Source organism: Stenotrophomonas sp. HITSZ_GD, from assembly GCF_029543105.1.
In the GTDB taxonomy this organism is placed as follows: Bacteria; Pseudomonadota; Gammaproteobacteria; order Xanthomonadales; family Xanthomonadaceae; genus Stenotrophomonas_A.
Genome location: NZ_JARQXB010000006.1, coordinates 112,054 through 168,914, shown reverse-complemented (window position 1 = coordinate 168,914; position 56,861 = coordinate 112,054). Strand labels below are relative to the sequence as shown.

The following is a 56,861-nucleotide window of genomic DNA, read 5'->3' as shown; positions in this document are numbered from 1 at the left end:
CCGTGGCCGGGCAGGTCGATCATCACCAGGTCCAGCCCTCGCAGGGTGCCGGCCAGCGGCAGGAAGCTGGCCGCGTTGTCGAGCCAGCCGTGCAGGGCCAGCACGCGGCGCCCGCCTTCCTGGCCGCAGCGCAGCCCGCGCAGCTCGCCGAACGGCAGGGTGCAGGCGAACTCGCGCACGCCGCTCATGCGCGCGCGGCCACCCCGGCCAGCGCGGCGGCGTGCGCCGGCGAAGCGTTGAGGCAGGGGATGTAATGCAGCTCGGCGCCACGCTCGGCCAGCGTGTGCGCAAACCCCATGGCCACTTCTTCCAGCGTTTCCAGGCAGTCGGTGGCAAAGCCCGGGCACACCACGTCGATGCGGCGCACGCCGGCCTCGGCCATCGCCCACAGCGTGGGTTCGGCATAGGGCTGCAGCCAGCGTTCGCGGCCGAAGCGCGATTGATAGCCCATCCGCCATTCGTCCTCGCCCAGCCCCAGCGCCGCGGCAATCGCGCGCGCGCTGGCCTCGCAGCGCTGCGGATACGGATCGCCGCCGTCGGCCACGCGCTGCGGCAACCCGTGGAAGGAGAACATCAGCTGCTCGCCGCGGCCATTGGCTTCCCAGTAGGCGCGGATCGAAGCGGCCACCGCCTCCACCCAGGCCGGGTCTTCGGCGTAGTCGCGGATCAGCTCCACGCGCACGTCGGGATGGCGCTGGCGCCAGGCGTCCACCACGTCCTGCACCGACGCGGTGGTGGTCGTCGAATACTGCGGGTAGAGCGGCAGCACCACGATGCGGCCGATGCCGGCATCGCACAGGCGGTCCAGCGCGCGCAGCAGGGCCGGCTCGCCGTACCGCATCGCCCAGTCCACGCGCCACGCCGGCAGCGCCGCCTGCAGGGCGCTGGCCAGGCCGGCCGTGTACACGGCCAGCGGCGAGCCGCCCGGCAGCCAGACCTGCGCGTATTTCTCCGCCGAGCGTGGCCCGCGCAGCGGCAGGATCACGCCGTGCAGCAACGGCTTCCACAGCCATCGCGGAATGGACACCACGCGCGGATCGCCGAGGAACTCGGCCAGGTAGCGCCGCACCGCCTGCGGTGTGGGCGCCTCGGGCGTGCCTAGATTGACCGCCAGCAGGGCGGTGTTCGGTGCGTCGGGCATGGGCCCCATTGTGGCAGACCCGCGGCGCGATGCCGCCCCGCGTGCTCGATGGCCGCGATAGATACGGCGCATCCGGGCCCCGGGCGCTAATGGGCGATTCACCCCGGCGCGACTAACGTCGGCTATTACCTTATCTTTCCGCGATCGTTCACTGGAGCCCGCCATGCCCCGCCTGTCGCGTCTTGCCCTGCTGATGTCCCTGTCGTTCGCCGTCGCCGGCCATGCCATTGCCGGCCCCGAGGAAGACCAGCGCGCGCGCAACGCGGTGAGGGTGCTCAACGAAATCCAGAAAATCCCCGAGCAGTCCATTCCCGACAAGCTGCTCGACGAGGCGCGCGCCATCGTCGTCATCCCGGACACCATCAAGGCCGGCCTGGTCATCGGCGGCCGCCGCGGCCATGGCCTGATGTCGATGAAGAACCCGGACGGCAGCTGGTCGCAGCCGGTGTTCGTCAAGCTCACCGGCGGCAGCATCGGCTTCCAGGCCGGCGTGCAGTCCTCCGACGTGGTGCTGGTGTTCCGCAACGACCGCAGCCTGGACAACATCGTCAACGGCAAATTCACCCTCGGCGCCGATGCCGGTGTGGCCGCCGGCCCAGTGGGCCGCAACGCCGCCGCCGCCACCGACGGCCAGCTGAAGGCCGAGATCTGGTCGTGGTCGCGCGCGCGCGGCCTGTTCGCCGGCGTGGCGCTGGATGGTGCCGTGCTGCAGATCGACGACGAGGCCGACCTGAATGCCTACGGCACCGGCAGCACCCCGCGGATGATCTTCGAGGGCCGCTCGCCCGAGCAGCCGTCCACCGACGTGATCGCGTTCCGCGACCGCCTGGAAGAGGCCACCTATACCGCGCGCAGCAACCGCGGCGAGGGTGCGCCGCCGCCCGCCCCGCGTACCGCGGCGGTGCCGGTCACCGGCCCGGCCCCCGCGCCGGTCGCTGCGCAGGAGGCCAGCACCGCACCGCTGCAGGCCGCGCCGGCCAGTGCGCCGCAGCAGGGTTTTCAGCCGGTGGGCGAGGGCGAAGTACGCACTGAATCGCTGGATGGCAAGCCCTGAAAGTCAGCACCCCCGTCCCGGCGGGGGTGCGCTATCCTGAGTGTCCTTTCACGACAAGCGGCGAGCGGATCATGGGCGGCTTTAGCATCTGGCACTGGTTGATCGTGCTGGTGATCGTGTTGCTGGTCTTCGGTACCAAGCGCCTGACCAGCGGCGCCAAGGATCTGGGCACCGCGGTCAAGGAATTCAAAAAGGGCATGCGCGACGAAGACCGTCCGGCGCAGCTCAACGACCAGACCCGCGACACCGACAGCACGCAGGCGCAGAACGAGCGCGAGCGCGACGGTCGCTGATCCAGCGCGCGAGGGCGTCGGCACGTGTTCGACATCGGTTTCAGCGAACTGCTGCTGATCGCCATCGTGGCCTTGGTGGTGCTCGGCCCCGAGCGCCTGCCCAAGGCCGCGCGGTTCGCCGGCCTGTGGGTGCGCCGCGCGCGCAACCAGTGGGACTCGGTCAAGCAGGAACTCGAGCGCGAGCTGGAGGCCGAGGAACTCAAGCGAAACCTGCACAGCGTGCAGACTTCCCTGCGCGAGGCCGAATCGCAGATGCGACAGGGCCAGGAGCAGGTACGCGCGCACGGGCAGTCGCTGCACGAGGAAGTGGCGCGCGACGTGGATATCCGCACCGGTAGCGACACCGCGCCCGCCCCGCCGGCCGAAGCGCCCGCCGCGCCGCCGCCGGCTGAACCGGCCCCGCCGGAGAAGCAGCCGTGAACGCGCCGGACGACCTGCAGGCCGAAAGCAGCCTGATCGAACACCTCATCGAACTGCGCGCCCGCCTGGTGCGCGCGCTGCTCGGCCTGGGCGTGGTGCTGCTGTGCCTGCTGCCCTTCACCCGGCAGATCTACAGCTGGCTGGCGCGCCCGCTGGTCTCCCAGCTGCCCGCCGGGCAGACGATGATCGCGATGAACCCGGCCGGCGCGTTCTTCGCGCCGATGAAGCTGACCTTCTTCGTGGCGCTGTTCATCTCGGTGCCCTGGCTGCTCTACCAGGCGTGGGCCTTCGTCGCGCCGGGCCTGTACCAGCGCGAGAAGCGCCTGGCCCTGCCGCTGCTGGCCTCGGCGGTGGCGCTGTTCTACATCGGCTGCGCGTTCGCCTATTTCCTGGTGCTGCCGGCGGTCTTCCACTTCCTGACCACCTTCACCCCGGATGTCATCGCGCTCACGCCCGATGCCAACGCCTACCTGGATTTCGTGCTGGTGATCTTCTTCGCCTTCGGCACCAGCTTCGAGCTGCCGGTGGCGCTGGTGATCATGGCGCTGCTCGGCTGGGTCACGCCGGACCAGCTGCGCCAGGGCCGCGGTTACGCCATCGTCGGCATCTTCGTGATCGCCGCGGTGCTCACCCCGCCGGACGTGGTCTCGCAGCTGATGCTGGCGATCCCGATGTGCATCCTCTACGAGCTGGGCATCATTGCCGCCCGCGCGGTGGTGCCCAAGCCGCAGCCGCAGTCGTGACCGGCGACGGGCATCGCGCCCGCCAGGGTCGATCCGCTTAGGCCACGAAGATGTCCTGGCGCTCGCCGCCCGCTGGCGGCAGCACGGCGTCCGCGTGGCCGAACATCTGCTTCCACGCCGCATACACCGCGCCGGCGAACACCGGCATCAGCACGCCCATCATCAGCAGCTGCGCCAGGTACAGCGCGAACGTGCCGAGCACCAGCGAGGCGACCATCGCCACCAGCGCGACGACGAAATAGATCGCCACCAGCGCGATGAAGGTCAGCACGAAGAACACCAGCAGCGCCGGCAAGTTGCGCACGCCCGCGCGCAGGCTCTCGCGCAGCGCATGCACGCCGGTGGCGTGGTCGAACATCACCTGTGGCGGCATCACGAACAGCGCCAGGCTCAGCGCGGCGAAGGTGACGATGCCCGCCAGCAGCCACAGCAGGATGCGCCCGGCCGGCAAGCTGGCCACCAGCGCCTGCACCTGCGCCGGATCCGGCTGCACGCCGGATTGCGCGGCGGCCTGGTTGATGCGTTCCAGCTCGCCCATCACCTGGGCCAGCTGCTGCCAGCCCGCCGGGCCGATCAGCGCAACCAGCAGCAGGGCCAGCACCACCACCGCCAGCGCCTGCGGCAGCAGCGACACCAGCAGGTGCGGCGCGCGGCCGTCCTGCAGGCCATGCAGCAGGTGCGACGGGCGCGCCACGCGGCCCTCGTCCACCTCGCGCACCGCCCACAGCATGCCGCCCATGAACACCGGGCCGGCCAGCAGCATCAGGAACTGCACGGCCAGGCCGAAGGCGGGCAACACCATCGCCAGCCACGCGCCCACCACGGCGATCAGGCCCCAGGTCATGCCGAGGGTACCCAACGCCAGCGGCGCGCGGCGCAGCAGCGCGAAGCCGGTCAACAACCATTCCGCGCCGGCCGAGGCCGGCAGCTTGCGAATTTCGCTCATTCCCATCCCGCATCGGTACGCGCCGGCCAAACCCGGCGCAGCGTGATTATCGCGCGTTTTCCGCCCGCTGGCCGTGGCCGCGCACAGGCAACGTCCGGGCGTGCTGGACGAATCTTCGCAGCAGGCGGCGGGCCAGCGGCGCGGCGCTCACTTCCCGGGCCACCGTGCGGGCGCAGCGGCCATGGCGTTGCAGGCAGTCGGCACGGGCGTGCACGTAGCCCCTGATGTGATGGGTGGCGAATTCCGGGTGGAACTGTACGCCCCAGGCATGCTCGCCCCAGCGGAACGCATGGCAGGCATCCTGCGGGGAGCGCGCCAGGACCGTCGCCCCGTCGGGCGCACGCAGCACCGTCTGCAGGTGGGTCGCGTGGGCGGGGAAGCGCGCCGGCAGGCCCGCGAACAGCGGGTCCTCGAAGGCCGGCGGGTGCAGCTCCAGCTCGATCGTCCCCGATTCGCGCCCGGCCGGGTTGTAGTCCACCTGCCCGCCGAGCGCGTGGGCCAGCAACTGGTGGCCGTAGCAGATGCCGAACACCGGCAGCCCGTCGTGGGCGGCGGCGCGCAGCCAGTCGGCGGTGCGTTCGCTCCAGTCGGCGCGGTCGGTGACGAAGGCGGCCGAGCCGGACACGATCGTGCCGGCGAAACCGGCGGGCGAGGGCGGGGCCTGCCCCGCCTCCACGTTCACCACCACCGTCTCGGCTTCCGCCAGCCCGGCCGCCACGCGTATCCAGTGCGGAAAGCGCCCGTAGCGCTTCATCGCCGGCACGGGCTGGCCGGTTTCCAGGATCAGGAACGGCGGATGCGGCTTCATTCCTTCGGCGGCAGGACGGACAGGACTTCCTCGATTGTAGTCAGCCCCAGCGCGACTTTCTCCAGCCCCGCGCGGCGCAGCGTGCGTAGGCCCTCGCCGCTGGCGGCGCGGCTGAACCCGGCCAGGTCCATGTCCGCGCGGATCAGCGTGCGCAGGCGCGGGGTGACCGGCAGCAGTTCGTACAGGCCGACGCGCCCGAGGAAGCCGGTGCGGCGGCATTCCAGGCAGCCGACCGGCACGTGGGTCTGCACAGTGTCCGGCAGCGCCTCGCCGGGCTCGCGGATCGCCGCCCAATCCTCGTCGGAGAGCGCCTGGGGGCGCTTGCAGTGCGGGCACAGGGTGCGCACCAGGCGCTGGGCCAGCACGCCGTTGAGGGTCGAGGCCACCAGGTAGTGCGGCACGCCGAGGTCCAGCAGGCGGGTGATCGCCGAAGGCGCGTCGTTGGTGTGCAGGGTGGAAAGCACCAGGTGGCCGGTCAGCGAGGCCTGCACCGCCATCTGCGCGGTTTCCAGGTCGCGGATCTCGCCGATCATGATGATGTCCGGATCCTGGCGCAGCAGGGTGCGCACGCCGGCGGCGAAATCCAGGTCGATGTTCTGCTGGACCTGCATCTGGTTGAACTCCGGCGAGATCATCTCGATCGGGTCCTCCACGCTGCACACGTTCACGTCCGGCGTGGCCAGGCGCTTGAGCGTGGAATACAGCGTGGTGGTCTTGCCCGAGCCGGTGGGGCCGGTGACCAGCACGATGCCGTGCGGGCGCTCCACCAGCGCATTCCAGCCGGCGGCTTCCTCCGGGCTGAAGCCGAGCTGGTCGATGCTCTTGAACGCCGCGTCCGGGTCGAAGATGCGCATCACGCACTTCTCGCCGAAGGCGGTCGGCATCGTGGACAGGCGCATTTCCACTTCGCGCCCGCCCGGCGAACGGGTCTTGATGCGGCCATCCTGCGGGCGGCGGCGCTCGGCCAGGTCCATGCGGCCCAGCACCTTGATGCGGCTCACCACCGCGGTCATCACCGCCGGCGGCACCTCGAAGACCTTGTGCAGCACGCCGTCGATGCGGAAGCGCATGCGCCCCATGTCGCGGCGCGGCTCCAGATGGATGTCCGAGGCGCGCTGCTCGTAGGCGTACTGCAGCAGCCAGTCGACGATATGCACGATGTGCTGGTCGTCGGCGTTGACATCGCCCGTGCGGCCCAGCTCCACCAGCTGCTCGAAGCTCGGCAGGCCGACATTGCTGTCGGCGCTGCGCACATCGCCGTGCGCGCCGCGCACCGAGCGCGTCACGCCGAAGAACTCCATCGTGTAGCGGTGCAGGTCCAGCGGGTTGGAGAGCACCACATCGATGCGGCGGCGGGTGAGGTGCTGCACGTCGGCCAGCCAGTCCAGCGCCAGCGGCTCGCTGGTGGCGATCAGCACGCGCTCGGCGTCGATGGCCAGCGGCAGGATGCGATGGCGCCGCGCATAAGCGTGGGAGACCACGCCGGTCACCGAGGCCACGTCCACGCGGGTGGGGTCGATGCGCAGGTAGCGCATGCCCACGCGGGTGGCCAGCCATTCGGTCAGCCTTTCCAGGCCCAGCTCGCCGGCCGGCGGCTGGCCGGCATGCAGCTTGAGGTTGGATAGCAGCACCAGCGGGTGCACCTCGCTGGCGTTGCGGGCGCCGCCGGCGGAGAACTGGATGCGCTCGCGGTCGTTCGGCGCGACCATGCCGTCGGCGAGCAGCGCGGTGGCCACCCGCTCGAACACCAGCCGTCCGCGCGGCAGGGCCGCCGTGGCCAGGTCCATCGTCGTCTCGGCGGGTTGCCGCTGTTCCATGAGCCGTTCCCCGCTGCGGAAAGCCCCGCAGGTCGGCCGCTATACTAGCGCACCCCTTCGCACGGCCCCTGCCGCATGTCACAGCGCGTACCGATCACCTTCCAGGGCCTGATCCAGACCCTCAACCAGTACTGGGCCGAACAGGGCTGCGTGCTGATCCAGCCGCTGGACCTGGAAGTCGGCGCCGGTACCTTCCACCCGGCGACCTTCCTGCGCGCGCTGGGCCCGGAAACCTGGAACGCGGCCTACGTGCAGCCTTCGCGGCGCCCCACCGACGGCCGCTACGGCGAGAACCCCAACCGCCTGCAGCGCTACTACCAGTACCAGGTGGCGATGAAGCCGAACCCGGACAACCTGCAGGAGCTCTACCTGGGCTCGCTGAAGGCCCTGGGCATCGACCCGCTCGTGCACGACCTGCGCTTTGTCGAGGACAACTGGGAATCGCCGACGCTCGGCGCCTGGGGCCTGGGCTGGGAAGTGTGGCTCAACGGCATGGAGGTGACCCAGTTCACCTACTTCCAGCAGGCCGGCGGCCTGGAGTGCAAGCCGGTGCTGGGCGAGATCACCTACGGCCTGGAGCGGCTCTGCATGTACCTGCAGAACTGCGACAACGTCTACGACCTGGTCTGGACCTACGGCCCGGACGGCGCGCCAGTCACCTATGGCGAGGTCTACCACCAGAACGAGGTGGAGCAGAGCGCCTACAACTTCGAGCATGCCGACGTGGCCGAGCTGTTCCACCGCTTCGATGCCTGCGAGCGCGAAGCGCAGAAGCTGGTGGAAGTCGGCCTGCCGCTGCCGGCCTACGAGCAGGTCACCAAGGCCAGCCATGCCTTCAACCTGCTCGACGCGCGCCGCGCCATCAGCGTGACCGAGCGCCAGCGCTACATCCTGCGCGTGCGCGCGCTGGCCCAGGCGGTGGCCCAGGCCTACTACGCCCAGCGCGAAAAGCTCGGCTTCCCCGGTGCCAAGCGCGGAGCCGCCGCCGGATGATCCTCATCGGCATGTTCGATTCGCCGTTCGTGCGCCGCGTCGCCGTGGCGCTGGACCGGCTCGGCCTGTCGTTCGAACACCGCGACTGGTCGGTGGGCCGGGATTTCGATCGCATCCGCGAATACAGCCCGCTCGGCCGTGTGCCGGTGCTGGTGCTGGACGATGGCGAGGTGCTGACCGAATCGGCGGTGATCCTCGACTGGCTCGATGGCCAGGCCGGCGCGCAGGCGCTGCTGCCCGCGCACGGTGCCGAACGCCGCCAGGCCTTGCGTCTGGTCGGCTACGCCAACGGCGCGGTGGAGAAGGCGCTGCAGCAGGTGATGGAGCGCGTGTTCCGCCCGGAGGAAAAACGCCATGCCCCGTGGGTCGGCCGTTGCCGCACGCAGATGGAAGGCGCGCTGCAGGTGCTCGACCGGGCCTGCGCGGACGCGGCCGGACGCGAGTGGCTGGTGGGCGAGCATTTCGGCCTGGCCGACCTCACCCTGGCCTGCTTCTGCACCTACCTGCGCGACGCGCTGCCCTACGACCTGGACCGCTTCCCCGCCTTGGCCGCCCGCGTGGCGCGCTACGAGGCCTTGCCGGTCCTGCGCAAGTATTACGTGCCGTTCGATGCGCCGACCGGCGCGACGGCCTGAACAAGGATTGATCCGATGAGCCAGCTGTCCCCCCTGCTGATCGAACTGGGTACCGAGGAACTGCCGGTCAAGGCGTTGCCGGGCCTGGCCCAGGCCTTCTTCGACGGCGTGCTTGCCGGTCTGGAAAAGCGCGGCATCGAAGTCGAACGTGGCGATGCGCGCCCGCTGTCCACGCCGCGCCGCCTGGCCGTGCTGCTGCCGGGCGTGGCCACCGAACAGCCCGAGCAGCGCTCCGAAGTGCTCGGCCCGTACCTCAACATCGGGTTGGACGCCGAAGGCAAGCCGACCAAGGCGCTGGAAGGTTTCGCCGCCAAGGCCGGCGTGGCGTGGGACGCGCTGGAGCGCACCACCGACAACAAGGGCGAGCGCTTCGTGCACCGCGCCGTGAAGCCGGGCGCGCGCACCGCCGAGCTGCTGCCGGAGATCCTCGCCGAGGCCATCGCCGCCATGCCCATCCCCAAGCCGATGCGCTGGGGCGACCACGACTACGCCTTCGCCCGCCCGGTGCACTGGCTGGTGCTGCTGTTCGGCAAGGAAGTGGTGCCGGCCCAGCTGTTCGGCCTGGCATCGGACCGCATGAGCCGCGGCCACCGCTTCATGCACGACAAGCAGGTCTGGCTGAGCACGCCGGGCGATTACGTCGACTCGCTGCGCGCGGCCAACGTGATGGTCGATCCGCTCGAGCGCCGCCAGCGCATCGTGGCCGAGGTCAATGCCGCCGCCGCCAAGGCCGGCGGCGTGGCGCGCATCACCGACGACAACCTGGCCCAGGTCGTGGACCTGGTCGAATGGCCCTCGGCGGTGCTGTGCGGTTTCGAGCGCGAATTCCTCGCCGTGCCGCAGGAAGCGCTGGTCGAGACGATGGAGATCAACCAGAAGTTCTTCCCCGTGCTGGACGACGGCGGCAAGCTCACCGAGAAGTTCATCGGCATCGCCAACATCGAATCGCGCGATGTGGCCGAGGTGGCCAAGGGCTACGAGCGCGTCATCCGCCCGCGCTTCGCCGACGCCAAGTTCTTCTTCGACGAGGACCTCAAGCAGGGCATGGTGTCGATGGGCGAGGGCCTGAAGACGGTGACTTACCAGGCGCGCCTGGGCAGCGTGGCCGACAAGGTGCAGCGCGTGGCCGCGCTGGCCCGCGCGATCGCCGCGCAGGTGGGCGCCGATCCGGTGCTGGCCGCGCGCGCCGCCGAACTGTGCAAGAACGACCTGCAGTCGCGCATGGTCAACGAGTTCCCCGAGCTGCAGGGCATTGCCGGGCGTCATTACGCGGTGGCCGGCGGCGAGGGCCCGGAGGTCGCGCTGGCGATCGACGAGGCTTACCAGCCGCGCTTTGCCGGCGACGACATCGCGCTTTCGCCGCTGGGCAAGGTGCTGGCGATCGCCGAGCGCGCCGATACCCTGGCCGGTGGCTTCGCCGCCGGGCTCAAGCCGACGGGCAACAAGGACCCCTTCGCCCTGCGCCGCAACGCGCTGGGCCTGGCGCGCACGGTCATCGAAAGCGGCCTGGACCTGGACGTGAAGGCGCTGCTGCGCAGTGCCGCGCAGGCGGCCGTGGACGCACTGGCCGCGCATCCGGCCGCCAAGGCACCGCCCGCACCGGAAGCCGGCGCGCTGGCCGCGGATATCTTCGCCTTCCTGCTCGACCGCCTGCGCGGCTACTACGCCGACAAGGGCGTGCCGGCCACCCAGTTCAACGCCGTCGCCGCCCTGTTCGATGGCGAGGTCGCGCCGCCGCCGGGCCACGCGGCCGAGCGCGGCTCGCTGTACGACTTCGACCGCCGCATCGATGCCATCGGCACGTTCGCCGTGCTGCCGGAGGCGGAGGCGCTGGCCGCCGCCAACAAGCGCATCCGCAACATCCTGCGCAAGGCCGAAGGCGCCATTCCGGCGATGGTCGATCCGGCGCTGTTGCGCGAACCGGCCGAGGAAGCGCTCGCCGAAGCGGTGGAAGGCGCGATGGGCGACACCGACGCGGCGCTGCACCGCCACGACTACGTGGCCGTGCTCGCGCGCCTGGCGCTGCTGCGCCCGCAGGTCGATGCGTTCTTCGACGGCGTGATGGTCAACGCCGAAGACCCGGCCCTGCGCGGCAATCGCCTTGCCCTGCTGCAACGCTTGAGCGAGCGCCTGGGCAGCGTGGCGGCGATCGAGCACCTGTCGGCGTGATTCCCGCGCCGGTGTCGGCTGCTGCCGGCACCGGTGGTGGTCAGGCGATTCCCCTGGGGTCTTAACGGGTCCTTGTTGTCCTCCCGGTATATCCTCGACCCATGCGTCTGACTCCCGCGGCCCTGCTCCTGTCCTTCCTGCTTTGGGCCCTCGCCGGCGCCGCGCACGCGCGCGGCACCATCGACAGCGTCAGCATCCAGGGCCTGGACAAGGGCGACGATGCCGAGATGATCGAGAACATCGAAGTCTCGCTGTCGCTCTACCAGACCATCGGCAAGGTGCAGGGCGAATCGCGGCTGGAGTACCTGCTCAACCAGGCGCAGGACCAGACGCGCACCGCGCTGGAGCCCTTCGGCTATTACAGCCCCACCATCACCGTCGACGCGCCGCGCGAGGGCGACAAGATCAACGTCGTCATCCACGTCGACAAGGGCAAGCCGGTGCGCGTGCGCCAGTCGCACATCGTGCTGACCGGCTGGGCCGAGGAAGACCAATACCTGCAGCGCGACGTCGCCGATTTCCAGCCGGCGGTGGGCCAGGTGTTCAGCCATCCGCAGTACGAGGCGAGCAAGGTGCGCATCACCCGCCGCCTGGCCGAGCGCGGCTATTTCGATGCCGACTTCACCCAGCGCCGCGTGGAAGTCACGCGCGCCGACTACGCCGCCGACATCGACCTGGCCTGGGATAGCGGCCGTCGCTACGACATGGGGCCGGTGCGCTTCCAGTACGACTACTTCAAGCCGGGGCTGTTCGATCCGCTGGTGTACTGGGAAGAAGGCAGCTACTACCACGAAGGCAAGCTCGACCGCCTGCGCGAGTCGCTCAACAAGCTGGGCTACTTCGGCACCATCGATATCCAGCCCAAGCCGGAGGAGGCCGATGCCGATGGCCGCGTGCCGATCGACGTGCGCCTGGAGCGCGCCAAGCGCACCGTCTACACCGCCGGCTTGAGCTACGGCAGCGAAAGCGGCCCGGGTGTGCGCGGCGGCCTCGAACGGCGCTACATCAACTCGCGTGGCCACAAGATGGATACGCAGCTGGACTTCGCGCAGAAGCGCAAGAGCCTGACCACCGCCTACCGCATTCCCGCCTTCGCCTGGCTGGATGGCTGGTACTCGTTCACCGCCGGCTACTACGACGAGCAGACCGACTACATCGACCTGCGCAACGTCAAGCTCAGCGCCAGCCGCAGCGGCGAGATCAACGACCACTGGACCGCGATCGCCTCGATCAACGCGCTGCGCGAGCGCTGGCGGTACAGCACCAACGACCAGCCCGATCCGTTCTACCAGTACGCCACCTTCGTCTACCCGCAGCTGGAAGCGGTGTATTCGGGCGTGGACAACCGCACCTTCCCGCGCCGAGGCATCGCCGGGCGCGCGTTCCTGCGCGGCGGCGTGGAGGGCGTGGGGTCCGATACCAGCTTCGCGCAGGCCTACGCGCAGGTGTTCTGGTTCCATGGCTTCGGCTCGAACGACCGCCTGATCCTGCGCGGCGAAGGCGGTACCACGTGGACGGCCGACCTGGTCTCGATGCCGCCGAGCCTGCGCTTCTTCGCCGGCGGCGATAACAGCATCCGCGGCTATGCATTCCGCGAGGTCGGCCCGCGTACGCCGCCGCCGGACAAGTACGCCCTGGGCGCCAAGCACGTGCTCACCGGCAGCGTCGAGTACGAGCGCTACCTCAACAACAGCCCGTGGGGCGCGGCGGTGTTCGTCGATACCGGCAGCGCCTTCGACAACACGCCGGATTTCCATACCGGCGTCGGCGTGGGCTTGCGCTGGAAATCACCGATCGGCCCGGTGCGCGTGGATGTCGCCCACGGCCTGGATGACCCGGATTCGCAGTTCCAGCTCTACATCAACATCGGAGCCAACCTGTGAGTGCGCCCGTGCCGCCGCCGCGTCCCCGCTTCTATCGCCGCCGGCGCTTCTGGATCGGTTCCGGGCTCGGCGTGCTCGGGCTGGTGCTCATCGCCCTGCTGGCGGTGTACTGGCTACTGCAGACCGTCGCGGGCCGCGACGTGCTGCTGGCGCAGGTGGTGGCGCGGCTGCCCGCAGGGGCCACCTTCACCTGGAAGGAAGCCGACGGCCCATTGGCCGGCCCGCTGACACTGCGCGGCGTGGACTTCCACTACCAGGACTATCGCTTTTCCGCCGACCGCGTGTATTTCGAGGCCGACATCCGTCCGCTGCTCGGCCGCAAGCTGCTGCTGGACAAGTTGCAGATCAGCGGCGCGACGTTGAACCTGGCCAAGAGCGATGAACCGTTCGAGCTGCCGAGCTGGCCCGGCTCGCTGCCGCAGATCGAGATGCCGCTGGCGATCCAGGCCGACATCATCGAGGTCAACGACCTGCGCGTCACCCAGCTGGGCGAGCCGTTGATCGACCTGCACCGCATCCGCGGCGGCCTGGAGATGGCCAATGGCGAGCTGCGCACGCGGCAGCTCCAAGTGGATAGCGACCGCGGCAACTTCGGCCTCAACGGCGACTACGTGCCGCGCCAGGACTACAAGACCAACCTCACCGCCACCGCCATCCTGCCCGCGCCGCGCGGCCGCACGCCGGCCAGCCTGGGGCTGGTGGCGCGCGGCGACCTGTCGAACATGGAAGTGGCCATCGCCGGGCGCGCGCCCAAGCCGCTGCACGCGCAGCTGGTGTTCACCGGCAAGGAAGACCCGCGCTGGCGCCTGCGGGCCGACGCCGACGAACTGGATACCGCACTGCTGATGGGCGCGGCCGGCGCCGGCGATGCCGCGCCCGCTGCCCCGCTGAGCCTGTCGCTGGAGGCCTCCGGCAAGGGCGGCAATGCGCAGCTGCAGGGGCGGGTGAAGCAGGGCGACCAGGAGATCGTGCTGCAGCCGTCCAATGTCGCGCTGAAGGACCAGGTCATCACCGTGGCGCCGCTGGAGGTGGACGCCTTCGGCGGGCGCATCCGCCTGCGTGGCACCGCCGATTTCAACGACACGCAGAACGCCCGCTTCCGCCTCGCGGCCTATGCAAGCGACCTGCGCTTCGTGCCGCCGCCCGACCCCGCCACGCCGGATGCGCAGCAGGTACCGGTGGAACTGCGCGAGGCCCGCCTGGGCCTGGCCGGCACGATGAAGCAGTGGGCCGTGTATGGCCGCGCGGACATCGCGCGCGAACAACAGCGCGCCGAATTGCACATCGATGCGCGCGGCGACGACCAGCGCGCGCACCTGAAGGAGGTCCGCGCGATCACGCCGGGCGGCCAGCTGGACCTCACCGGCGAGGTGGGCTGGCAGCCGCAGTTGTCGTGGGACGTGGCGGCCGAGTTGTCGCAGTTCGACCCGGGTTATTTCGCGCCGGGCTGGAACGGGCGCCTGTCCGGCCGCGTGGCCTCGCAGGGGCGGCAGTTGCCGCCGGCGGCCAACGGCGCGCCGGGCGATTACCAGGCCACCGCCGAGATCGCCGCGCTGCGCGGCCAGTTGCGCCAGCGCAGCATCGACGCGCGCGGCCGCTTCGCGCTGGAAGGCAAGCAGGGCGAAGCGCAACTCGCGCTGTCGATCGGCAACAGCCGGATCAACGCGAAGGGCAAGGTCGGCGACCGGCTCGATATCGACGCCCAGCTGCAACCGCTGCAGCTGGACGACCTGCTGCCCGGTGCCGCCGGCACCCTGCGGGGCAGCGTGCAGCTGCGCGGCCGTCGTGACGCACCGGACATCACCGCCGACCTCGCCGGCCACGCGGTGCGCTGGAACGACTACAGCGCCGACAGCCTCTCGCTGCGCGGCCGCCTGCCGTGGCGCGGCAACGACGGCACGTTGACCTTGCAGGGCGCGGCGATCAACGCCGGCATGGTGCTCGACAGCGTGCAGGTGCAGGCGCAGGGCGCGGTGGAGAACCTGCGGCTGCAGGCCGACGTGCGCAACACGATGGCCCAGCTCGCGCTGCAGGGCGAGGTGCGCCGCAACGGCGCGCGCTGGCAGGGCCAGCTGGGCACGCTGCGCATCGTGCCCAGCAAGGGCAATACCTGGGCATTGCGCCAGCCGGCGCAGTTCAGCCTTGCCGGGCCCGCCTTCACCGTCAGCGATGCCTGCCTGGCCGCCGTCGGCGCAAGCGGCGCGTTGTGCGTCAACGCCAATTGGCCGCGCGAGGGCGTCACGGTGCACAGCGAGGCCCTGCCGCTCTCCCTCATCCAGCCGTGGCTGCCGCCCAACGAAGGGCGCCAGGTCCACCTGCGCGGCGAGCTCACTGTGGATGGCAGCTTCCGTCCGCGCGGCAATGCCTGGGAAGGCGCGTTCAAGGTGACATCGGCCGAGGGCGGCATCCGCCTGGGCGACAACACGCGCGGCGAGGTGGTTCGCTACGACCACTTCAGCCTCACCGGTGACTTCAACCCGCAGAAGATCCAGGGTTACCTCGGCGTCGGCTTCGCGGGCAACGGCTTCGTGGATGCGCGCTTCAATACCGGCTGGGACAGCTACGCGCCGCTCAATGGCGAGCTGTACCTCAACATGTCGCGGCTGAGCTGGCTGCAGCTGTTCGTCGCCGACCTGGTCAACCCGAAGGGCAACGTGGAGGGCCATGTCAGCCTGCGCGGCACGCGCGCGCAGCCGCAGCTCGGCGGCGAGGCCGTGCTGAAGGATTTCACGGGCGAGTATCCGTCGATGGGCCTGACGTTGGCCGATGGGCAGGGCCGCTTCACCGCCCAGCCCGACGGCTCGGCCCGCATCGTGGCCAACGTCCGCTCGGGCGAGGGCACGCTCAATGTCGATGGCGACCTGTCCTGGTACGGCGAGCGCACGCCGTTGAAGCTCAACATCCGCGGCGACCGCGTACTGCTCTACAACACGCCCGAGCTGCGCGTGGTGGCCAACCCGGACATGCAGTTCGGCATCGTCGACAAGACCATGCAACTGCGCGGGCAGGTGACCGTGCCGGAGGCCGATATCGACCTGGAGCGCCTGGAGCGCGGCACCTCGGTGTCCGAGGACGTGGTGGTGCTGGACCCGGTGAACCCGGAACAGACGCCGTCCTCGCCGCTGGACATGGACCTGGCGGTGATCCTGGGCGACAACGTCAAGATGGCCGGCTTCGGCCTGAAGGGTGCCTTGACCGGGCGCATGCAGGTGCGTGCCCGCCCTGGCCGCGAGATGACCGCCAACGGCGGGCTGGACGTGAGCGGCCGCTACAAGGCCTATGGCCAGGACCTGACCATCACCCGCGGCCAGCTGACCTGGAACAACAACATCGTCTCCGACCCGCGCATCAACATCCGCGCGGAGCGTCGCATCGGCGATGTCACCGCGGGCATCGACGTGAGCGGGCGCGCCGAATCCCCGCGTGCGGACGTATGGTCCAACCCGTCGATGTCGCAATCGGAGGCGCTGTCCTATCTCGTGCTGGGCCGCGGGTTGTCCAGCGCCAGCGGCAGCGAGGCGCAGCAGGTGACTGCGGCGTCTGCGGCGTTGTCGGCCGGCAGCGGGCTGATCGCCTCGCAGCTGGGCGCCAAGCTCGGGCTGGACGAGGCCGGCGTGAGCCAGTCCGGCAGCCTGGGTTCGGTGGTGGGCTTCGGCAAGTACCTCTCGCCGCGCTTCTACGTGGGCTACGGCGTGGCGCTGGTCGGCGGCAGTTCGGTGATCACGCTGAAATACCTGCTGACGCGTGGCTTCGACGTGGAAGTGGAATCGAGCACGATCGAGACCAAGGGGTCGATCAACTGGCGCAAGGAAAAGTAAACCGGCGGCGCGTCGATACGCATACGTTACGCGCCGCCGCCGGGACTGGCATGGCGGCTTTACGCCCGCCCTCCCTATCGTGACCTCTCCGCACTCCGGTGCGCCCAAGTCACCTGTATGTCAGTCCTGATCCTGCAAGGCCCCAGCGATCGCGCCGGCGGAGAAGTGCCGCTGCCGGCCCCGTGCGCCGGCCATCCCACCCAACTGATCCGCTGCGCGAACATCGGCGGCCTGATCGCGGGCCTGCGCGCCGCACGGCGGGTCGATACCGCGCTGGTCCTACTCGATTCCGGCCACATCAGCGCCGCCGAAGACCGCGCGCAATGGCCCGCCCTGCGCGCCGCGCTGGACGATCTCGCCGTGCCTTACATCGAAGTGCACGACGACCCCGCCGACGAACTACAGCCGTGGCTGCAGCCGCACCACCTGCCCATCGCCACGATCATTGCTGCCGGCGACCGCGGCCGTGCCTACGCGCTTTCTTCGGCCATTGCCGCGCGCCGCCTCCACGGCGCCGTGCCTCACTGAGGCCGCTGCCATGTCGATCATGATCGTGCGCGGCCCGGAAGAGGCCTCGCGACTGATGCGCGGCCCGGCGCCGCTGCCGCGCGAACTGCTTCATCAACTGGTGGCACGCGCCGCCGATGTCGGCAAGACCGTGGCGCTGCGCGCCTGCGGCTCGGAGCAGGAGCTGCTCGATGCGCTGCGCGTCGCCCAGCAGGCCCGCATCGAAGTGGCCGTCATCGACCCGGGCGCGTGCGCGGGGAACCCGCGCCTGCACCGGGTGCTGGCTGCGCTGGACTATCCCTATGTCGAGGCCCACGACGACGGCAGCGAGCGCCCCGAACCCCCGCTGCCCGACGGCCTGGGACAGCGCATCGCCAGCGTCCACGGCTACCGCGCGCAGAGTTACACGCTCGCGCTGTCCATCGCGTTGGAGCACCTGGGCTGCGAGTCCGCCCCGCGCGATATCCATGTGGGAACCTGAGCCATGCGCCTGCACTATTTCGCCGACTACGAAGGCTACGAGGGCGGCCGGCCGATCCTGTGGGGGCAGGTGACGCACAGCATCGACGCCGAGACGGAGGAGCGGCTGGATCCGGCCGAGGTCGTCTCGGCCCTGCGCCAGCGCGCCGCCGAGGCGCACGACATCGAGCCGCGCCAGGTGCGGCTGTGCCAGGTGGCGCGGCTGTAGTGCGCTCTGCTAGCGTGCCTGCCACCAGGGAAAAAGGGGAGGACACGATGCGCAGGCAGCTGTTCGTGGCATTGATGCTGTGGAGTGGAATTGCGCTGGCCGGTACGCCGTTGCCCGATGGGCCGCACGTGGCGGTGGAGGGCAGCGCGACGCAGGAGGTTGCGCCCGATAGCGTCAAGGTGACGCTGCTGTTCGCCCACCGCACTGGCACCTCGCTCGCCGCCAAACAGGCGGTGGACGAGGCGGTAAACCGGTACCTGGACGCGCTGAAGCAATTCGCCATCGCAGGCCGTGACATCGAGGCGGCCGACATGCGCGTGGAGCGGGTGGACGATGACGATGACGAAGTGCGGCTGCGCGCGTCGCGCGCGCCGCTCTTCGAAGCGGAACGCAAGGTCACGGTGGTGCTGGACGAGATCGCGCGGCTCGATGCCCTGTTGGATGCTGGGCTGCGGGCCGGCGCCACCCAAGTGGACAATGTCGACTTCCAGCTTCGCGACCCGGCGCCGATTCGCCGCGAGGTGAAGCGCAAGGCCGTCGCCGACGCCCATGATCGCGCCAACGACATCGCGCAGGCGGCGGGCGCCAGCCTGGGGCAGGTCTACAGCATCAATTCGGTGCGTTCTTCCCAGTTCGATCGCTTTGGGTACCAGGAACTGGACAGCGTCCAGGTGACCGGAGCGAAGCTACGGCCCGCCCAGTACCTGAGTCCGCACATCACGATCAGCGAAACGGTGTCGCTGGTGTATGAGTTGCGCCGTTGAGCGCACCCCCTGATTGCCCCCGGACGGGCGGGCCGCTAAGGTCACGGCCTGCCTTTCCGGGATGCCTCCGATGCCGCTTCGCAACACCCTCACCGCCTCGCTCGCGCTGGGCCTGGCGCTGACCCCCTCCGCCCGTGCCGACGAAGGCATGTGGATGCCCACCCAGCTGCCGGCGCTGGCCAAGCCGCTGCGCGATGCCGGCTTCAAGGGTGACCCGAAGGATCTGGCCGACGTCACCCGCGCCCCGCTGAGCGCGGTGGTCAAGGTCGGTGGCGGCACCGGTTCGTTCGTTTCCAACGACGGCCTGCTGCTGACCAACCACCACGTCGCGATGGGCGTGATCCAGTACAACAGCTCGCCGGAGCACAACTTCATCGACGACGGCTTCATCGCCGCCGGCCGCGCCGACGAGCGCGCCGCCAATCCGGACTTCCGCGTGCTGGTCACCGTCGGCTTCGACAAGGTGACCGACGAGGTACTCCAGGATGCGCGCGGCAAGCAGGGCCGTGCGTACTACGACGCGGTGGACGCGGCCAGCAAGCGCATCGTCGCCGAGTGCGAGCGCGACGGCAGCGTGCGTTGCAGCGTGGCCAACATGTACTACGGCAGCGACTTCTACCGCATTCGCCAATTGGAGCTGCGCGACGTGCGCCTGGTCTACGCGCCGCCGCGCGCCATCGGCAACTACGGCGACGAGATCGACAACTTCATGTGGCCGCGTCACACCGGCGATTTCACCTTGCTGCGCGCCTACGTGGGCAAGGACGGCAAGCCGGCCGACTACAGCCCGGAGAACGTGCCCTACCACCCGCCGGCCCATCTGCAAATGGCCAAGGACGGACCGAAGGCCGGCGATTTCGCCATGCTCGCCGGCTATCCGGGCATCACCTACCGCCACCGCACGGCGGCCGAGTTCGACGAACAGGTGCACCACGTGCTGCCGGATCGGGTGAGCCTGTTCGATGGCTTGATCGAGTTGATCGAAGCGGCCGGCAAGGGCGATGCGCAGGTGAAGACCCGCTACGCCTCGCAACTGCAATCGCTGAAGAACAACCGCAAGCGCGCCGCGGGCGAGCTCGAAGGCCTGCGCCGCAGCGACGCGGTGCGCCTGCGTGCCGAGGACGAGCGCGACATGCTGGCTGCCACGACGGGCGAGGATGCGCGCGATATCGCCGCATTGCAGGCCTCGCTGGCCGACGGCGCCGCACTGGGTGAGCGCGACCTCATCCTGGGCGCGGTGGCCACCCAGACCCAGCTGATGCGCTCGGCCCTGATGCTGGAACGCCTGCGCGTGGAATCGGCCAAGCCCGATGCGCAGCGCGAGAGCGGCTACCAGCAGCGCGACCAGGCCATGATCGAAGGCGTGCTGAAGCAAGTGCAGCGTCGCTACGATCCGGCCGTGGAGAAGGCGTTGTTGACCTCGCTGTTCACGCGCTACCAGCAGCTGCCTGAATCCCAACGCGTGCCGGAATTCGACACCGCGTTCGGCCGTACCGCCGCGCAGTTGAAGCAGGCGCTCGATGGCCTCTACCAGCGCACCGCGCTGGGTACCGAAGCCGAGCGCCTGTCGCGCTTCGCCGCCGCGCGCGCCGGCCAGCCACTGGCCGACGATGCTCTGATCGCGCTGGCTCGCCAGCTCGTGCCCGCGCAGCTGCGCCTGGAAGATGCCCGCAAGACGCGCGAGGGCGAACAACTGCGCCTGCGCCCGGCCTATATGCGCGCGCTGGTGGCCTGGCGCCAGAAGCAGGGCCGCGCGGTATATCCGGATGCGAACAGCACGCTGCGCATCAGCTACGGCCGCGTCGAGCCGCTGGCACCGCGCGATGCGGTCGCCTTCGCGCCGGTGACCACGGTGGCCGGCATCGTGGAGAAGAACACCGGCCAGGTGCCGTTCGATGCACCCAAGCCCTTGCTGGACGCCATCGCGAAGGGCGACTTCGGCAACACCGCCGATCCGGTCTTGAAGACGCAGACGGTGAACTTCCTCACCAATCTCGATACGACGGGCGGCAACTCGGGCTCGCCGGTACTCAACGCGCGTGGCGAACTCATCGGCCTGAACTTCGACAGCAACTGGGAGGCGGTGAGTGCCAGCTGGTGGTACGACCCGCGCTACAAGCGCGCCATCCACGTGGACATGCGCTACCTGCGCTGGCTGCTGGCGAAGGTGTATCCGGCGCCGGCGCTGCTGGACGAGATGGGCGTGCCGGCGGGGAAATAAGGCGGCTCGTGGGCGGCAGGCGTTGTCCTGCCGTCCACGCGCTCGCGGCGGAAGCGGCTTCAGCCGCGACCTTGGGATCCCGCTATCGCGGCTGAAGCCGCTCCTACAGTGGGGACGCGGCCATTGACCCCGCGTCCTCCAGCCCCGCCACCGCCCGGGCCACCACCGTGTCCAGCGGCGCATCGATATCCACCGCCACCACGTCCGGCTCGTCGGCCGGGGGTTGCAGCGCCTCGAACTGGCTGTCCAGCAACGTCGCCGGCATGAAGTGCCCGGCGCGCGCGCCGAGGCGTGCCGCGATCACCTCGGGCGTGCCGTGCAGGAACACGAAGCGCATCGGTACGCCGCTGGCCCGCAGCCGGGCGCGATGGGCCTTTCGCAGCCCCGAGAACGCCAGCACCACCGATTCGCCGCGCGTGACGCACTGCCGCAAAGCCGCGCCCAGCGCATCCACCCACGGCTCGCGCTGCACGTCCGTCAGCGGCTCGCCACGGGCCATCTGGGCCTTCGCCTCGGCGCTGTGGAAATCGTCGGCATCGAGCAGCAGAAAGCCGTAATGCACGGCCAGTGCCTGCGCTACCGTGCTCTTGCCGCTCCCCGAAACCCCCATTACCACGATCGCGAAAGCAGGGGAGTGGGCGGCGGCAGGCATCATCTTGGCTCGTTATAGGTACAGATCAATTTTTCATGCGACGGCCATCGGCCGGGCCGATGGTGTAGCGTCGGCATCCTCGCACGCCCCGCCTCGTTCCGCATCCGGTCCGCCCATGCCCCCCGCGCACGATACCGCCGCACGTTCCGCCCCGCCGCTGCGCGAGAAGACCGCCTACGCCTTCGGCGATTTCGGCCTCAACCTCTACTGGGCGAGCATCTCGGCGTTCCTGCTGATCTTCTACACCGACGTGATGATGCTGCCGGCCGCCGCGGTGGGCACGCTGATCCTGGTGACCAAGATCGCCGATGCCATCGCCGATCCGCTGATGGGCATGCTCGCCGACCGCACACGCACCCGCTGGGGCCATTTCCGGCCCTGGCTGCTGTGGGGCGCGCTGCCGATGGCCGCCACCGGCGTGCTCGCTTTCACCGTACCGGCGCTGGGCGCGGACATGCGCCTGTTGTGGGCCTACGTGACGTTCTCGCTGATGATGCTGGCCTACACCGTGGTGAGCATCCCGTATTCGGCGCTGTCGGGCGTGATCACCGCCGATGGCCAGCAGCGCACCGTGCTGGTGAGCCTGCGCTTCATCGCCGCCTTCGCCGGCACCACTTTCGTCAACTACGCCACGCTGGACCTGGTCGCCGCGCTGGGCAACGGCGACGCGGCCGCCGGCTGGCAGCGCACGCTGATGCTCTACGGCGTGATCGCCATGGCGATGTTCGCCGGCGTGTTCCTGTTCGTGCGCGAACGCGTGGTCCCGCCGCCCGCCCAGCGCACGCCATGGCGGCAGGACGTGGCCGACCTGCTGCACAACCGGCCCTGGCTGGTGCTGTTCGTGCTGGCGCTGGTGATCATGGTGACCATCGTGATGCGCGGCGGCGCGGGTGTGTACTACTTCAAGTACTACCTCGGCCGCCCCGACCTCACCGGCTGGTTCCTCGGCAGCTATTCGGTGGCGCTGGCCGTCGGCGCGGCATCCACGCCGTTGCTGACGCGCTGGTTCGACCGCCGCCGGCTGATGATGGGCTTGATGGTGATCGTCGGCGTGCTCAGCGGTGCGATGTACTTCGTGCCGCCGGGCGGCCTGGTCGCCGCGTTCGCGATCAACATCCTGGTGGGCCTGGCGCTGGGGCCGAAATCCCCGTTGGCCTTCGCCATGTATGCCGACACCGCCGACTACACCGAATGGCGCACCGGCCGCCGCGCCACGGCGCTGACCTTCGCCGCCGCCACGTTCTCGCAGAAGCTGGGCGGCGCGATCGCCTCGGCCGCCATCGCGTGGGTGCTGGCCGGCATGGGCTATGTCGCCAACCAGTCGCAGAGCCACGCCTCGCAGCACGGCATCGTGCTGCTGATGACGGTGATCCCCGGTCTGGTCGCGCTGCTGGCGGCGTGGACCATGCGTTTCTATCCCCTCGACGACGCGCGCCTGGCCGAGATCCAGCAGGCCCTGGCCGCGCGCCATGCTGCCACCGAACCCCCGCCATGATCCCCACCGATTCCGAAGACACCACCGACCTGCTCGGCCCTAGCGCCGATGGCGAGCGCTACGTGCTGCGCAGCCCCACCGCGATGCCGAACGCCGGCGCGTTCCTGTGGAACCGCCGGATGATGATCCAGCTCACCTGCCGCGGCTACGCCACCGCGCAGTTCATGCAGCCGGAGCCGGCCAAGTACGCGCACGCGCCGAACCTGGAGGCGCGCACCTTCATGCAGCCGGAGCAGCCGTACTACGCGCATCATCCCGGGCGCTTCTTCTACCTGAAGGACGAGGACAGCGGCGCGCTGTGGTCCGCGCCCTACGAGCCGGTGCGCGCGCCGCCGCAGCGCTTCGCGTTCTCGCCCGGCAAGCACGACGTGGCGTGGGAGATCGAATTCGACGGCATCGTGCTGGAGCTGCGCCTGCAGCTGCCGGAAGACACGCCACTGGAGCTGTGGTCGTGCCGGGTGCGCAACGGGTCCGGCCGGCCGCGCCGGTTATCGCTGTATCCGTATTTCCCGGTTGGCTACATGTCGTGGATGAACCAATCGGGCGAGTACCGCGCCGACCTGGGCGGCATCGTGTGCCGCAGCGTCACCCCGTACCAGAAGGTCGCCGACTACTGGCGCCAGCGCGATTTCAAGGACTGCACCTTCCTGCTGCACGAGCAGCCAGTAGACGGATGGGAGGCGCGGCAATCGGCGTTCGAAGGCGAGGGCGGGCTGCACGCGCCGACCGCCCTGGCGGGCGAGCGGCTGGGCGACAGCGACGCACGCTACGAAACCCCCACCGCAGTGCTGCAACAGCGACTGTTGCTGGAGGCCGGCGGCGAGACCACGCTGCGCTACCTGTTCGGGCCGGCGCACGATGATGCGGAAATCGCCGCGCTGCGTACGCGCTTCTTGTCCGCGGGGGGCTTTGCCGAAGCCGCGCGTGCGCACGCCGCGCACCTGGCCGCCGGGCGCGGCTGCCTGGAGGTGGAAACGCCCGATGCCGCCTTCGACAACCTCGTCAACCACTGGCTGCCGCGGCAGGTGTTCTACCACGGCGACGTCAACCGCCTGACCACCGACCCGCAGACCCGCAACTTCCTGCAGGACCACCTCGGCATGGCGTACCTGGCGCCGGCCGTGGCGCGCGCCTCGTTCCTGCACGCCTTGGCGCAGCAGGAAGCCAGCGGCGCGATGCCCGACGGCATCCTGCTGGACGAGCAGGCCGAGCTGAAATACATCAACCAGGTGCCGCATACCGACCATTGCGTGTGGCTGCCGATCTTCCTCGACGCCTACCTCGGCGAAACCGGCGACGGTGCCTTGCTGGACGAGGTTGTCGAGGATCGCGATGGACGGCGCCTCGATGTCGCTGCCCGCCTGGACGCCGCCATGGAATGGTTGTTGCAGGCGCGCGACGCCCGCGGGTTGAGCTACATCGCCCAAGGCGATTGGTGCGATCCGATGAACATGGTCGGCTATCGCGGCACCGGCGTGTCCGGCTGGCTCACCTTGGCGACGGCCTATGCGTTGCGCCTGTGGTCGGGCCTGTGCGCGCGGCATGGTCGCGTTGACGCCGCCCAGCGCTTCGCCGACGCCGCCGAGGCGGTGAATGAGGTGGCCAATCGTGAACTGTGGGACGGTGATTGGTACGCACGCGGCATTACCGACGACGGCGTGCGCTTCGGTGTATCTGCCGACGCCGAAGGGCGCATCTACCTCAACCCGCAGAGCTGGGCGCTGCTGGCCGGCACGGCGGACGAGGAACGCCAGGCGCGGCTGCTGGCCGCGGTGGAGGCGCAGCTGCACACCCCTTACGGGCCGGTCATGCTGGCACCGCCGTACAGCGGCATGCGCGAGGACGTGGGCCGGCTGACGCAGAAGCACCCCGGGTCGGCCGAGAACGGCGCCGTCTACAACCACGCGGCCGCGTTCTACCTGCACAGCCTCTACGCGGTGGGCGAGGGCGAGCGTGCGTGGGGCGTGCTGCGCGCGATGATCCCCGGCCCCTCGCGCGCGGACGTGCTGCAGCGCGGCCAGTTGCCGGTCTACCTGCCGAACTACTACCGCGGCGCCTGGCGCGAATTCCCGCGTACCGCCGGGCGGTCGAGCCAGCTGTTCAATACCGGCACGGTGGCCTGGGTGTATCGCGACGTGGTCGAGCAACTGTTCGGGCTGCGCGGTGAAGGCGAAGCGCTGCACGTGCGCCCGCAGCTGCCGGCGCACTGGCCGCAGGCGCGGGCCGTGCGGCGCTTCCGCGGCGCCGAGTTCGAAGTGCGCTATCGCCGCGAGGCGAGCGCGGATGCGCCGCAGGTGATCGTGGATGGCGTGGCGTGCCCGCACGCGACCATCGCCGGGATCGAGCCGGGGCGGCGGTACCACGTGGAGGTCGTGCTGCCCGCCGACGGCTGACGCCACGGCAAGCTCGCGCCGCGCCGCGTCCCGGTGCGCCCTGATGACGTCCTTGCCATCGGCGGCGGGTACACTGCCTCGCATCATCTGTCGCCGGGAGGGGGCGCGTTGATTTCGAGCTGGATCCTGCTGCTGGTCTCGGTCGGTTATGCCGTGCTGCTGTTCGGCGTGGCGTGGTGGGGCGACCGTCGCCCGATGTATCCGGACCGCCCCTGGCTGCGCCCGGCGGTCTACAGCCTGGCGCTGGCGGTGTACTGCTCGTCGTGGACGTTCTATGGCGCGGTCGGCACCGCGGTGCGCAACGGCATCGGTTACCTGCCCATCTACCTCGGCCCGCTGCTGCTGCTGATCTTCGGCTGGCGCATCATCGAGCGGCTGGCGCTGATCGCGCGTTCGGAGAACACCGTCTCCATCGCCGATTTCATCTCCTCGCGCTATGGCCGCTCGCGCCGGCTGGCGGCGCTGGTGGCGGTGATCGCGCTGGTCGGCATCGTCCCGTACCTGGCGCTGCAGTACAAAGCCGTGGCGATGAGCCTGGAAGTGCTCACCGGCCAGTCCAACGACGGACGCTCGTTCTTCACCGACCCGGCGCTGTACGTCGCGCTGCTGATGGCGCTGTTCGCCACCTTGTTCGGCACCCGCCAGGCCGATGCGACCGAGCATCACCACGGCATGATGCTCGCCATCGCGCTGGAGTCGGTCATCAAGCTGGTGGCGATGCTGGCGGTGGGCTTGTTCGCCTGGTCCTGGCTGGGCGACCACCAGCTGCGCATCACCGATTCGGCACGCATGCTGTTCGAGCACACGCCCTCGGTGGGCTTCGTCTCGCAGACGGTGTTGAGCTTCCTGGCCATCGTCTGCCTGCCGCGCCAGTTCCATGTGGCGGTGGTCGAGTGCGGGGATGTGGGCGACATCCGCCGCGCGCGCTGGCTGTTCGGCGGCTACCTGGTGCTGATCTCGGCGATGGTGGTGCCGATCGCCTCGGCCGGCGTGGCGCTGTTCGGCGGCGGCGGCCAGCTCGCCGACGACAGCATGGTGCTGGCGCTGCCGCTGGCCGAGGGCAACACGGTGCTGGCGCTGGTGGCCTACATCGGCGGCTTCTCGGCGGCGACCGGCATGGTCATCGTGGCCTCCATCGCGCTGGCCACCATGGTCAGCAACGACCTGGTGATGCCGGTGCTGCTGCGACGCTCGCGCGGACACGCGGTCGTGGCGGCGGGCCGCGTGCTGTGGATCCGCCGCGTCGCCATCCTGCTGCTGGCGATGATGGCCTACGGCTACTACCGCAGCAGCAGCAACGACAGCACGCTGGCCTCCTACGGCCTGATGGCCTTCGCCGCAGTGGCGCAGTTCGCGCCGGGCGTGCTGGGCGGCCTGTACTGGCGCGGCGCCAGCCGCAAGGGCGTGGAGGCCGGCATGCTGCTCGGCTTCGCCACCTGGGCCTACACGCTGTTGCTGCCGGCGATGACCATGGCCGGTGACTTCGACACCGGCTGGCTGCTCAACGGGCCGTTCGGCATCTCCTGGCTGCGTCCGCAGCAGCTGTTCGGCATGAGCGGCTGGGATTCGCTGGCGCATGGCACGTTCTGGTCGTTGCTGGCCAACGTCGGCGCGATGATGGTGGTCTCGGCGCGCTGGCGCCCGGGCGTGGACGAGCGCCTGCGCGCCGCGCCGTTCCTGGACCCGTATTCGCAGCGCCCGGCGGTGGCCGGCGCGTGGCCGGGCCACGTGCATGTCGCCGACCTGCTGACCCTGGCCGAGCGCGTCGTCGGCGAGCGCCACGCGCACCGCGCGTTCGTCGAGCAGGCCGCCGCGCTCAACCGCGAGCTGCAATCCAACGCCGTGGCCGACCGCGCCTGGGTGCAGTTCACCGAACGCCTGCTGGCGGCCTCCATCGGCGCGGCCTCCGCGCGGCTGGTGCTGACCAGCCTGCTGCGCGGCTCGGGCATGGAGCTGGGCGAAGTGGTGGCGGTGCTGGACGAAGCCGGGCAGGAGCTGCGCTTCAACCGGGAAATCCTCTCCACCACGCTGGAGAACATCAGCGCGGCGGTCAGCGTGGTCGATCCGGACATGCGCCTGACCGCCTGGAACCGCCGCTACCAGCAGCTGTTCGGCTACCCGGACGGCATGCTCTACGTCGGCCGCCCGGTCGCCGACCTGATCCGCTACAACGCCGAGCGTGGCGAACTGGGCGAAGGCGACGTCGAGGACCAGATCGAGCGCCGCATCCGCCACATGCGCGCTGGCTCGCCGCACGTGTTCGAGCGCACGCGCAGCGACGGCAAGGTCATCGAGATGCGCGGCCAGGCACTGCCCGGCGGTGGCTACGTCACCAGCTACAACGACATCACCGATTACAAGCGCGCCGAAAATGCCCTGCTGGAAGCCAACGAGACGCTAGAGCAGCGCGTGGCCGAGCGCTCGCAGGAAGCCGAGCTGGCGCAGCAATCCAAGACGCGCTTTCTGGCGGCGATCAGCCACGACGTGCTGCAGCCCCTCAATGCCGCGCGGTTGTTTGCCTCCGCGCTGCGCGACACCGCCAACGACAACGACGAGCAGCGCCACCTGGCCGAGCGCGTGGATGCCTCGTTGCGCGCCGCCGAGGAACTGCTCGACGGTCTGCTCGACGTATCGCGGCTGGACGCCGGCGGGCTGCGCCCGACCCTGGAGGATTTCGACGCCGGCCTGCTGATGGCCGAACTGGCCGCGCAGTACGCGCCCATCGCCGCCAGCCGCGGCCTGCGCCTGCAGGCGCACGCGCGGCCGATCTGGGTGCGCAGCGACCGCCGGCTGCTGCGCCGGGTGATGCAGAACTTCATCGCCAACGCGCTGCGCTATACCCGCCAGGGCCGCATCGTGCTTGGCGTGCGGCCGCGCGGCGAACAGGTGGAGCTGCAAGTGTGGGATACCGGCCCGGGCATTCCCGAGCACCACATGCAGCAGATCTTCCACGAGTTCCACCGCTACCAGCAGCCGTTCGACTGGGGCGAGCAGGGCCTGGGCCTGGGGCTGTCGATCTGCCAGCGCATCTCGCGGCTGCTTTCGCATGAGCTCAACGCGCGCAGCCAGGTCGGTCGCGGCAGCATGTTCTCCATCCAGCTGCCACGCGTGGCCGCGGGCCAGAGGGTGGCGCCGCCGGTGCAGCGCGCCGGCCTGTCCAGCCGCGACGACTCCCTCGCCGGCCTGCGCGTGCTGTGCGTGGACAACGACCAGGAGATCCTGGATGGCATGCGCGCGCTGCTCGGGCGCTGGCAGGTGGAGGTGATCACCGCCTCCACCGTCGATGAGGCGATCGCGCGTATGGCCCTGCAGCCGGACGTGATGCTGGTGGACTACCACCTGCACGACCGGCTCGATGGGCTGGACACGCTCGACGCCCTGCGTGAGGCCTCGGCCACCCCGGTGCCCGGCGCGCTGCTCACCGCCGATGGGCGCGACGAGCTCAAGCAGCTCGCCCGCGAACGCGGCTACCGCCTGCTGACCAAGCCGGTGAAGCCGGCCTCGCTGCGTGCCTTCCTCAGCGCGCTGCACGAGCAGGTGCGCAGCGGCGCGGCGAATTAGCCGCGCCGCCGGTCGAGCGCCGGCCCGGGCGGCCGGCGATCGCGCATCGCCGCCGGATCAGGCGGCGCCGCTGAGGTGCTCGTAGAGGATCGTCGCGCCGACGATCACCAGGATCACGCCACCGATGATCTCTGCGCGCTTGCCCGCCAGCGCGCCCAGCACGCGGCCGAGCAGGATGCCCAGCGTGACCATGGTCAGCGTGCACAGGCCGATGACCGCCGCGACCACGCCGATGTGCACGTCCAGGAAGGCCAGGCCGACGCCGATGGCCATCGCGTCGATGCTGGTGGCCAGGCCGGTGGTGGCCAGGGACCAGAAGCGTCCGTGGCGCTCGCTGTGCGCGGCCGCCTCGGCCGGCTCTTCCGGCTCCGGGCGCAGGCCGGCGACGATCATGTGGATGCCCAGGATGCCGAGCAGGCCAAAGGCGATCCAGTGGTCGAAGGATTCGACGTAGGAAGACGCGGCGCGGCCCAGCAACCAACCGATCAACGGGGTGATGGCTTCGACGGCGCCGAAGATCAGGCCGGCGCGCAGGGCATCGGCGAAGCGCGGCTTGCGCATCGCCGCGCCCTTGCCGATGGCGGCGGCGAAGGCATCGGTGGACATGGCCAGGCCGATGAGAAGGATGGAGATAAACGACATGGAGGACATCAGGTCGGGCGCGGCGACAACGGCTTGCGCACACGCCCAACCGTCGTTGCGCGCGCAAACCGCTGGTCTCGCCAACCATCAATGGCTGCCGGCGCCACGGCGCAATGGCCGAGTATGTTGACGCGGGCGCTTCCGTGCGGAAGCAGGCTACTCCCCAAGGGGACGCGCAGTGTACAGCGTGAAGTTGCGATTGGAACCGTCGGCGCGAAACGCGAAGGTCGGGATGATCTTCTTAGCTGTGGCTATACGGCGCGCCGCTCAGTCTTCTTCCGGCGGCAGCACGATGCCATCCGCATCGATCGCCAGCTTGCCCGCCATCAGCACGGCCTGCGTGCGGTTGGTGACGCCCAGCTTGCGCAGGATCGCGGTGACGTGCGCCTTGATCGTCGCTTCCGATACGCCCAGGTCGTAGGCGATCTGCTTGTTCAACAGCCCCGCGCCCAGCATTTGCAGTACCCGGAACTGCTGCGGCGTCAGCTCGCGCAGGCGCTGCCCCACTTCGCGCTCCTCGCGGTCGGTAGGGGGCAGGTGCTGCGCTTCGGCGGGAATCCAGCGCTCGCCGTCGAGCACGGTCGATAGCGCCTGCCCGATGGTGTCCGAATCGGCCGACTTGGGAATGAAGCCGAACGCGCCGTGGTCGATGGCCCGGCGCATGATCGTCGCCTCCTCGCGCGCGGAAACCACCACCACGGGCAGTTGCGGATGCAGCGCACGCAGGTGCACCAGCGCGCTGAAACCCTGCGCGCCGGGCATGTTGAGGTCCATCAGCAGCAGGTCGGCGTCGGCATGGGCGTCGGCCAGCGCATAGAGCGCATCGACGTTCTCGGCCTCGAACAGTTGTACGCCCGGCATCACGCGCTGCACGGCCGCGCGCAGGGCTTCACGGAACAACGGATGGTCGTCGGCAATCAGCAGGGTGGGCATGGCAGGGGAGGTACGCACGGGGGGAGGAACGGCACGCCAGGAAGCCGTTCGCCGGACTCCTGGCGCGGTGTCGCACGATCTTCAGCGCACGCGGCGCTCGTTCACCAGCGAATCGACTACCGACGGATCGGCCAGGGTCGAGGTGTCGCCCAGCTGGTCCGGCGCGTTCTCGGCGATCTTGCGCAGGATGCGGCGCATGATCTTGCCCGAGCGTGTCTTCGGCAGGCCCGGCGCCCACTGCAGGTGGTCGGGCGAGGCGATCGGGCCGATCTCCTTGCGCACCCAGGCAATCAGCTCCTTGTGCAGTTCGTCGCTCGGCTGTTCGCCGGCAATCAACGTCACGTAGGCATAAATGCCCTGGCCCTTGAGATCGTGCGGGAAGCCGACCACCGCCGCCTCGGCGACCTTCGGGTGGGAGACCAGCGCGCTCTCCACCTCCGCGGTGCCGATGCGGTGGCCGGAGACGTTGATCACGTCGTCCACGCGGCCGGTGATCCAGTAGTAGCCGTCCTCGTCGCGGCGGCACCCGTCACCGGTGAAGTAGGTGCCCGGGTAGGTGCGGAAGTAGGTGTCGATGAAGCGCTGGTGGTCGCCGTATACCGTGCGCATCTGGCCCGGCCACGAATCCAGCAGCACCAGGTTGCCCTCGGTGGCGCCTTCCAGCCGCTCGCCGTCCGCATTGACCAGCGCCGGGCGCACGCCGAAGAACGGCAGCGTGGCCGAGCCGGGCTTGAGGTCGGTGGCGCCGGGCAGTGGCGAGATCAGGATGCCGCCGGTCTCGGTCTGCCACCAGGTGTCCACGATCGGGCAACGCGCATCGCCCACCACGTCGTAGTACCAGCGCCAGGCTTCCGGGTTGATCGGCTCGCCCACGCTGCCGAGCAGGCGCAGCGACTTGCGCGAGGTGCGCTTGACCGGCTCTTCGCCTTCCCGCATCAGCGCGCGGATCGCGGTGGGCGCGGTGTAGAAGATCGTCACCTGGTGCTTGTCGATCACTTCCCAGAAGCGCGAGACGTTGGGGTAGTTCGGCACGCCTTCGAACATCAGCGCGGTGGCGCCGTTGGTCAGCGGGCCGTAGACGATGTAGCTGTGGCCGGTGACCCAGCCCACGTCCGCGGTGCACCAGTAGATGTCGTCCTCGCGCAGGTCGAACACCGTCTCGTGCGTGTAGCTGGCGTAGAGCAGGTAGCCACCGGTGGTGTGCAGCACGCCCTTCGGCTTGCCGGTCGAACCGGAGGTGTACAGGATGAACAGCGGGTCCTCGGCTTTCATGCGCTCGGGCTCGCATTCGGCCGGCTGGCTGTCCACCACGTCATGGAACCAGCGGTCGCGCGGGGCCTGCATGTCCACCGCGCCGCCGGTATGGCGCACGACGAGCACGGTCTCCACGCTCTGCGTGCCGGGAATCTTCAGCGCCGCATCGACATTGGCCTTCAGCGGGATCTTCTTGCCGCCGCGCAGGCCTTCATCGGAGGTGATGATGAGCTTGGTGCCGCAGTCGATCACGCGGTCGGCGATGGAGTTGGGCGCGAAGCCGCCGAACACCACCGAGTGGATCGCGCCGATGCGCGCACAGGCCAGCATCGCCACCGCCGCGTCGGGAATCATCGGCAGATAGATGGTGACGCGGTCGCCCTTCTTCACGCCCAGGCTGCGCAAGGCGTTGCCGAGCTTGCACACGCGCTCGTAGAGCTCGCGGTAGGTGACGCCATAGGACGGCGTGTCGGGGCTGTCGGGCTCGAACAGCAGCGCGATCTTGTCGCCGCGCGTGTCCAGGTGGCGATCCAGGCAGTTGACGCTGGCGTTGAGCTCGCCGTCGTCGAACCAGCGGATGCGGAAATCCTGCAGGTCGTAACTGACGTCCTTGATGCGGGTCGGCTTGCGATACCACGCCAGCCGCTCGGCGGCCTTGCCCCAGAACTGCTCGGGCTGTTCCACCGATTCGCGGTAGAGCTTTTCGTACTGGTCCTTGCGCACCCGCGCCCCGGCGGCAAAGGTCGGATCTACGGGATAAATGTCAGCCATGGCACCCTCACTTGCACTGAGCTTGTCTCGGATTGGACGGCGCACACCGCGCGGCGGCACCGCATACAACCAGTGTGCCGCATCCCCCCTGCGCCGGGCCATGCCCCTGCCTGGCGCGGGCTTAGACCATGGTCGTACTGCACTGCGGCATCGGCGGTGGTTACGACCAAAGGCGAATAGGCGGTGACCTGAGCGTGCCGCACGCTCCGGCCAAGCCGTGCCCCCTGCGGGCATGGCGAACCATTATTCGGGAGGGAGTAATGAACATCCGTAAAGCATCGCTGGTTCGCCGGCCGCTGGCGGCCGCGCTGTTCGTGGCCCTGGTCGCGCCTGGCGCGGCCTGGGCACAGACGGCGAAGGAAAAAGCGCTGGAAGCCCGCGTCGCGCAGCTCGAACAGCAGGTCCAGTTGTTGTTGCAGTCGCAACAACAGCAGCAGGGACAGATCACCCAGCAGCAGACCCAGATCGCCGAAGTCAAAACCGCCCAGGCCGCGGTGGCGCCGCCGCCGCCCAAGCCCGGTGCGCCGGCGCCGATCCAGAAGACCGCCATCTCCGCCGGGGCCGGCTCCAACACCCGCTTCACCTATGGCGGCTTCATCAAGCTTGATGCCTCGGTCACCAGCACCAACGACGGCGACATCGCCGACGGCACGGTGGGCCGGATGTTCTACGTGCCCAAGACCATTCCGGTCGGCGGCGGCGCCACGAAGGAAGGCGGCGCCGATACCGACATGGGCGCGCAGTTCTCGCGCTTCTGGTTCGCCACCGACACCGACCTGGAAGGCGGCGACAAGCTCAAGAGCTACCTGGAGTTCGACCTGTTCGGTGGCGGCAGCACCGCGTTCACCGGCAACGAGGTGGCGACCAACACCTACAGCCTGACCCTGCGCCAGGCTTACGTGCAGTGGAACAACTGGCTGGCCGGTCAGGCCTGGACCAACTTCCAGGACACCGCCGCGCTGCCGGATACAGTGGATTTCCTCGGCCCCACGGAAGGCACGGTATTCGTGCGCCAGGCCCAGCTGCGCTACACCAAGGGCCCGTGGTCGTTCTCGGTGGAAAACCCGGAAACGGCGATCACCCCGTACCGCGGCAACATGGGCCAGATCCAGAGCGACGACGGTGCGATGCCGGACTTCACCGCGCGCTACAACCCCAAGGGCGACTGGGGCCACTTCTCCGTGGCCGGCCTGGTGCGCCAGCTCAAGTACCAGAACGGCCCGGCTAACGTGGATTCGGAGAAGTTCGGCTGGGGCCTGAGCCTGTCGGGCAAGTGGAACCTGGGCAAGAACGACGACCTGCGCTACATGGTCACCGGTGGCGAAGGCATCGGCCGTTACGTCGGCCTGGCGTTGAACAACGACGCCGCGCTCGATGCCACGGGCGATCTGGACAACATCGGCGTGGTCGCCGGCTTCCTGGGCTGGCGCCATGCGTTCTCCCCGAAGCTGCGCGGCAACGTGTTCTATTCCCGCGCCCAGTACGACAACCCGACCGACCTCACCGGGCTCGGCATCACCAAGTCCTCGCAGTCCGCGCACATCAACCTGATCTATTCGCCCCTGCCCAAGCTGGACCTGGGCGCCGAATACATCTGGGGCCAGCGTGAACTCGAAAGTGGCGACCGCGGCGACCTGAACCGCCTGCAGACCCACGTCAAATACACCTTCTGAGGAAGCCGGACATGTCCAGTACCAGCGTCAACACCAGCCATAAAGCCGTGCTTACCGGCGGGCACAAGAAAGTCATCTTCGCCTCCAGCCTCGGCACCGTCTTCGAGTGGTACGACTTCTACCTGTACGGCTCGCTGGCGGCGATCATCGCCAAGCAGTTCTTCAGCGGCGTCAACGAGACCACCGGCTTCATCTTCGCGCTGCTGGCCTTCGCCGCGGGCTTCGCGGTGCGTCCTTTCGGCGCGGCGTTCTTCGGCAGCCTGGGCGACCGCATCGGCCGCAAGTACACGTTCCTGGTCACCATCCTGCTGATGGGCATGTCCACGTTCGTGGTCGGCATCCTGCCGAACTACGCGAGCATCGGCATCGTGGCGCCGATCATCCTGATCGTGCTGCGCCTGCTGCAGGGCCTGGCCCTGGGCGGCGAGTACGGCGGCGCGGCGACCTACGTCGCCGAGCACGCACCGGACGGCAAGCGCGGCCTGTACACCAGCTTCATCCAGACCACCGCCACGCTGGGCCTGTTCCTGTCGCTGCTGGTGATCCTGGGCACGCGCCTGACGCTGGGCACCGAGGCGTTCGAAGCCTGGGGCTGGCGTATTCCGTTCCTGGTGTCGATCGTGCTGCTGGGCGTGTCGGTGTGGATTCGCATGCAGCTGAGCGAGTCGCCGCTGTTCCAGCAGATGAAGTCGGAAGGCAAGGGCTCCAAGACCCCGTTTCGCGACAGCCTCAAGGGCGGCAACCTCAAGCTGATGCTGTTGGTGCTGCTCGGCGCCACGGCCGGCCAGGCGGTGGTGTGGTACGGCGGCCAGTTCTACTCGCTGTTCTTCCTGACCCAGGCGCTGAAGGTCGATGGCACCACCGCCAACCTGCTCATCGCCGGCGCGCTGGCGCTGGCCACGCCGTTCTTCGTGGTGTTCGGCTGGCTGTCGGACAAGATCGGCCGCAAGAAGATCATCCTCGCCGGCTGCCTGCTGGCCGCGGTGACCTACTTCCCGATCTTCAAGGGCATCACCCACTACGCCAACCCGGGCATCGAGGAAGCGCGCGCCAAGTCGCCGGCCGTCGTCGTCGCCGACCCGAACACCTGCAGCTTCCAGTTCGATCCGGCCGGCGTGCGCAAGTTCACCAGCTCCTGTGATGTGGCCACCGCCGCGCTCACCAAGGCGGGCGTGCCCTACGACGTGAAGCCGGCCGCGCCGGGTTCGCTGGCGCAGGTCAGCGTCGGCGGCACCGAGGTGGCGTCCTACGAGGCCACGGGCCTGTCGAAGGACGAAGCCAAGGCCAAGGGCGACGTGTTCGTGAAGGACCTGAAGGGTGCGCTGACCACCGCCGGTTATCCGGAGAAGGCCGATCCGGCGCGCATCAACATCCCGATGACCTTGCTGCTGCTGTGGATCCTGGTGATCTACGTGACCATGGTGTACGGCCCGATCGCCGCCTACCTGGTGGAGCTGTTCCCGACCCGCATCCGCTACACCTCGATGTCGCTGCCGTACCACATCGGCAACGGCTGGTTCGGTGGCTTCCTGCCGGCGATCTCGTTCGGCCTGGTGGCGGGCAGCGGCAACATGTACATGGGCTTGTGGTACCCGATCGCGGTGGCGGTGATGACGCTGATCATCGGCACGCTGTTCCTGCGCGATACCAAGGACGTGGACCTGAGCCAGTAAACGACCCCCCCGAGGCCGGCGTTCGCGCCGGCCGTTTCCCGGGCGCCGGCTTGCCGGCGCCTTTTTTTGCGCTGGCGCGGCGGTCGTGTGCGTTGGCCACGCCTCGCCGGTGCGCGCGGTCTGCCCGTATAGTCCGGCGCATGGATGCCCCGACCCCTGCCGTCACGTTGGAAGCGACCCTCGCCGGCCTGCGCGCCGCCTGGCAGCGCCGCCGCCCGCCGCTTGAACAGCGCCGCGCCGACCTGCTACGCCTGCGCGCGCTGTTCAAGCAGCGCCTGGAGGAGATGACCGAGGCCATCGCCGCCGATTTCGGACACCGCTCGCGCCACGAATCCTTGTTGGCCGATGGCATGGCCGTGCTCGGCGAGATCGACCACCTGCTGCGCCACCTGCGGCGCTGGAGCCGGCCGCGCCGTGTGGGCGCCGGCTGGCGGTTGTGGCCTGCGCGCGCCGAGGTGCGTGCCGTGCCGGTGGGCGTGGTGGGCGTGATCGCGCCCTGGAACTATCCGGTCAACCTCGCGCTGGTGCCGTTGGCCACCGCCATTGCCGCCGGCAACCACGTGCTGCTGAAGCCTTCCGAGCATGCGCCGCGCACGTCGGCGTTCCTGCGCCGGCTGATCGGCGAGGTGTTTCCCGCCGACCGCGTCGCGGTGGTGGAGGGCGATGCCGAGGTGGCCGCCGCCTTCGCCGCGTTGCCGCTGGACCATCTCGTGTTCACCGGCTCCACCGCGGTGGGCCGCAAGGTAATGGCCGCGGCGGCGGCGAACCTCACGCCGCTGACGCTGGAACTGGGTGGCAAGTCGCCGGCCATCGTCTGCCCGGACTATCCGCTCGAAACGGCCGCCGCGCGCCTGGCGAGCGGCAAGTGGTTCAATGCCGGGCAGACCTGCATCGCGCCGGACTACGTGCTCGCGCCGCAGGCCGCGCTGCCCGCGCTGGTGGAGGGCCTGCGCGCGCAGGTGCACGCGCGCTACGGCGACTTCATCGGGCCGCTCGAGGATTACACCCGCATCATCCATGCCGGGCAGTACACGCGCCTGCGCCAGTGGCTGGACGAGGCGCGCCTGCGCGGCGCGCAGGTCGTCGAACTGGCTGCCGTGGACCCGGCGCGCGCCGAGGCCGAGCGCTTGGTGGTGCCCACGCTGGTGATCGACCCGCCGGCGGACATCGCGTTGATGCGCGAGGAGATCTTCGGCCCGATCCTGCCGGTGATCGGCTATCGCACGCTCGACCAGGCCATCGCCCAGGTGGCCGCGCGCGATCGCCCGCTGGCGCTGTACCCGTTCGCGCAGCGGCGCGAGGACGTCGAACGCATCCTCGCCGGCACGCTCGCCGGCGGCATCACCGTCAACGACACGCTGCTGCATTTCGCCGCCAACGGGCTGCCGTTCGGCGGCATCGGTGCCAGCGGCATGGGGGCGTACCACGGCCGCGCCGGCTTCGATGCGATGAGCAAGCAGTTGCCGATCCTGTGGCAGCGGCGCCGCAGCGCCACCGACCTGCTCAAGCCGCCCTACGCGCGCATCGACCGCCTGCTGCGCTGGCTGGTGCGCTGAGGCGGGGCGATCAGTCTTCGGCCGGCGGTTCCCACAGCTCGATCGGCAGGCCTTCCGGGTCATGGAGGCGGGCGAAGCGGCCCGTTTCGGGGCTATTCCACTCGGCGCGCGTTTCCACCGCGATGTTGGCTCCGCGCAGCTTCGCCAGCAGGCCATCCAGGTCCTGCACGCGCAGGTTGAGCATCCACGGGCGGTCGGCCGGGAAGTAATCGGTGTCCTGCTTGAAGGGCATGAAGACCGTGGGGCCAGCCTGCTGCGCCCAGGTCCAGGTATCGCCGACCGGGCCCACCCCCAGGTGCTGCGCATACCAGGCCGACAGGGCCTCGGGATCGCGCGAACGGAAGAACAATCCACCAATACCCGTGACGTGCATGGCCAGGCTCCGCAGGGACAGCGTGCAGCATAGCGCGGGCACGCGGCGTCGCCATCGCCTTTGCCTGCGGCCGCGCAAGCCGGGAGAATAGGCCGCCCGCCGCAAGAGCCGCCCGCATGCGCATCGCCTCCTGGAACGTCAATTCGCTCAACGTGCGCCTGCCGCACCTGCAGCAGTGGTTGCAGTCCGCCGCGCCGGACATCGTCGGTATCCAGGAAACCAAGCTGGAAGACGCCAAGTTCCCCGATGGCGAGCTGGCCGGGCTGGGCTACCGCAGCGTGTTCGCCGGGCAGAAGACCTATAACGGCGTGGCGATCCTCTCGCGCGAAGCCGCGCAGGACGTGCAGGTCGGCATCCCCGGCTTCGAGGACGAGCAGAAGCGCGTGATCGCCGCCACCGTGGGCGAGGTGCGCATCGTCAACCTGTACGTGGTGAACGGCCAGGACGTGGGTACCGACAAGTACGCCTACAAGCTGCGCTGGCTCGATGCCGTGCACGACTGGCTCGCCGCCGAGCTGCAGCGCCACCCGAAGATGGTCGTGCTGGGCGATTTCAACATCGCCCCCGACGAGCGCGACGTGCACGATGCCGCGGTCTGGAACGAAAACCACATCCTGACCTCCACCGCCGAGCGTGCCGGGCTGCGCAAGCTCGAAGCGCTGGGCCTGCATGACGCCTTCCGCCTGCACAACGACGAGGCCGGCGTGTTCAGCTGGTGGGATTACCGCGCCGCCGCGTTCCGTCGCAACCTGGGCCTGCGCATCGACCTGACGCTGGTGTCCGACGCGCTGCGCGCGCGCGCGGCCGCCTCCGGCATCGACCGTGAGCCGCGCACCTGGGACCGCCCCAGCGACCACGCCCCGGCGTGGGTCGAGTTGGCGGAGTGAGCGCCATGGCCGGTATCCGCGAAGTGGGCGGCACCGTGATCCAGCCGGTGCACCTGGCGCGCTGCCATTGCGGCGCGGTGGTGCTGGAACTGCAGCTGCCCGACGGCATCGTGGACCCGCGCCGCTGCAACTGTTCGCTGTGCCGCCGCCGCGGCGCCATCGTCGGCGGTGTGCCGCGCGACGGGTTGCGGGTGGTGCAGGATGGTGGCCAGCTGCGCCTGTACCAGTTCAACACCCATGTGGCCGAGCACTATTTCTGCGCCACCTGCGGCATCTACACCCATCACCGGCGGCGTTCGAACCCGGACCAGTACGGTTACAACGTCGGGTGCCTGGATGGCGTGGACCCGTACCTGTTGCCGCAGCCGATCCCGGTGTCCGATGGCGTGCATCACCCCGCCGACCGGCGGCCCTGAAACGGCGAAGCCCGGGCCAGGCCCGGGCTTCGGTCGAACGAGGCCGCGTGCGGTCAGCGTGCGCGGCCGCGGGTGAACAGGTTGACGATCGCCAACAGGATCACCGCGCCGATCAGGGAGAACAGGAAGGTGCGCAGCGTGATCGCCTCGTTGATGCCACCGCCGAACAGCCAGCCGGCGATCAGTGCGCCGATGATGCCCACCACGATGTTGAGGATGATGCCCTGCTGAGCATCGCGGCGCATGATGATGCTGGCGAGCCAGCCCACGATGCCACCGACGATCAGCCAGATGATGATGCCCATGCCCGAATCTCCTTTCCTTCTGCATACCCGCCCCGGGAATGGGGCGGCGGGGTCATTCAACGCGCGAATTCGTGAAATGGCCGTTAAAAATTGCGACGCCGAGCGCGTTGTTCAGGAAAACGTCGGAGTGGCGCGTTGAGCCCTGTACCGCCGGACTGGCAATTCGGGCCGGTCTGCCTGTGGCTGTTGCCGCATCGCCCGGGCACGCGTGGCGAACCGCAATCGCGCGAAGTGCTCGGCGCGCATTTCTCGATGCCGCCGCACGACGTGCCGATGACCCGCGATGTGCGTGGCCGGCCCTGGCTGCTGCCGCCGCTGGCGGACTTCGGCACGGGCTGGAGCCATAGCGGCGAGCATCTGCTGCTCGGGCTGGGCCAGGACATGCAGTTGGGCGTCGACCTGGAGCGCCTTCGCCCGCGGCCACGCATGCGCGAGGTGGTCGAGCGGTATTTCCACCCCGAGGAAGTGCGCTGGCTGGCATCGCTGTCCGATGCGGACTGCATGGACCGGTTCTTCCGCCTGTGGTGCGCCAAGGAGGCGTTGCTCAAGGCGCATGGCCACGGCATCTCCTTCGGCCTGCACCGCTTGCGCTTTGCCGAGGACGCCGGCGGCGCGCTGCACCTGGCTTGGTGCGACGCGGCGCTGGGCGAGGCCACGCGCTGGACCCTGCACGAATGGCTGGCCGCGCCCGGATACCGCGCCGCGCTGGCCTGGTATCCGGCCGAAGACGCGCTGCCTGCGATAATGCCCGCATGAACGATGCCGTCCTGCCCGCCGAAGCGCGGAACGACCTGGCGCGCGGACTGCAGGCCATGGGCCTGGACGCCGCGTTCGCCGAACCGCTGGGTGCCTACCTCGCGCTGCTGGCGCGCTGGAACCGCACCTATAACCTCACCGCCATCCGCGACCCGCGCGAGATGGTGACCCGCCACCTGCTCGATTCGCTGGCCATGCGCCCGTACATCGAGACCGGCCGCCTGGCCGACCTGGGCACCGGCCCCGGGCTGCCCGGCATACCGCTGGCCATCACCCGCCCCGGGTTGCAGGTGACGCTGGTGGAGAGCAACGGCAAGAAGGCGCGCTTCATGCGCGAGGCCGTGCGCCAACTGGGGCTGGGCAACGCCCGGGTGGCCGAATCGCGCGCCGAGGCGCTGGACGAGCCGGCCGCCTACGACCACCTCACCGCCCGCGCGCTGGATACCCTGGCCGGGATCATCGAGGTCGGCGGCCACCTGCTGCGGCCCGGCGGCACCCTGCTGGCGATGAAGGGGGTGTACCCGCACGAGGAGATCGCCGCGCTGCCGGCCGGCTGGATGGCCGGCCCGGTGCACCCACTGTCCGTGCCCGGCCTGACCGGGGAGCGGCACCTGGTCGAGGTGGTGCGGGGCTGACGCGGCCACGTGCCGCGCGCCCCGGTCGGCGCTTCGATTTCACCCCGGGCCCGGCTGCCCGCATAATGTCCGATCCCTGAACCCAGCCCACGAGGCTCTCCCGCATGGCCCGGATCATCGCGATCGCCAACCAGAAAGGCGGCGTCGGCAAGACCACGACCGCGGTCAATCTGGCGGCGGGGCTGGCGCGCGCGCCCAAGCGCGTGCTGCTGGTGGACCTGGATGCGCAGGGCAACGCGACCATGGGCAGCGGCATCGACAAGCGCGAACTGGAAGCGTCCACCTGCGACGTGCTGCTGGGCGAAGCCACTGCCGAGCAGATCCGCGTCACCGCGCCGGAAGGCTTCGACCTGCTGCCGGGCAACATCGACCTGACCGCGGCCGAGATCCAGCTGATGGAGCAGGCCGAGCGCGAGCAGCGCCTGAAGCGCGCGCTGGAGCCGCTGCGCGACCAGTACGACTTCATCCTCATCGACTGCCCGCCGGCGCTGTCGCTGCTCACCCTCAACGCGCTGACCGCCGCCGATTCGGTGATCGTGCCGATGCAGTGCGAGTACTACGCACTGGAAGGCCTGAGCGCGTTGATCGAGACCATCGACGCCCTGCGCGCCCAGCTCAACCCCGCGCTGGAGATCGAGGGCGTGCTGCGCACCATGTTCGACATCCGCAACAACCTGGCCAACGCCGTGTCCGCCGAACTCACCGAGCACTTCGGCGACCGCGTGTTCCGCACCATCGTGCCGCGCAATGTGCGCCTGGCCGAGGCGCCGAGCCATGGCCAAAGCATCGTCGGCTACGACCGCACCTCGCGGGGCGGCGTGGCGTATCTGGGACTCGCTGGCGAGGTCATCCGCCGCCAGGAGGAACGCAAGAAGGCCGCCCGGGCCGTGGAGACCGCCTGATGACCACCAAGCCCAACCCTGCCAAGAAGCGCGGCCTCGGCCGCGGCCTGGAGGCATTGCTGGGCCCGAAGGGCGCCGCCGCCGCACCGGCCGCCAGCGCCGCCGCGCCGGTGGCCGACCCGGCCGGCGACGTGCAGCCGGGCGAAGTGCTGCGCCACCTGCCGGTGGGCCAGCTGCAGCCGGGCAAGTACCAGCCGCGCCAGGAGATGGACCAGGCCAAGCTGGCCGAGCTGTCCGAATCGATCAAGGCGCAGGGCGTCATCCAGCCCATCGTGGTGCGCGAGCTGACCCCGGGTCGCTTCGAGATCGTCGCCGGCGAACGCCGCTGGCGCGCCTCGCAGCTGGCCGGGTTGGACGAAGTGCCGGTGGTGGTGCGCGACCTCGACGACCGCACGGTCATCGCGATGGCGCTGATCGAGAACATCCAGCGCGAGGACCTCAACCCGCTGGAGGAAGCGCAGGCGCTGCAGCGGCTGATCGAGGAGTTCTCGCTTACCCATGCCGAGGCCGCCGAGGCCGTGGGCCGCTCGCGCGCGTCGGTGTCCAATCTGTTGCGCCTGCTGGAGCTGCCGGTGGCGATCCGCGTGCTGCTGGAATCGCGCCGACTGGAAATGGGCCACGCCCGCGCGCTGCTGACGCTGGCGCCGGAACTGGCGGTCAAGCTCGCCCACGATGCCGCCGACCAGGGCTGGTCGGTGCGCGAGGTGGAACACCGCGCGCAGCAGTTCGCCGCCGGCAAGGTGCCCGGCGCGCTGCGCAAGGCCACCGCACCGGCGCGCGCGCCGCAGCAGGCCGACATCGCCTCGCTGGAAACCGAGCTGTCCGAATCACTGGGCACCAAGGTCGCCATCAGCCATGGCCGCGGCGGCAAGGGCAAGCTGGTGATCCACTACACCGACCTGGACACGCTGGACGGCGTGCTGGAAAAGCTGCGCCACCGCCCGCAGGGCTGAGCCGCACCGCAGGGCCATCACGTCATGAATCCGAGCAAAGTCGACCGTAACCGCGTGTCCGTCCTCACCGACCTGCCCAACGTCGGGCCGGCCTGCGCGCAGGACCTGCGCCGCATCGGCATCGACGTGCCGGCCAAGCTGCGTGGGCGCGATGCCTATGACCTGTACACGCTGCTGTGCGTCCAGACCGGGCAGATCCACGATCCGTGCGTGATCGACGTGTTCCTGTCCATCACCCGCTTCCTCGAAGGCGAAGCGGCGCAGCCGTGGTGGGCGTTCACCGCCGAACGCAAACGCGCGCTGGAAGGCGTGGGCGCATGACCGTCCTGGTCACCGGCGCGGCCGGCTTCGTCGGCGCCTACACCTGCCGCGCGCTGGCCGCGCGCGGCGAGCAGGTGGTCGGGCTGGACAACTACAACGACTACTACGATCCGCAGATCAAGCGCGATCGCGTCGCGGCGTTGTGCCCGGACATCGACATCCGTGCCATCGACCTGGCCGACCGCGCGGCGCTGGACGCCTTGTTCGACGAGATCCGGCCCGACCGCGTGGTGCACCTGGCCGCGCAGGCCGGCGTGCGCTATTCGCTGCAGAACCCTTACGCCTACGTGGACAGCAACCTCGTCGGCTTCGTCAACATCCTGGAGCTGTGCCGCCACCGCGGTGTCGCCCACCTGGTGTACGCCTCCAGCAGCTCGGTCTACGGCGATTCGGCCACCCCGCCGTTCTCCGAGGACCAGCGCGTGGACCAGCCGCGCTCGCTCTATGCGGCCACCAAGGCCGCTAACGAGCTGATGGCCTACACCTACGCGCAGCTCTACCAACTGCCAGCCACGGGCCTGCGCTTCTTCACCGTGTACGGCCCCTGGGGCCGCCCGGACATGGCGCCGCTGCTGTTCTCGCGCGCGGTGCTGGCCGGCCGGCCGATCGAGGTGTTCAACGAAGGGAAGATGCAGCGCGACTTCACCCATGTCACCGACATCGTCGCCGGCGTGCTGGGCGCGCTGGACCATCCTTCCGCCGAGGCCACGCCGCACCGGGTGTTCAACCTGGGCAACCACACCCCGGTGGAGCTGGAGCGTTTCATCGCGGTGATCGAGCAGGCCGCCGGGCGGCCGGCGCAGAAGGTCTACAAGCCGATGCAGCCGGGCGACATGGTCCGCACCATGGCCGATACCCGCCGCGCACAGGCGGTGTTCGGCTTCGACCCGGCCACCCCGATCGAAGCCGGCCTGCCGCCGGTCGTACAGTGGTGCCGGGATTATTTCGGCGCCAACGCCTGATTTTCATGCCGGGGTCAGTCGCCCTGGCGAAAATGCGCGGTCCCCATCCTCCACGTACAGCGCGAACGAACGGCCTGACCCATGAGCGAACCCCAACTCTCCGTCGTCGTCCCGGTGTTCAACGAACGCGACAACGTCGCCCCGCTGGTGGGTGAAATCGTCGCCGCGCTGCGCGGGCAGGTGGACTTCGAGATCGTCTACGTGGACGACAACTCGAAGGATGACACGCTGGCCGTACTCGAATCGCTCAAGCTCACCCATCCGGAGCTGCGCGTGCTTCACCACGTGCAGCAGAGCGGGCAGAGCACGGCGGTGCGCAACGGCATCAAGGCCGCGCGCGCGCCCTGGATCGCCACGCTGGATGGCGACGGCCAGAACGACCCGGCCGATATCCCCAAGATGCTGGCCGCGCGCGCGAGCGCCCCGGCGCAGGTGAAGCTGTTCGCCGGCTGGCGGGTGAACCGGCAGGATTCTGGCTCCAAGCGCTGGGCCTCGAAGTGGGCCAACGCGATCCGCGCACGCATGCTGCGCGACGACACGCCCGATACCGGCTGCGGCATCAAGCTGTTCGAGCGCGCCGCGTTCCTGGACCTGCCGTATTTCGACCACATGCACCGCTTCCTGCCCGCGCTGATGCAGCGCGCCGGCTGGAAGACGATCAGCGTGCCGGTGAACCACCGCCATCGCACGGCGGGCGTATCGAAGTACAACAACCTCAACCGCGCGCTGGTCGGCATCCGCGACCTGCGGGGCGTGGCCTGGCTGATCGCCCGCAGCCGCCGTACCGACGTGCAGGAGCGTTGAGATGGAGCTGCACTGGCTCGACCAGCCGCTGACGTGGCTGTACTGGACTGGCCTGCATGTGACCGGCTGGAAGCTGATCGGCTACGTGGGCGCGCTGATGTTCGGCGGCCGCTGGCTGGTGCAGTTCGTCGCGTCCAAGCGGGCGGGCAAGCCGGTGATCCCGCGCCTGTTCTGGTACATGAGCGTGGTCGGCAGCCTGATGACGCTGAGCTACTTCATGTTCTCGGCCAAGCAGGACTCGGTGGGCGTGCTGCAGAACCTGTTCCCCGCGTTCACGGCGTTGTACAGCCTGTACCTGGACATCAAGCATCGCGGCTGGAAGCGGGATCGCGCGACGCATTGAGCGCATAGCGGTTCCCGACCTCGCTGACCGGCCTGCACCGGTAGGAGCGGCTTCAGCCGCGACCTCGGGATAACGAGCCACCCGCCTTCGCCTTCGAACGCAAGGTCGCGTCGCGGCTGAAGCCGCTCCTACAGAAAGCAGCGGAGTGTCGGGCGGCCGGCAGGTGGCAAAGCCCGATATGCCCGGCATGCCTGCGTTTCCACACTGCGGGCATGGACACTCGAAACCCCCCGTGCGGTCACCGCGCCTTGCGCCGCGGCCGCTGCTCCGAAGCCGGCCGTCTCTATCTGATCACCGCCGTCACCGCGCGCCGTCAGCCGTTGTTCGCGGATTGGCGCTGCGCCCGGGCCGCCTGCGCCAGTCTCCATGCGGCCGCCTTGCAGCACGACGCGGAGATGCTCTGCTGGGTCCTGATGCCCGATCACTGGCATGGCCTGGTGCGTGCGGGTGAACACACCGACCTGCTAACTCTGATGCAGGTGCTCAAAGGTGCTTCGGCACGGGCGACGAACCTCGCCCGGGGGCGTGGCGGCGCCGTGTGGGAGCCGGGCTATTGGGCGCGGGCCCTGCGCCAGGAAGCGGATACCGCGACCGCGGCCCGCTACGTCGTCCACAATCCCGTGCGCGCGGGCCTGGTCCGTCGCGCCGCGGAGTATCCCTACTGGGATGCCTTGTGGCTGGATCGCAGGCGGGCGGCATGACGCAGGACTTTCGACCGATGAACCCCGGTCCCGGGCCTGCCATCATCGGGGGCTACTTCCCTCGCAGGCCGCCGTCCCGTGAAAAAGACGCTCGTCTCCGCCCTGACCTTGTCCCTGCTGCTGGGCGTCGCCGCGCCGGCCATGGCCGCCCCTGCCGCTGCACCGGCGTCCCTGGCTGCCGAGAGCAAGGCCGATGCCCAGTTCCGCGCGATCTACGAGAAGGAGTGGAAGTGGCGCCAGGCCGAGACCGGCCAGGCCGACGAGGACAGCGACACCACCGGCGACAACCCGCGCCTGCCCGACGTCTCGCCCGGCGCGCAGCAGGCCCGGCTCAAGGTGTGGGACGAGGTGCTGGCCCAGCTCGACAAGCTGGACGCGCGCCAGCTCTCGGCCGCCAACCAGGTCAACTTGGCGATCTACCGCCCGCAGGTGGAGAACCTCGCCGCCGAAGTGCGCTTCAAGCTGTACGAGATGCCGTTCAACTCGGACAGCTCGTTCTGGTCCAACCTCGGCTTCATGGCGCAGCGGCAGATGCGCACGCCGGCCGAGCTGCGCGCCTACATCGCCCGTCTCGCCGACGTGCCACGCTACTTCGACCAGCAGACCGACAACATGCGCGCCGGCCTGGCCCGCGGTTTCACCGTACCCAAGGCGGTGCTCGACGGTCGCGATGTTTCCATCGCCACCGTCGCCGAGGTGAAGGATCCCGCCGACTCGGCCTTCTATGCGCCGTTCAAGCAGCTGCCGGCCCAGATTCCCGCCGCCGAGCAGGAGAAGCTGCGCGCCGAGGCCAAGGCGGTGATCGCCGGCAAGGTGCTGCCGGCCTACGGCAAGTTGCTGACGTTCTTCCGCGAGGAATACACGCCCAAGGCGCGCACCACGCTGGCCGCCGAGGCACTGCCGGAGGGCAAGGCCTTCTACCAGCAGCAGATCCGCGAATACACCACGCTGGACCTGAGCCCGGAGCAGATCCACCAGATCGGCTTGCAGGAAGTGGCGCGCATCCAGCAGCAGATGGACGCGATCATCAAGGACGTCGGCTTCAAGGGCGACTTTGCCGCGTTCCTGCAGTTCCTGCGCACCGACCCGCAGTTCTACGCCAAGACCCCCCAGGAGCTGCTGGACCGCGCCGCGTGGATCTCCAAGCGCGTGGACGGGCAGGTCGGCAAGCTCATCGGCACGCTGCCGCGCGGGCGCTTCACCATCAAGCCGGTACCGCCGGATATCGCGCCGTTCTGGACCGCCGGCCGCGGCGGGGTCGGCACCTACTGGGTGAACACCTACAACTTGCCCTCGCGCCCGCTGTACAACCTGCCGGCGCTGACGCTGCATGAATCCTCACCAGGCCATTCGCTGCAGGGCGCGCTGGCCGAGGAGCAGGGCGACCAGCCGGCCTTCCGCCGCGAGAACTACATCTCCGCCTATGGCGAGGGCTGGGCGCTCTATACCGAGAAGCTGGGCGAGGAGATGGGCATCTACGAGACGCCCTACGAGGAGTTTGGCAAGCTGACCTACGAGATGTGGCGCGCCTGCCGCCTCGTCATCGACACCGGCGTGCATCACTACGGCTGGAGCCGCGAGCAGGCCCTGGCCTACCTGCGCGACCGCACCGCGCTGAGCGAGCACGAGGTCACCACCGAGGTGGACCGCTACATCTCCTGGCCCGCCCAGGCGTTGAGCTACAAGCTGGGCGAGATCACCATCGTCAAGCTGCGCGGCGAGGCCGAGCAGGCGCTGGGCGAGAAGTTCGACATTCGCGCCTTCCACGATGCGGTGCTGCGCCAAGGCTCGGTGCCGTTGCCGGTGCTGGAGCAGCAGGTGCGAAAGTTCATCGCCGACAGCCAGGCCGCGCCGGGCAAGGGCAAGGCCGCCAGCCATTGAGCGGCGGCCTCGCCGGGGATGTGGATAAGTCTTGCCTCCCGTCCCTGGCGCAGGCATAATGCGCGGCTCGCTGTGCCCGGTTCGACCGGCGTAGTGGCCGGAAGCACGTCCCCCGGCCTGCCTGAAACAGCGTAACTGCTTGATTCTCTTGACGTGTGGTGGCAAGCGCCGCCGGGGCCGCCGTCTCCCGGGCTATGGGTGACCCAATACTTTTCGAGGTGCGCAATGTCCCGCGTATGCCAAGTTTCCGGCAAGCGTGTCCAGACGGGTAACAACGTCTCCCACGCCAACAACAAGACCCGTCGTCGTTTCCTGCCCAACCTGCACGAGCGCCGCTTCTGGGTGGCCAGCGAGAACCGCTGGGTCAAGCTTCGTGTTTCCGCGCACGCGCTGCGCACCATCGACAAGAACGGCATCGACGCCGTTCTGGCTGAGCTGCGTGCGCGCGGCGAAAAGGTCTGAGGAGTAAAGCATCATGGCAGGCAAGCGTGACAAGGTCCGTATGATTTCCTCGGCCGGTACCGGCCACTTCTACACGACCGACAAGAACAAGAAGAACACTCCGAACAAGATGGAGTTCCTCAAGTACGATCCGGTCGTGCGCAAGCATGTGATCTACAAGGAAGGCAAGATCAAGTGAGGCAAGCCGGGCGCCCCGCGCGTCCGACCCCCGCGATCCGCGTCCTCGACAAGCCCGCCCTCCGGCGGGCTTCGTCGTTTCCGGTGCCTGCACCCGCGCACGCCGATCCCGTGCACCAGCCCGCGCTTGCGGCAGAATCGGCCGACGCACCGGAGAAACGCGCATGCTGCCCGACTGGCTGGAAGGCACCTGGCTGTTGGCCCTGGACTGGCTGATCCGCCTGGGTGCGCTGTGCTGGATTCCCGCCCGCACCACGCCGGGCGCCGCGCGCAGCTGGCTGTTGCTGGTCGGCTTCGTGCCGCTGCTCGGCCTGCCGCTGTACTTGTTGTTCGGGCATCCGTGGTTATCGCGCCAGCGTATCGCCCGGCAGGCGCAAGCCTCGCAGGTCATCCGCGAGCAGCAGGCGCCGCTGGTCGCCCTGCGCTGGACGCCGCAGGTGGACACCGCCAGCAACGAAATCGCCCCGCTGGTCGAGCGCCAGGGTGATTTCATGCCCACGCGCGGCAACGGCGTGGTGCTGCTCGACGACTACCGCGCCTCGCTGGCTGCCTTGATCGCCGATATCGACGGTGCTCGCGAGCGCGTGCACCTGCTGTACTACCTGATGTTCGACGATGCGGTCGGCGAGGCCGTGGTCGAAGCGCTGTTGCGGGCCGCCGCCCGCGGCGTACGTTGCCGCCTGCTGCTCGACGCCGTGGGCGCCAAGCGCGCGTTGCGCCGTTACCGCCGCCGGCTCGTACGGGGCGGTGTGGACGTGCAGGCCTTGCTCCCCGGCGGGCTGCGCTGGCGCCGCAGCGGGCGCATGGACCTGCGCAACCACCGCAAGATCGCCGTGATCGACAATCGCCTGGGGTACATCGGCTCGCAAAACCTGGCCGAGCCGGACTTCGTGCCCGGCCATCCCAACCGCGAACTTGTCGCGCGCGTGCATGGGCCGGTGGTAAACCACCTCGAAGCGGTGTTCGCCAGCGACTGGTTCCTGGAGACCGGCGAGCGGCTGGAAGTCATCGCCGATGCGCCTTACGACGCCGGGGACGTCCCCACCCAGGTGCTGCCGAGCGGTCCTGCATATCCCTACGAGAACGCGCGCGACGCGGTGAATGCGCTGATCCATCTGGCGCGCCGCAAGGTCGTGTTGGTCACGCCCTATTTCGTGCCGGACGAGGCCACGCTGAGCGCGCTGCGCATCGCGGCCGTGTCGGGTGTGGAGGTGCAGCTGATCCTGTCGGAGAGCAACAACCAGCGCCTCACCGCCTGGGCGCAGGAGGCCTACTACGACGAGCTGCTGCGCGCCGGGGTGAAGATCGCCCTGTACCGCCCGCATTTCCTCCACGCCAAGCACCTGAGCGTGGACGAGGACATCGCCGTGCTGGGCTCGATCAACCTGGATATCCGCTCCTTCGCACTCAATGCCGAGATCGGGCTGTTGTGCTACGACCGCGGCATCGTCGAGCAGCTGCGCCGCATCGAGCAGGACTACCTGGCCGACGCGCGCGTGCTCGAACTGCCCGGCTGGCGCCAGCGCCCGGCCTGGCGCCGCAGCCGCGAAGGCATCGCGCGCCTGGCCGATGCGCTGATGTAGCCGGCGGGCGGCGCCGCATCGCCTACAATTGATGGGTGAACATGCCGTCGTTTCCGCAGACCCATGACATCGCCGTGATCGGCGGTGGCGCCAGTGGCGTGATGGTCGCGCTCCAGTTGCTGCGCCATGCGACCGGGCCGCTGCGCATTGCCTTGATCGAGCCGCAGCCGATCCTGGCCGATGGGGTGGCATATGCCACGCGCCGCCCCGAACACCTGCTCAACGTGCCGGCCGGCAAGATGAGCGCCTTTCCCGAGCAGCCAGGGGATTTCGTCGACTATCTGCGCGCGGTGGGCGCGTTGGATCTGCCGGCCGAAGCGATCGCGCCGCGGTACATGCCGCGCCTCCACTACGGTGCCTACCTGCGCGAACGGCTGGCGCAGGCGCAAGCCGCGAGCCCGGCGACGCTGGAGGTCTTCGCCACCCGCGTGACGAGCCTGTCGCCGCAGGCTGGCAGCCAGCTGCTGCACCTGCACGACGGCGGCAGCCTCGTCGCCGCCGAGGTAGTGCTGGCGGTCGGCAACGCGCTGCGTCCGTTGCCGTTGCGCGGCGCCACCGCGCTGGCCGCCGCGCAGCGCGTGGAAGCCTGGGATACGCCGGCCGTGGCCGCCATTCCCGCGGAGGCTGCCGTGGCGATCATCGGCTCGGGCCTGAGCATGGTCGATGCCGTCGTCACGCTGGCCGAGCAGGGCCACCGCGGTGCGATCCACGTGATCTCGCGGCACGGGCTGATGCCCCTGCCGCATGCCGATGCGGCGCCGTTCGACTTCGACCCCGAACCCCTGCTCGCGCTGCCGCTGCGTGCCCGCATGCGTGCCCTGCGCGCGCAGGTGGCGCGGGCCGCCGCGCAGGGGCAACCGTGGCAGGCGGTGATGGAAAGGATCCGGCCACTGGGCCAGGCGCTGTGGCGGCGGTTGTCGCAGGCCGACCAGCGGCGTTTCCTGCGCCATGGGGTGCGCTATTGGGATGTCCACCGCCATCGCATCGATGCGTGCATCCATGCCCGCCTGCAGTCGCTGCGCGATGCCGGCCAGCTGCGCCTGCACCGCTCGCGCGTGGATACGGCCTGGACGGCGGGCGCGTGCGTGCGCATCGAGGGCCGCGAACATGACGGCGCGCCGCTTCGCCTCGAAGTCCAGCGGGTGATCAATGCCACCGGCGTGGAGATGCGCGTGCAGGCCATGCGCAATCCGCTGCTGCAGCAACTGGTGGGCGAAGGCGTGGCCGCGCCCGGCCCGCACGGCATCGGCCTGGACAGCGATGACGCTGGCCGGGTGCTCGATGCCGCGGGCCATGCGCATGAACGCCTTCACGTGATGGGCAGCCTGCGGATCGGCACGTTGTGGGAAAGCCTGGCCGTGCCGGAGCTGCGCGCGCAGGCGGCCGCGCTGGCGGGCACGCTGCTCGCGTCGCGCTGACACGCCGGACGCGCCAAGCCGGTAAAATGGGGCGGTGGATGTCTCTCACCTGCTCGATCACCTGAACCCCGCCCAGCGCGAGGCCGTTTCCGCCCCTCCCGGTCATTACCTGGTGCTGGCCGGCGCCGGCTCCGGCAAGACGCGCGTGCTCACCCATCGCATCGCCTGGCTCAACGAAGTCCAGGGCGTGCCCACCCACGGCATCTTCGCGGTGACCTTCACCAACAAGGCCGCCGGCGAGATGCGCCACCGTGCCGACCTGCAGCTGCGCAACGGCAGCCGCGGCATGTGGATCGGCACCTTCCACGGGCTGGCGCATCGCCTGCTGCGCCTGCACTGGCAGGACGCCAAGCTGCCGGAAGGTTTCCAGGTCATGGATTCGGACGACCAGCTGCGCCTGGTCAAGCGCGTGGTGCAGGGCCTGGAGCTCGACGAGACCCGCTACCCGCCCAAGCAGATCGCCTGGTGGATCAACCAGCAGAAGGACGAGGGCCGCCGGCCGCAGCACATCCAGCCCGAGCCTCGCGACGACTGGACCGAGACCCTGCGCCAGGCCTACGCCGACTACCAGGCGCGCTGCGACCGCGCGGGCCTGGTCGATTTCGCCGAGCTGCTGCTGCGCGCGCACGAATTGCTGCGCGACAACGCGGCGCTGCTGGCGCACTACCGCGCGCGCTTCCGCGAGATCCTGGTCGACGAATTCCAGGACACCAATGCCATCCAGTACGCCTTCGTGCGCGTGCTGGCCGGCGACACCGGCCACGTGTTCGTGGTGGGCGACGACGACCAGGCGATCTATGGCTGGCGTGGCGCCAAGGTGGAGAACGTGCAGCGCTTCCTGCGCGATTTCCCGGGCGCGCAGACCATCCGGCTCGAACAGAACTACCGTTCCACCGCCAACATCCTCGGCGCCGCCAATGCGGTGATCGCGCACAACCCGGACCGCATCGGCAAGCAGCTGTGGACCGACAGCGGCGACGGCGACCCGATCGATCTGTACGCCGCCTACAACGAGACCGACGAAGCGCGCTACGTGGTGGAGCGCGCCCGCCAATGGGTGCGCGACGGCGGCAGCTACGGCGATGTCGCCGTGCTCTACCGCAGCAACGCGCAGTCGCGCGCGCTGGAAGAGGCTTTGATCGCCGAGCAGGTGCCGTACCGCGTATACGGCGGCATGCGCTTTTTCGAGCGCGCGGAAATCAAGGACGCGCTGGCCTATCTGCGCCTGCTCGCCAACCGTGACGACGACGCGGCCTTCGAGCGCGCGGTGAACACGCCCACCCGCGGCATCGGCGACCGCACGCTGGACGAAGTGCGCCGGCTGGCGCGCGCCCGCGCGCTGTCGCTGTGGGAGGCGTCGATGCTCAGCACCCAGGCGGGCGAGCTGAACGCGCGCGCGCGCAATGCCTTGGCCGGCTTCCTCAACCTCGTCCAGCAGCTGTCTTTCGAGACCGGCGCGATGGAACTGAAGGAGCGCATCGACCACGTGCTGCTGCGTTCCGGGCTGCGCGAGTACTGGGCCAAGGAGAGCCGCGGCGGGCTGGATTCGGAATCGCGTACCGAGAACCTCGACGAACTCGTGTCGGTGGCCTCGCGCTTCGTCCGCCCGGACGACGAGGACGAGGCGGCGCAAGGCATGACCGAGCTGGTCGCCTTTTTGGCCTACGCCTCCCTGGAGGCGGGCGAAGGGCAGGCGCAGGCCGGCGAGGACGGCGTGCAGCTGATGACCCTGCATTCGGCCAAGGGCCTGGAATTCCCGCTGGTGTGCCTCACGGGCATGGAGGATGGCCTGTTCCCCAGCGCACGTTCGCTGGAGGAAAGCGGGCGCCTGGAGGAGGAACGCCGGCTGGCGTACGTGGGTATCACCCGCGCCCGCCAGAAGCTGCTGCTGTGCTACGCCGAATCGCGCCGCATCCACGGCCAGGACAACTACAACGTGCCCTCGCGCTTCCTGCGCGAGATTCCGCGCAACCTGCTCAACGAGGTGCGCCCGCGCGTGCAGATCTCCCGGCCCGCGTCGATCGGCGCCGGCCGGCCCTCGGTGGCCGCCATCGAGACGCCGCTGATTGCCCTGGGCGCCAACGTCACCCACCCCAAGTTCGGTGGCGGCGTGATCACCGACTACGAAGGCAGCGGCGCGCATGCGCGCGTGCAGGTGCAGTTCGACGAAGTTGGCGCCAAATGGCTGGTGCTGGCGTACGCCAACCTCACGGTGATCTGAGACGGTCGTGGCGGGCACGTTGCCTTGATCCGGATCAACGCATCATGGCCGGGGAAGTCGTGAAATCATCCCCGAACCCGTCGCCGGACGGACGCACAGGAGCGATGCCATGTACAAGCGCATTCTGATTGCCCTCGATGGTTCCGAGCTCGCCCAGCGCGGCCTGCAACACGGCCTGGCGCTGGCCAAGGCGACCGGCGCGCAGGTGGACGTGGTGACAGTGTCCGAACCCTGGGCGATGGGCATGTACGACGCCATGGGCTGGAGCGTGGGCTACGAGGCCAGCCCGGAATACCGCAAGGAACGCGAGGAGGGCGCCCAAGCCATCCTGCAGCCGGCCCTGGAAGCGGCCCATGCGGCGGGCGTGGCGGCGACGCCGCGCCATGTGCTGGATCGCTATGCCGCCGAGGGCATCATCGACACCGCGAAGGAATGCGGCAGCGACCTGATCGTGATGACTTCGCACGGCCGCCGCGGCATGAGCCGCGTGCTGCTCGGCAGCCAGACCACCGAGGTACTGACCCATAGCGGCGTGCCGGTGCTGGTGATCCGCTGAGGAGCGGCAGGCGGCAACGTACGAAAACCAGCCTGCAGGACGAGCTCAGCCGCGACCCGACCTTCCAGGCGGTCGCGGCTGAAGCCGCTCCTACAAGGAAACGCTCAAGACACCCAACGCCTCACCAGCTGTAGAGCTTCCAGTACACCGGGGACACGCCATCCTTGTCGTTGTCCATGTGGCCGTCGCCGTCGCGGTCGTAGAGGTAGTACGTGGCGCCGCGCACCGGGGTGATCTTCACCATGCGGACCTGGCCGGCCACGCGGTATTCGTCGATGCGGTCGCCGTTGTCCATGGTCTTGCTGGTGACATCGGCGTTGCGCAGGTCCACGGGCGCGCCGCCGGGGCCGACCATGCCGCCGCCGCTGGCGCAGCCGGCGAGGGAGGCGGCCAGCACGCTGGCCAGCACAAGGGCAGTGTTCTTCATCGGTGGCGCTCCTGGAACCCGGGAAGCCGATTATGCGCGAGGCCCGCGGGACGGGGGCGTAGAATCGTGCGATGAGCAGACTAGTCCTGATCGACGGTTCCAGTTACCTGTACCGTGCCTTCCACGCACTGCCGCCGTTGACCAACGCGGAAGGCGAGCCCACCGGCGCGCTGTTCGGTGTGGTCAACATGTTGCGCGCCACCCTCAAGGAGCGGCCGGAGTACGTCGCCTTCGTGGTCGACGCCCCCGGCAAGACCTTCCGCGACGACCTCTATCCCGCCTACAAGGCCAACCGCGCCGCCATGCCGGACGACCTGCGCGCGCAGGTGCTGCCGATGTGCGACATCGTGCAGGCGCTGGGCATCCCGATCCTGCGCGAGGACGGCGTGGAAGCCGACGACGTCATCGGCACGCTGGCCCTGCAGGGCGCGGCCGACGGCCTGGACGTGACCATCTCCACCGGCGACAAGGACTTCGCCCAGCTCGTGCGCCCGGGCGTGCGCCTGGTCAACACCATGACCGGCAGCCAGATGGACTCGGACGAGGCGGTGATGGCGAAGTTCGGCGTGCGCGCCGACCAGATCGTCGACCTGCTCGCGCTGATGGGCGACGCGGTGGACAACGTCCCCGGCGTGGAGAAGTGCGGCCCCAAGACCGCCGCCAAGTGGCTGGCCGAGTACGGCACGCTGGACGGCGTGATGGCCCAGGCCGAGGGCATCAAGGGCAAGATCGGCGAAAACCTGCGGGCCGCGTTGCCGCGCCTGCCGCTCAACCGCACCCTGGTGACGATCAAGACCGACGTGCCGCTGCCCGGTGGACCGCGCACCCTGGCGCTGCGCGAGCGCGATGCCGAGGCGCTGGCCGGGCTGTATCGCCGCTACGGCTTTACCCAGGCGCTGCGGGAGCTGGAAGGCGGCGCCGGCGTGGGTGCCACGCTGGCCGAGAAGGAACCGGGGCAGGCGCGCGGCCGCGGCTTCGCCGCCGCGGCGTCCACGGCTCCGGTGGCCGGCCTGGATCCGGCGCTCGCCGCGCAGGGCAGCTACGAGACGATCCTCACGATCGAACAGCTGGAAACCTGGATCGCGCGCCTGCGCGCGGCCGGGCAGTTCGCCTTCGATACCGAGACCGACAGCCTGGACCCCATGCAGGCGCGCCTGGTCGGCCTGAGCTTCAGCGACACGCCGCAGCAGGGCGCCTACCTGCCGCTGGCCCACGATTACCCGGGCGCGCCCGCCCAGCTGCCCATGGCGCAGGCGCTGGACCTGCTGCGGCCGCTGCTGGCCGACCCGGCCGTGCGCAAGCTCGGTCAGCACGGCAAGTACGACCTGCACGTGATGCGCCGGCATGGCATCGCGCTGGCGGGCTATGCCGACGACACGCTGCTGGAGAGCTTCGTGCTCAACTCCGGCATCGCCCGCCACGACATGGACACCTTGGCCAAGCGCTACCTCGGCTACGACACCGTCAAGTACGAGGATGTCGCCGGCAAGGGCGCCAAGCAGATTCCGTTCTCGCACGTGGCCATCGACGATGCCACGAAGTACGCCGCGGAAGATGCCGACATCACCTTGCGCCTGCATCGCGTGCTGGCGCCGCAGCTGGCCGCCGAGGCCGGGCTGGAGAAGGTGTATCGCGAAATCGAGATGCCGCTGGTGCCGGTGCTCGAGCGCATCGAGGCCAATGGCGTGCGCGTGGACGCCGACGAGTTGCGCCGGCAGAGCGCCGATCTCTCCAAGCGCATGCTCGCCGCGCAGCAGAAGGCCACCGAACTGGCCGGGCGCACCTTCAACCTGGATTCGCCCAAGCAGCTGCAGGCGCTGCTGTTCGACGAGCTGGGCCTGCCGGCCGTGGTGAAGACGCCCAAGGGCCAGCCTTCCACCAACGAGGAGGCGCTGGAGGCCATCGCCGAGCAGCACGAGCTGCCGCGGGTGATCCTCGAATACCGCGGGCTGGCGAAGCTGCGCAGCACCTACACCGACAAGCTGCCGGAGATGATCGACCCGGACAGCGGGCGCGTGCACACCAGTTACCACCAGGCCGGCGCGGCAACCGGGCGCCTGTCCTCCACTGACCCGAACCTGCAGAACATCCCGATCCGCACCGACGACGGCCGCCGCATCCGCCGCGCGTTCGTCGCGCCGCCCGGGCGCCAGCTGCTGGCGTGCGACTACTCGCAGATCGAGCTGCGCATCATGGCGCACCTGTCCGAGGACAAGGGCCTGGTGGGTGCGTTCGAATCCGGCGCCGACGTGCACCGTGCCACCGCGGCGGAAGT

Annotated in this window: 49 protein-coding genes and 2 pseudogenes (2 of these 51 only partly in view); 39 read left to right on the top strand and 12 right to left on the bottom strand. The window is 69.5% G+C overall.

The features are described 5' to 3' along the window. A protein-coding gene (locus P6166_RS08560) for an alpha/beta hydrolase (protein WP_277764068.1) crosses the window boundary here: on the bottom strand, positions 1–179 show its start. 676 nt of this gene lie to the left of the window's left edge; only the first 179 of its 855 coding nucleotides appear in the window; it begins with the start codon at positions 177–179; its stop codon lies off the left edge, out of view. A 5-nt stretch (positions 180–184) separates the two neighbouring features. Beyond that, positions 185–1,141, bottom strand: coding sequence for a ferrochelatase (hemH, locus tag P6166_RS08555; protein WP_277764044.1), 957 nt, complete (start codon positions 1,139–1,141; stop codon positions 185–187). A 163-nt stretch (positions 1,142–1,304) separates the two neighbouring features. Between hemH and P6166_RS08550 the strand changes: the two genes are divergently transcribed. The 4 genes and pseudogenes from P6166_RS08550 (at position 1,305) to tatC (ending at position 3,651) form a co-directional block, all read left to right on the top strand. Further along, positions 1,305–2,195, top strand: coding sequence for a YSC84-related protein (locus tag P6166_RS08550; protein ID WP_277764043.1), 891 nt, complete (start codon positions 1,305–1,307; stop codon positions 2,193–2,195). A gap of 71 nt (positions 2,196–2,266) precedes the next feature. After that, positions 2,267–2,488: a Sec-independent protein translocase subunit TatA gene (gene tatA / locus P6166_RS08545; protein ID WP_130319836.1), complete on the top strand. Its 222-nt coding sequence runs from the start codon at positions 2,267–2,269 to the stop codon at positions 2,486–2,488. 24 nt (positions 2,489–2,512) lie between these two features. Continuing rightward, a pseudogene (gene tatB / locus P6166_RS08540) lies at positions 2,513–2,818 on the top strand (Sec-independent protein translocase protein TatB); the annotation flags it as partial. An 86-nt stretch (positions 2,819–2,904) separates the two neighbouring features. Further along, the gene (gene tatC, locus P6166_RS08535) at positions 2,905–3,651 is read left to right on the top strand and encodes a twin-arginine translocase subunit TatC (protein ID WP_277764042.1); all 747 of its coding nucleotides are present in this window, start codon (positions 2,905–2,907) and stop codon (positions 3,649–3,651) included. 37 nt (positions 3,652–3,688) lie between these two features. Here the strand turns inward: tatC and P6166_RS08530 are convergent, their stop codons facing one another. The 3 genes and pseudogenes from P6166_RS08530 to P6166_RS08520 form a co-directional block, all read right to left on the bottom strand. Continuing rightward, positions 3,689–4,597, bottom strand: a complete 909-nt coding sequence (locus P6166_RS08530) for a BPSS1780 family membrane protein (RefSeq protein WP_130319833.1) — start codon at positions 4,595–4,597, stop codon at positions 3,689–3,691. Between the two features lie 46 nt (positions 4,598–4,643). After that, complete coding sequence (locus P6166_RS08525; RefSeq protein WP_277764041.1) at positions 4,644–5,405, bottom strand: glutamine amidotransferase; 762 nt, start codon at positions 5,403–5,405, stop codon at positions 4,644–4,646. Beyond that, a pseudogene (locus tag P6166_RS08520) lies at positions 5,405–7,222 on the bottom strand (GspE/PulE family protein); the annotation flags it as partial. The gene P6166_RS08525 and the pseudogene P6166_RS08520, both read right to left, overlap by 1 nt. 75 nt (positions 7,223–7,297) lie before the next feature. On the opposite strand from P6166_RS08520, the gene glyQ reads away from it, so the two are divergent. The 10 genes from glyQ (at position 7,298) to P6166_RS08470 (ending at position 20,900) form a co-directional block, all read left to right on the top strand. Then, entirely contained in the window at positions 7,298–8,215 is a 918-nt protein-coding gene (gene glyQ / locus P6166_RS08515) for a glycine--tRNA ligase subunit alpha (protein ID WP_057645604.1), read from the top strand. Continuing rightward, positions 8,212–8,850, top strand: a complete 639-nt coding sequence (locus P6166_RS08510) for a glutathione S-transferase family protein (protein WP_277764040.1) — start codon at positions 8,212–8,214, stop codon at positions 8,848–8,850. The genes glyQ and P6166_RS08510 overlap by 4 nt, the downstream gene beginning before the upstream one ends. A 15-nt stretch (positions 8,851–8,865) precedes the next feature. Next, positions 8,866–11,019, top strand: coding sequence for a glycine--tRNA ligase subunit beta (gene glyS / locus P6166_RS08505; protein WP_277764039.1), 2,154 nt, complete (start codon positions 8,866–8,868; stop codon positions 11,017–11,019). Between the two features lie 101 nt (positions 11,020–11,120). Next, a complete protein-coding gene (locus P6166_RS08500) occupies positions 11,121–12,902 on the top strand; it encodes an autotransporter assembly complex family protein (protein ID WP_277764038.1) in 1,782 nt (593 codons plus the stop codon). Then, complete coding sequence (locus P6166_RS08495; RefSeq protein WP_277764037.1) at positions 12,899–16,720, top strand: translocation/assembly module TamB domain-containing protein; 3,822 nt, start codon at positions 12,899–12,901, stop codon at positions 16,718–16,720. The genes P6166_RS08500 and P6166_RS08495 overlap by 4 nt, the downstream gene beginning before the upstream one ends. A 117-nt stretch (positions 16,721–16,837) precedes the next feature. Further along, a complete protein-coding gene (locus P6166_RS08490; RefSeq protein ID WP_277764036.1) occupies positions 16,838–17,248 on the top strand; it encodes a hypothetical protein in 411 nt (136 codons plus the stop codon). A 10-nt stretch (positions 17,249–17,258) separates the two neighbouring features. Further along, complete coding sequence (locus P6166_RS08485; RefSeq protein WP_277764035.1) at positions 17,259–17,708, top strand: 3-dehydroquinate dehydratase; 450 nt, start codon at positions 17,259–17,261, stop codon at positions 17,706–17,708. Positions 17,709–17,711: 3 nt separating this feature from the next. Further along, a complete protein-coding gene (locus P6166_RS08480; protein ID WP_277764034.1) occupies positions 17,712–17,915 on the top strand; it encodes a hypothetical protein in 204 nt (67 codons plus the stop codon). A gap of 47 nt (positions 17,916–17,962) precedes the next feature. Further along, a complete protein-coding gene (locus P6166_RS08475) occupies positions 17,963–18,679 on the top strand; it encodes an SIMPL domain-containing protein (RefSeq protein ID WP_277764033.1) in 717 nt (238 codons plus the stop codon). A 70-nt stretch (positions 18,680–18,749) separates the two neighbouring features. After that, the gene (locus tag P6166_RS08470; RefSeq protein WP_277764032.1) at positions 18,750–20,900 is read left to right on the top strand and encodes a S46 family peptidase; all 2,151 of its coding nucleotides are present in this window, start codon (positions 18,750–18,752) and stop codon (positions 20,898–20,900) included. Positions 20,901–21,003: 103 nt separating this feature from the next. Here P6166_RS08470 and P6166_RS08465 read toward each other — a convergent pair whose 3' ends face one another. After that, the gene (locus P6166_RS08465) at positions 21,004–21,555 is read right to left on the bottom strand and encodes a gluconokinase (protein WP_277764031.1); all 552 of its coding nucleotides are present in this window, start codon (positions 21,553–21,555) and stop codon (positions 21,004–21,006) included. 112 nt (positions 21,556–21,667) lie between these two features. On the opposite strand from P6166_RS08465, the gene P6166_RS08460 reads away from it, so the two are divergent. The 3 genes from P6166_RS08460 to P6166_RS08450 all read left to right on the top strand — a co-directional run bounded on the left by P6166_RS08460 (position 21,668) and on the right by P6166_RS08450 (position 29,001). After that, on the top strand, positions 21,668–23,047 hold the full coding sequence (locus tag P6166_RS08460; RefSeq protein ID WP_277764030.1) for an MFS transporter: 1,380 nt from the start codon (positions 21,668–21,670) through the stop codon (positions 23,045–23,047). After that, positions 23,044–25,440, top strand: coding sequence for an NdvB protein (locus P6166_RS08455; RefSeq protein WP_277764029.1), 2,397 nt, complete (start codon positions 23,044–23,046; stop codon positions 25,438–25,440). Before P6166_RS08460 ends, P6166_RS08455 begins: the two co-directional genes overlap by 4 nt. 108 nt (positions 25,441–25,548) lie before the next feature. Continuing rightward, positions 25,549–29,001: a PAS domain-containing hybrid sensor histidine kinase/response regulator gene (locus tag P6166_RS08450; protein ID WP_277764028.1), complete on the top strand. Its 3,453-nt coding sequence runs from the start codon at positions 25,549–25,551 to the stop codon at positions 28,999–29,001. Positions 29,002–29,058: 57 nt separating this feature from the next. Here the strand turns inward: P6166_RS08450 and P6166_RS08445 are convergent, their stop codons facing one another. The 3 genes from P6166_RS08445 to acs form a co-directional block, all read right to left on the bottom strand. Further along, positions 29,059–29,643, bottom strand: a complete 585-nt coding sequence (locus P6166_RS08445) for a manganese efflux pump MntP family protein (protein WP_277764027.1) — start codon at positions 29,641–29,643, stop codon at positions 29,059–29,061. A gap of 267 nt (positions 29,644–29,910) precedes the next feature. Beyond that, on the bottom strand, positions 29,911–30,576 hold the full coding sequence (locus P6166_RS08440) for a response regulator transcription factor (RefSeq protein WP_057645557.1): 666 nt from the start codon (positions 30,574–30,576) through the stop codon (positions 29,911–29,913). A gap of 81 nt (positions 30,577–30,657) precedes the next feature. Next, complete coding sequence (acs, locus tag P6166_RS08435) at positions 30,658–32,601, bottom strand: acetate--CoA ligase (protein WP_277764026.1); 1,944 nt, start codon at positions 32,599–32,601, stop codon at positions 30,658–30,660. 260 nt (positions 32,602–32,861) lie between these two features. Here acs and P6166_RS08430 point away from each other — a divergent pair, with 260 nt between their 5' ends. From P6166_RS08430 to P6166_RS08420, 3 genes are all read left to right on the top strand, one after another. Next, positions 32,862–34,274 carry a DcaP family trimeric outer membrane transporter gene (locus tag P6166_RS08430; protein WP_277764025.1) on the top strand — a complete coding sequence of 471 codons (1,413 nt, stop codon included), beginning with the start codon at positions 32,862–32,864 and terminating at the stop codon, positions 34,272–34,274. An 11-nt stretch (positions 34,275–34,285) separates the two neighbouring features. Beyond that, positions 34,286–35,947, top strand: a complete 1,662-nt coding sequence (locus P6166_RS08425) for an MFS transporter (protein WP_277764024.1) — start codon at positions 34,286–34,288, stop codon at positions 35,945–35,947. A gap of 140 nt (positions 35,948–36,087) precedes the next feature. After that, positions 36,088–37,503 (top strand): coniferyl aldehyde dehydrogenase, encoded by a 1,416-nt coding sequence (locus P6166_RS08420; protein WP_277764023.1) that lies wholly within the window; start codon positions 36,088–36,090, stop codon positions 37,501–37,503. A gap of 10 nt (positions 37,504–37,513) precedes the next feature. Here the strand turns inward: P6166_RS08420 and P6166_RS08415 are convergent, their stop codons facing one another. Then, the gene (locus P6166_RS08415) at positions 37,514–37,876 is read right to left on the bottom strand and encodes a VOC family protein (RefSeq protein ID WP_277764022.1); all 363 of its coding nucleotides are present in this window, start codon (positions 37,874–37,876) and stop codon (positions 37,514–37,516) included. Positions 37,877–37,992: 116 nt separating this feature from the next. Between P6166_RS08415 and xth the strand changes: the two genes are divergently transcribed. Together xth and P6166_RS08405 are read left to right on the top strand one after the other, a co-directional pair. Beyond that, positions 37,993–38,763: an exodeoxyribonuclease III gene (gene xth / locus P6166_RS08410; protein ID WP_277764021.1), complete on the top strand. Its 771-nt coding sequence runs from the start codon at positions 37,993–37,995 to the stop codon at positions 38,761–38,763. A 5-nt stretch (positions 38,764–38,768) separates the two neighbouring features. Then, entirely contained in the window at positions 38,769–39,179 is a 411-nt protein-coding gene (locus P6166_RS08405; RefSeq protein WP_277764020.1) for a GFA family protein, read from the top strand. 53 nt (positions 39,180–39,232) lie between these two features. Here P6166_RS08405 and P6166_RS08400 read toward each other — a convergent pair whose 3' ends face one another. Then, entirely contained in the window at positions 39,233–39,484 is a 252-nt protein-coding gene (locus P6166_RS08400; RefSeq protein WP_277764019.1) for a GlsB/YeaQ/YmgE family stress response membrane protein, read from the bottom strand. A 135-nt stretch (positions 39,485–39,619) separates the two neighbouring features. Here P6166_RS08400 and P6166_RS08395 point away from each other — a divergent pair, with 135 nt between their 5' ends. From P6166_RS08395 to P6166_RS08320, 16 genes are all read left to right on the top strand, one after another. Beyond that, positions 39,620–40,240, top strand: coding sequence for a 4'-phosphopantetheinyl transferase superfamily protein (locus P6166_RS08395; RefSeq protein ID WP_277764018.1), 621 nt, complete (start codon positions 39,620–39,622; stop codon positions 40,238–40,240). Then, a complete protein-coding gene (gene rsmG / locus P6166_RS08390; protein ID WP_277764017.1) occupies positions 40,237–40,875 on the top strand; it encodes a 16S rRNA (guanine(527)-N(7))-methyltransferase RsmG in 639 nt (212 codons plus the stop codon). Before P6166_RS08395 ends, rsmG begins: the two co-directional genes overlap by 4 nt. Positions 40,876–40,979: 104 nt before the next feature. Further along, on the top strand, positions 40,980–41,777 hold the full coding sequence (locus P6166_RS08385) for an AAA family ATPase (protein WP_277764016.1): 798 nt from the start codon (positions 40,980–40,982) through the stop codon (positions 41,775–41,777). Beyond that, positions 41,777–42,730: a ParB/RepB/Spo0J family partition protein gene (locus P6166_RS08380; RefSeq protein ID WP_277764015.1), complete on the top strand. Its 954-nt coding sequence runs from the start codon at positions 41,777–41,779 to the stop codon at positions 42,728–42,730. The genes P6166_RS08385 and P6166_RS08380 overlap by 1 nt, the downstream gene beginning before the upstream one ends. Before the next feature lie 24 nt (positions 42,731–42,754). Beyond that, complete coding sequence (locus P6166_RS08375) at positions 42,755–43,051, top strand: helix-hairpin-helix domain-containing protein (protein ID WP_277764014.1); 297 nt, start codon at positions 42,755–42,757, stop codon at positions 43,049–43,051. Beyond that, on the top strand, positions 43,048–44,013 hold the full coding sequence (locus P6166_RS08370; RefSeq protein WP_277764013.1) for an NAD-dependent epimerase/dehydratase family protein: 966 nt from the start codon (positions 43,048–43,050) through the stop codon (positions 44,011–44,013). The genes P6166_RS08375 and P6166_RS08370 overlap by 4 nt, the downstream gene beginning before the upstream one ends. Positions 44,014–44,094: 81 nt before the next feature. Then, entirely contained in the window at positions 44,095–44,817 is a 723-nt protein-coding gene (locus tag P6166_RS08365; protein ID WP_277764012.1) for a glycosyltransferase family 2 protein, read from the top strand. A 1-nt stretch (position 44,818) separates the two neighbouring features. Next, on the top strand, positions 44,819–45,160 hold the full coding sequence (locus tag P6166_RS08360) for a lipid-A-disaccharide synthase N-terminal domain-containing protein (protein WP_277764011.1): 342 nt from the start codon (positions 44,819–44,821) through the stop codon (positions 45,158–45,160). Between the two features lie 248 nt (positions 45,161–45,408). Continuing rightward, positions 45,409–45,861 (top strand): transposase, encoded by a 453-nt coding sequence (locus tag P6166_RS08355; protein WP_277764010.1) that lies wholly within the window; start codon positions 45,409–45,411, stop codon positions 45,859–45,861. 78 nt (positions 45,862–45,939) lie between these two features. Continuing rightward, complete coding sequence (locus tag P6166_RS08350; protein WP_277764009.1) at positions 45,940–47,742, top strand: DUF885 family protein; 1,803 nt, start codon at positions 45,940–45,942, stop codon at positions 47,740–47,742. Positions 47,743–47,967: 225 nt separating this feature from the next. Further along, complete coding sequence (gene rpmB, locus P6166_RS08345; protein ID WP_265128248.1) at positions 47,968–48,204, top strand: 50S ribosomal protein L28; 237 nt, start codon at positions 47,968–47,970, stop codon at positions 48,202–48,204. A gap of 10 nt (positions 48,205–48,214) precedes the next feature. Further along, positions 48,215–48,382 carry a 50S ribosomal protein L33 gene (rpmG, locus tag P6166_RS08340; RefSeq protein WP_207221063.1) on the top strand — a complete coding sequence of 56 codons (168 nt, stop codon included), beginning with the start codon at positions 48,215–48,217 and terminating at the stop codon, positions 48,380–48,382. A gap of 163 nt (positions 48,383–48,545) precedes the next feature. Next, positions 48,546–49,964 carry a cardiolipin synthase gene (gene cls / locus P6166_RS08335; RefSeq protein ID WP_277764008.1) on the top strand — a complete coding sequence of 473 codons (1,419 nt, stop codon included), beginning with the start codon at positions 48,546–48,548 and terminating at the stop codon, positions 49,962–49,964. A 41-nt stretch (positions 49,965–50,005) separates the two neighbouring features. Continuing rightward, positions 50,006–51,382 carry an FAD/NAD(P)-binding protein gene (locus tag P6166_RS08330; protein ID WP_277764007.1) on the top strand — a complete coding sequence of 459 codons (1,377 nt, stop codon included), beginning with the start codon at positions 50,006–50,008 and terminating at the stop codon, positions 51,380–51,382. Positions 51,383–51,416: 34 nt separating this feature from the next. Next, positions 51,417–53,603: a DNA helicase II gene (gene uvrD, locus P6166_RS08325; RefSeq protein ID WP_277764006.1), complete on the top strand. Its 2,187-nt coding sequence runs from the start codon at positions 51,417–51,419 to the stop codon at positions 53,601–53,603. Between the two features lie 109 nt (positions 53,604–53,712). Then, entirely contained in the window at positions 53,713–54,159 is a 447-nt protein-coding gene (locus P6166_RS08320; protein WP_277764005.1) for a universal stress protein, read from the top strand. Positions 54,160–54,280: 121 nt separating this feature from the next. On the opposite strand, the gene P6166_RS08315 is transcribed toward P6166_RS08320, so the two are convergent. Next, positions 54,281–54,514 (bottom strand): DUF2782 domain-containing protein, encoded by a 234-nt coding sequence (locus P6166_RS08315; RefSeq protein ID WP_277764067.1) that lies wholly within the window; start codon positions 54,512–54,514, stop codon positions 54,281–54,283. Positions 54,515–54,657: 143 nt separating this feature from the next. On the opposite strand from P6166_RS08315, the gene polA reads away from it, so the two are divergent. Beyond that, positions 54,658–56,861: the 5' portion of a DNA polymerase I gene (gene polA / locus P6166_RS08310; protein ID WP_277764004.1), read on the top strand. It continues 565 nt past the right edge of the window; only the first 2,204 of its 2,769 coding nucleotides appear in the window; it begins with the start codon at positions 54,658–54,660; its stop codon lies beyond the right edge, outside the window.

What these genes read in the sequence shown, in the direction of transcription:
- P6166_RS08485 (WP_277764035.1), top strand. Translation starts at nt 17,259, where the DNA reads ATGTCGATCATGATCGTGCGCGGCCCGGAAGAGGCCTCGCGACTGATG.
- hemH (WP_277764044.1), bottom strand. Translation starts at nt 1,141, where the DNA reads ATGCCCGACGCACCGAACACCGCCCTGCTGGCGGTCAATCTAGGCACG.
- rsmG (WP_277764017.1), top strand. Translation starts at nt 40,237, where the DNA reads ATGAACGATGCCGTCCTGCCCGCCGAAGCGCGGAACGACCTGGCGCGC.
- glyQ (WP_057645604.1), top strand. Translation starts at nt 7,298, where the DNA reads ATGTCACAGCGCGTACCGATCACCTTCCAGGGCCTGATCCAGACCCTC.
- P6166_RS08370 (WP_277764013.1), top strand. Translation starts at nt 43,048, where the DNA reads ATGACCGTCCTGGTCACCGGCGCGGCCGGCTTCGTCGGCGCCTACACC.
- rpmB (WP_265128248.1), top strand. Translation starts at nt 47,968, where the DNA reads ATGTCCCGCGTATGCCAAGTTTCCGGCAAGCGTGTCCAGACGGGTAAC.
- P6166_RS08400 (WP_277764019.1), bottom strand. Translation starts at nt 39,484, where the DNA reads ATGGGCATCATCATCTGGCTGATCGTCGGTGGCATCGTGGGCTGGCTC.
- P6166_RS08480 (WP_277764034.1), top strand. Translation starts at nt 17,712, where the DNA reads ATGCGCCTGCACTATTTCGCCGACTACGAAGGCTACGAGGGCGGCCGG.
- P6166_RS08315 (WP_277764067.1), bottom strand. Translation starts at nt 54,514, where the DNA reads ATGGTCGGCCCCGGCGGCGCGCCCGTGGACCTGCGCAACGCCGATGTC.
- P6166_RS08465 (WP_277764031.1), bottom strand. Translation starts at nt 21,555, where the DNA reads ATGATGCCTGCCGCCGCCCACTCCCCTGCTTTCGCGATCGTGGTAATG.
- P6166_RS08320 (WP_277764005.1), top strand. Translation starts at nt 53,713, where the DNA reads ATGTACAAGCGCATTCTGATTGCCCTCGATGGTTCCGAGCTCGCCCAG.
- P6166_RS08510 (WP_277764040.1), top strand. Translation starts at nt 8,212, where the DNA reads ATGATCCTCATCGGCATGTTCGATTCGCCGTTCGTGCGCCGCGTCGCC.
- P6166_RS08375 (WP_277764014.1), top strand. Translation starts at nt 42,755, where the DNA reads ATGAATCCGAGCAAAGTCGACCGTAACCGCGTGTCCGTCCTCACCGAC.
- P6166_RS08365 (WP_277764012.1), top strand. Translation starts at nt 44,095, where the DNA reads ATGAGCGAACCCCAACTCTCCGTCGTCGTCCCGGTGTTCAACGAACGC.
- P6166_RS08455 (WP_277764029.1), top strand. Translation starts at nt 23,044, where the DNA reads ATGATCCCCACCGATTCCGAAGACACCACCGACCTGCTCGGCCCTAGC.
- P6166_RS08405 (WP_277764020.1), top strand. Translation starts at nt 38,769, where the DNA reads ATGGCCGGTATCCGCGAAGTGGGCGGCACCGTGATCCAGCCGGTGCAC.
- cls (WP_277764008.1), top strand. Translation starts at nt 48,546, where the DNA reads ATGCTGCCCGACTGGCTGGAAGGCACCTGGCTGTTGGCCCTGGACTGG.
- P6166_RS08425 (WP_277764024.1), top strand. Translation starts at nt 34,286, where the DNA reads ATGTCCAGTACCAGCGTCAACACCAGCCATAAAGCCGTGCTTACCGGC.
- P6166_RS08470 (WP_277764032.1), top strand. Translation starts at nt 18,750, where the DNA reads ATGCCGCTTCGCAACACCCTCACCGCCTCGCTCGCGCTGGGCCTGGCG.
- P6166_RS08525 (WP_277764041.1), bottom strand. Translation starts at nt 5,405, where the DNA reads ATGAAGCCGCATCCGCCGTTCCTGATCCTGGAAACCGGCCAGCCCGTG.
- P6166_RS08420 (WP_277764023.1), top strand. Translation starts at nt 36,088, where the DNA reads ATGGATGCCCCGACCCCTGCCGTCACGTTGGAAGCGACCCTCGCCGGC.
- P6166_RS08415 (WP_277764022.1), bottom strand. Translation starts at nt 37,876, where the DNA reads ATGCACGTCACGGGTATTGGTGGATTGTTCTTCCGTTCGCGCGATCCC.
- P6166_RS08360 (WP_277764011.1), top strand. Translation starts at nt 44,819, where the DNA reads ATGGAGCTGCACTGGCTCGACCAGCCGCTGACGTGGCTGTACTGGACT.
- P6166_RS08385 (WP_277764016.1), top strand. Translation starts at nt 40,980, where the DNA reads ATGGCCCGGATCATCGCGATCGCCAACCAGAAAGGCGGCGTCGGCAAG.
- P6166_RS08330 (WP_277764007.1), top strand. Translation starts at nt 50,006, where the DNA reads ATGCCGTCGTTTCCGCAGACCCATGACATCGCCGTGATCGGCGGTGGC.
- P6166_RS08500 (WP_277764038.1), top strand. Translation starts at nt 11,121, where the DNA reads ATGCGTCTGACTCCCGCGGCCCTGCTCCTGTCCTTCCTGCTTTGGGCC.
- xth (WP_277764021.1), top strand. Translation starts at nt 37,993, where the DNA reads ATGCGCATCGCCTCCTGGAACGTCAATTCGCTCAACGTGCGCCTGCCG.
- P6166_RS08475 (WP_277764033.1), top strand. Translation starts at nt 17,963, where the DNA reads ATGCGCAGGCAGCTGTTCGTGGCATTGATGCTGTGGAGTGGAATTGCG.
- acs (WP_277764026.1), bottom strand. Translation starts at nt 32,601, where the DNA reads ATGGCTGACATTTATCCCGTAGATCCGACCTTTGCCGCCGGGGCGCGG.
- P6166_RS08445 (WP_277764027.1), bottom strand. Translation starts at nt 29,643, where the DNA reads ATGTCGTTTATCTCCATCCTTCTCATCGGCCTGGCCATGTCCACCGAT.
- P6166_RS08430 (WP_277764025.1), top strand. Translation starts at nt 32,862, where the DNA reads ATGAACATCCGTAAAGCATCGCTGGTTCGCCGGCCGCTGGCGGCCGCG.
- tatA (WP_130319836.1), top strand. Translation starts at nt 2,267, where the DNA reads ATGGGCGGCTTTAGCATCTGGCACTGGTTGATCGTGCTGGTGATCGTG.
- P6166_RS08490 (WP_277764036.1), top strand. Translation starts at nt 16,838, where the DNA reads ATGTCAGTCCTGATCCTGCAAGGCCCCAGCGATCGCGCCGGCGGAGAA.
- P6166_RS08460 (WP_277764030.1), top strand. Translation starts at nt 21,668, where the DNA reads ATGCCCCCCGCGCACGATACCGCCGCACGTTCCGCCCCGCCGCTGCGC.
- P6166_RS08440 (WP_057645557.1), bottom strand. Translation starts at nt 30,576, where the DNA reads ATGCCCACCCTGCTGATTGCCGACGACCATCCGTTGTTCCGTGAAGCC.
- P6166_RS08530 (WP_130319833.1), bottom strand. Translation starts at nt 4,597, where the DNA reads ATGAGCGAAATTCGCAAGCTGCCGGCCTCGGCCGGCGCGGAATGGTTG.
- P6166_RS08380 (WP_277764015.1), top strand. Translation starts at nt 41,777, where the DNA reads ATGACCACCAAGCCCAACCCTGCCAAGAAGCGCGGCCTCGGCCGCGGC.
- P6166_RS08550 (WP_277764043.1), top strand. Translation starts at nt 1,305, where the DNA reads ATGCCCCGCCTGTCGCGTCTTGCCCTGCTGATGTCCCTGTCGTTCGCC.
- glyS (WP_277764039.1), top strand. Translation starts at nt 8,866, where the DNA reads ATGAGCCAGCTGTCCCCCCTGCTGATCGAACTGGGTACCGAGGAACTG.